The sequence below is a fragment of the Marinobacter sp. genome (genome assembly GCF_041687235.1).
In the GTDB taxonomy this organism is placed as follows: Bacteria; Pseudomonadota; Gammaproteobacteria; order Pseudomonadales; family Oleiphilaceae; genus Marinobacter.
On sequence record NZ_JAWLCH010000013.1, the window covers coordinates 57,672 to 101,700 of the forward strand.

Annotated in this window: 38 protein-coding genes, 1 tRNA gene, 1 other RNA gene and 1 pseudogene (1 of these 41 running past the window's edge); 13 read left to right on the top strand and 28 right to left on the bottom strand. The window is 58.3% G+C overall.

Going from position 1 to position 44,029, the window contains the following annotated elements; translation table 11 throughout:
* Together livG and ACESMK_RS15855 are read left to right on the top strand one after the other, a co-directional pair.
* Window positions 1-220, top strand: the end of a protein-coding gene (gene livG / locus ACESMK_RS15850; RefSeq protein ID WP_373000901.1) for a high-affinity branched-chain amino acid ABC transporter ATP-binding protein LivG. It extends 536 nt beyond the left edge of the window; only the last 220 of its 756 coding nucleotides appear in the window; the start codon falls outside the window, past its left edge; it ends in the stop codon at window positions 218-220.
* Window positions 221-229: 9 nt separating this feature from the next.
* On the top strand, window positions 230-931 hold the full coding sequence (locus ACESMK_RS15855) for an ABC transporter ATP-binding protein (RefSeq protein ID WP_373000903.1): 702 nt from the start codon (window positions 230-232) through the stop codon (window positions 929-931).
* A 67-nt stretch (window positions 932-998) separates the two neighbouring features.
* On the opposite strand, the gene ACESMK_RS15860 is transcribed toward ACESMK_RS15855, so the two are convergent.
* Complete coding sequence (locus tag ACESMK_RS15860) at window positions 999-1,433, bottom strand: hypothetical protein (RefSeq protein WP_373000905.1); 435 nt, start codon at window positions 1,431-1,433, stop codon at window positions 999-1,001.
* A gap of 327 nt (window positions 1,434-1,760) precedes the next feature.
* Here ACESMK_RS15860 and ACESMK_RS15865 point away from each other — a divergent pair, with 327 nt between their 5' ends.
* The 3 genes from ACESMK_RS15865 (at window position 1,761) to ACESMK_RS15875 (ending at window position 5,028) form a co-directional block, all read left to right on the top strand.
* The gene (locus tag ACESMK_RS15865) at window positions 1,761-2,225 is read left to right on the top strand and encodes a DUF3015 domain-containing protein (protein WP_373000907.1); all 465 of its coding nucleotides are present in this window, start codon (window positions 1,761-1,763) and stop codon (window positions 2,223-2,225) included.
* A gap of 89 nt (window positions 2,226-2,314) precedes the next feature.
* Complete coding sequence (locus ACESMK_RS15870; protein WP_373000909.1) at window positions 2,315-4,180, top strand: DUF4105 domain-containing protein; 1,866 nt, start codon at window positions 2,315-2,317, stop codon at window positions 4,178-4,180.
* Window positions 4,150-5,028 (top strand): alpha/beta hydrolase, encoded by an 879-nt coding sequence (locus tag ACESMK_RS15875; RefSeq protein ID WP_373000911.1) that lies wholly within the window; start codon window positions 4,150-4,152, stop codon window positions 5,026-5,028. The genes ACESMK_RS15870 and ACESMK_RS15875 overlap by 31 nt, the downstream gene beginning before the upstream one ends.
* Window positions 5,029-5,315: 287 nt before the next feature.
* On the opposite strand, the gene pnp is transcribed toward ACESMK_RS15875, so the two are convergent.
* The 13 genes from pnp to ftsH form a co-directional block, all read right to left on the bottom strand.
* Window positions 5,316-7,430 carry a polyribonucleotide nucleotidyltransferase gene (pnp, locus tag ACESMK_RS15880; RefSeq protein ID WP_373000982.1) on the bottom strand — a complete coding sequence of 705 codons (2,115 nt, stop codon included), beginning with the start codon at window positions 7,428-7,430 and terminating at the stop codon, window positions 5,316-5,318.
* Window positions 7,431-7,785: 355 nt separating this feature from the next.
* Window positions 7,786-8,055, bottom strand: coding sequence for a 30S ribosomal protein S15 (gene rpsO, locus ACESMK_RS15885; protein WP_064230008.1), 270 nt, complete (start codon window positions 8,053-8,055; stop codon window positions 7,786-7,788).
* Between the two features lie 78 nt (window positions 8,056-8,133).
* The gene (gene truB, locus ACESMK_RS15890) at window positions 8,134-9,075 is read right to left on the bottom strand and encodes a tRNA pseudouridine(55) synthase TruB (protein WP_373000913.1); all 942 of its coding nucleotides are present in this window, start codon (window positions 9,073-9,075) and stop codon (window positions 8,134-8,136) included.
* Window positions 9,072-9,497: a 30S ribosome-binding factor RbfA gene (rbfA, locus tag ACESMK_RS15895; protein ID WP_373000915.1), complete on the bottom strand. Its 426-nt coding sequence runs from the start codon at window positions 9,495-9,497 to the stop codon at window positions 9,072-9,074. Before rbfA ends, truB begins: the two co-directional genes overlap by 4 nt.
* Entirely contained in the window at window positions 9,497-12,040 is a 2,544-nt protein-coding gene (infB, locus tag ACESMK_RS15900; RefSeq protein WP_373000917.1) for a translation initiation factor IF-2, read from the bottom strand. Before infB ends, rbfA begins: the two co-directional genes overlap by 1 nt.
* 18 nt (window positions 12,041-12,058) lie before the next feature.
* Entirely contained in the window at window positions 12,059-13,552 is a 1,494-nt protein-coding gene (gene nusA / locus ACESMK_RS15905) for a transcription termination factor NusA (protein ID WP_373000919.1), read from the bottom strand.
* Window positions 13,553-13,606: 54 nt separating this feature from the next.
* On the bottom strand, window positions 13,607-14,068 hold the full coding sequence (gene rimP, locus ACESMK_RS15910; RefSeq protein WP_373000921.1) for a ribosome maturation factor RimP: 462 nt from the start codon (window positions 14,066-14,068) through the stop codon (window positions 13,607-13,609).
* A gap of 321 nt (window positions 14,069-14,389) precedes the next feature.
* Window positions 14,390-14,474 (bottom strand) — tRNA-Leu (locus ACESMK_RS15915).
* A 7-nt stretch (window positions 14,475-14,481) separates the two neighbouring features.
* Window positions 14,482-14,862, bottom strand: a complete 381-nt coding sequence (secG, locus tag ACESMK_RS15920; protein ID WP_373000923.1) for a preprotein translocase subunit SecG — start codon at window positions 14,860-14,862, stop codon at window positions 14,482-14,484.
* A gap of 24 nt (window positions 14,863-14,886) precedes the next feature.
* Entirely contained in the window at window positions 14,887-15,645 is a 759-nt protein-coding gene (gene tpiA / locus ACESMK_RS15925) for a triose-phosphate isomerase (RefSeq protein WP_373000925.1), read from the bottom strand.
* Between the two features lie 75 nt (window positions 15,646-15,720).
* Window positions 15,721-17,064 (bottom strand): phosphoglucosamine mutase, encoded by a 1,344-nt coding sequence (glmM, locus tag ACESMK_RS15930; protein ID WP_373000927.1) that lies wholly within the window; start codon window positions 17,062-17,064, stop codon window positions 15,721-15,723.
* Window positions 17,064-17,894 (bottom strand): dihydropteroate synthase, encoded by an 831-nt coding sequence (gene folP, locus ACESMK_RS15935; protein ID WP_373000929.1) that lies wholly within the window; start codon window positions 17,892-17,894, stop codon window positions 17,064-17,066. Before folP ends, glmM begins: the two co-directional genes overlap by 1 nt.
* A 93-nt stretch (window positions 17,895-17,987) precedes the next feature.
* A complete protein-coding gene (ftsH, locus tag ACESMK_RS15940) occupies window positions 17,988-19,931 on the bottom strand; it encodes an ATP-dependent zinc metalloprotease FtsH (protein WP_373000931.1) in 1,944 nt (647 codons plus the stop codon).
* Between the two features lie 388 nt (window positions 19,932-20,319).
* Between ftsH and yhbY the strand changes: the two genes are divergently transcribed.
* Complete coding sequence (gene yhbY / locus ACESMK_RS15945) at window positions 20,320-20,631, top strand: ribosome assembly RNA-binding protein YhbY (RefSeq protein ID WP_373000933.1); 312 nt, start codon at window positions 20,320-20,322, stop codon at window positions 20,629-20,631.
* 75 nt (window positions 20,632-20,706) lie between these two features.
* On the opposite strand, the gene greA is transcribed toward yhbY, so the two are convergent.
* The 7 genes from greA to grpE all read right to left on the bottom strand — a co-directional run bounded on the left by greA (window position 20,707) and on the right by grpE (window position 30,692).
* Window positions 20,707-21,186 carry a transcription elongation factor GreA gene (gene greA / locus ACESMK_RS15950; RefSeq protein ID WP_373000935.1) on the bottom strand — a complete coding sequence of 160 codons (480 nt, stop codon included), beginning with the start codon at window positions 21,184-21,186 and terminating at the stop codon, window positions 20,707-20,709.
* 4 nt (window positions 21,187-21,190) lie between these two features.
* A complete protein-coding gene (gene carB, locus ACESMK_RS15955) occupies window positions 21,191-24,409 on the bottom strand; it encodes a carbamoyl-phosphate synthase large subunit (RefSeq protein WP_373000937.1) in 3,219 nt (1,072 codons plus the stop codon).
* A gap of 80 nt (window positions 24,410-24,489) precedes the next feature.
* On the bottom strand, window positions 24,490-25,620 hold the full coding sequence (gene carA, locus ACESMK_RS15960) for a glutamine-hydrolyzing carbamoyl-phosphate synthase small subunit (RefSeq protein ID WP_373000939.1): 1,131 nt from the start codon (window positions 25,618-25,620) through the stop codon (window positions 24,490-24,492).
* A 425-nt stretch (window positions 25,621-26,045) separates the two neighbouring features.
* A complete protein-coding gene (gene dapB, locus ACESMK_RS15965) occupies window positions 26,046-26,846 on the bottom strand; it encodes a 4-hydroxy-tetrahydrodipicolinate reductase (protein WP_373000941.1) in 801 nt (266 codons plus the stop codon).
* A 25-nt stretch (window positions 26,847-26,871) separates the two neighbouring features.
* A complete protein-coding gene (gene dnaJ, locus ACESMK_RS15970) occupies window positions 26,872-27,996 on the bottom strand; it encodes a molecular chaperone DnaJ (RefSeq protein ID WP_373000943.1) in 1,125 nt (374 codons plus the stop codon).
* A gap of 80 nt (window positions 27,997-28,076) precedes the next feature.
* A complete protein-coding gene (gene dnaK, locus ACESMK_RS15975; protein WP_373000945.1) occupies window positions 28,077-30,002 on the bottom strand; it encodes a molecular chaperone DnaK in 1,926 nt (641 codons plus the stop codon).
* Between the two features lie 90 nt (window positions 30,003-30,092).
* Complete coding sequence (gene grpE, locus ACESMK_RS15980; RefSeq protein ID WP_373000947.1) at window positions 30,093-30,692, bottom strand: nucleotide exchange factor GrpE; 600 nt, start codon at window positions 30,690-30,692, stop codon at window positions 30,093-30,095.
* A 255-nt stretch (window positions 30,693-30,947) separates the two neighbouring features.
* Between grpE and recN the strand changes: the two genes are divergently transcribed.
* Entirely contained in the window at window positions 30,948-32,627 is a 1,680-nt protein-coding gene (recN, locus tag ACESMK_RS15985) for a DNA repair protein RecN (RefSeq protein WP_373000949.1), read from the top strand.
* A 98-nt stretch (window positions 32,628-32,725) separates the two neighbouring features.
* Here recN and fur read toward each other — a convergent pair whose 3' ends face one another.
* On the bottom strand, window positions 32,726-33,136 hold the full coding sequence (gene fur, locus ACESMK_RS15990; protein ID WP_104321777.1) for a ferric iron uptake transcriptional regulator: 411 nt from the start codon (window positions 33,134-33,136) through the stop codon (window positions 32,726-32,728).
* 122 nt (window positions 33,137-33,258) lie between these two features.
* Here fur and ACESMK_RS15995 point away from each other — a divergent pair, with 122 nt between their 5' ends.
* On the top strand, window positions 33,259-33,585 hold the full coding sequence (locus tag ACESMK_RS15995; RefSeq protein WP_373000951.1) for an outer membrane protein assembly factor BamE: 327 nt from the start codon (window positions 33,259-33,261) through the stop codon (window positions 33,583-33,585).
* A gap of 2 nt (window positions 33,586-33,587) precedes the next feature.
* Here the strand turns inward: ACESMK_RS15995 and ACESMK_RS16000 are convergent, their stop codons facing one another.
* The 3 genes from ACESMK_RS16000 to ACESMK_RS16010 all read right to left on the bottom strand — a co-directional run bounded on the left by ACESMK_RS16000 (window position 33,588) and on the right by ACESMK_RS16010 (window position 36,010).
* Window positions 33,588-33,869 (bottom strand): RnfH family protein, encoded by a 282-nt coding sequence (locus ACESMK_RS16000; protein WP_373000953.1) that lies wholly within the window; start codon window positions 33,867-33,869, stop codon window positions 33,588-33,590.
* A complete protein-coding gene (locus ACESMK_RS16005) occupies window positions 33,866-34,312 on the bottom strand; it encodes a type II toxin-antitoxin system RatA family toxin (protein WP_373000955.1) in 447 nt (148 codons plus the stop codon). Before ACESMK_RS16005 ends, ACESMK_RS16000 begins: the two co-directional genes overlap by 4 nt.
* Window positions 34,313-34,384: 72 nt before the next feature.
* Complete coding sequence (locus ACESMK_RS16010) at window positions 34,385-36,010, bottom strand: sodium-dependent transporter (protein ID WP_373000957.1); 1,626 nt, start codon at window positions 36,008-36,010, stop codon at window positions 34,385-34,387.
* Window positions 36,011-36,210: 200 nt separating this feature from the next.
* Here ACESMK_RS16010 and smpB point away from each other — a divergent pair, with 200 nt between their 5' ends.
* The 5 genes from smpB (at window position 36,211) to ACESMK_RS16035 (ending at window position 40,519) form a co-directional block, all read left to right on the top strand.
* Window positions 36,211-36,690 carry an SsrA-binding protein SmpB gene (smpB, locus tag ACESMK_RS16015; RefSeq protein ID WP_064229984.1) on the top strand — a complete coding sequence of 160 codons (480 nt, stop codon included), beginning with the start codon at window positions 36,211-36,213 and terminating at the stop codon, window positions 36,688-36,690.
* Between the two features lie 139 nt (window positions 36,691-36,829).
* Window positions 36,830-38,248, top strand: a complete 1,419-nt coding sequence (locus tag ACESMK_RS16020; protein ID WP_373000959.1) for a WS/DGAT/MGAT family O-acyltransferase — start codon at window positions 36,830-36,832, stop codon at window positions 38,246-38,248.
* Window positions 38,249-38,338: 90 nt separating this feature from the next.
* Window positions 38,339-38,703, top strand: a transfer-messenger RNA (tmRNA) gene (gene ssrA / locus ACESMK_RS16025).
* 142 nt (window positions 38,704-38,845) lie between these two features.
* Window positions 38,846-39,442, top strand: coding sequence for an exopolysaccharide biosynthesis protein (locus tag ACESMK_RS16030; protein WP_373000960.1), 597 nt, complete (start codon window positions 38,846-38,848; stop codon window positions 39,440-39,442).
* 189 nt (window positions 39,443-39,631) lie between these two features.
* The gene (locus ACESMK_RS16035) at window positions 39,632-40,519 is read left to right on the top strand and encodes a chemotaxis protein (RefSeq protein ID WP_373000962.1); all 888 of its coding nucleotides are present in this window, start codon (window positions 39,632-39,634) and stop codon (window positions 40,517-40,519) included.
* On the opposite strand, the gene ACESMK_RS16040 is transcribed toward ACESMK_RS16035, so the two are convergent.
* From ACESMK_RS16040 to ACESMK_RS16050, 3 genes and pseudogenes are all read right to left on the bottom strand, one after another.
* Window positions 40,516-41,379: a hypothetical protein gene (locus ACESMK_RS16040; RefSeq protein ID WP_373000964.1), complete on the bottom strand. Its 864-nt coding sequence runs from the start codon at window positions 41,377-41,379 to the stop codon at window positions 40,516-40,518. The genes ACESMK_RS16035 and ACESMK_RS16040 overlap by 4 nt on opposite strands.
* Window positions 41,380-41,425: 46 nt before the next feature.
* Window positions 41,426-43,096, bottom strand: coding sequence for an acetolactate synthase large subunit (locus ACESMK_RS16045; RefSeq protein WP_373000966.1), 1,671 nt, complete (start codon window positions 43,094-43,096; stop codon window positions 41,426-41,428).
* Between the two features lie 72 nt (window positions 43,097-43,168).
* Window positions 43,169-44,029 (bottom strand): annotated as a pseudogene (locus tag ACESMK_RS16050) (hypothetical protein); the annotation flags it as partial.

A 44,029-nucleotide genomic window follows, 5' to 3' on the forward strand; every position in this document is an offset into this window, starting at 1 on the left:
CCTCAACCCGGCGGAAACCAAGGAACTCAATCAGCTGATTATCAGCCTGAAAGAGGACTACAACGTTTCCGTGGTGCTGATTGAGCACGACATGAGCCTGGTAATGGATATTTCCGACCGCATCAACGTCATCAACCAGGGGCGCCCCCTGGCCAGTGGCACACCGGAGGAAATCCGCCAGAACGACGACGTGATCAAAGCCTATCTGGGCGAGGCCTGAGGTAAACACATGCTAGTACTAGAAGATGTCCATACCCACTATGGCAAGATCGAGGCCTTGCACGGGGTGTCTGTCGAGGTCAAAAAGGGTGAGATCGTTTCCCTGATCGGCGCCAATGGCGCCGGTAAAACCACCCTGCTGATGACTGTTTGCGGCAACCCCCGGGCCAGTTCAGGGCGTATTTTCCTGGAAGGCCGGGAGATCACCAACGAATCCACGGCTCAGATCATGCGCTCAGGCATCTCCATTGTTCCAGAAGGACGCCGGGTGTTCTCGGGCCTGACGGTGGAGGAAAACCTCCACATGGGCGGCTTTTTCAACACCAAGGGGGAAATCCGCAAGAGCCAGGACCATGTCTACGAGCTCTTCCCCCGTCTGAAGGAGCGGGAACATCAGCGTGCGGGCACCATGTCCGGCGGCGAGCAGCAGATGCTCGCTATCGGGCGGGCGCTGATGAGCAGGCCGAACATGATCATTCTGGATGAACCATCGCTTGGTCTGGCGCCGCTGATCATCAAGCAGATCTTCGAGATCATCGGCCACTTGCGGGATGAGGGAATCACTGTTTTCCTCGTTGAGCAGAACGCCCACCAGGCACTGAACCTGGCGGACCGTGGCTACGTTCTGGAAACCGGCAAGATTCGCCTGCACGACACGGGCAAGAATCTGCTGGCCAACCCGGACGTCCAGAACGCCTATCTGGGCGGCTAGTCGCAGACCTTGCCGGAAACGAAAAAGCCGGAGCATGCTCCGGCTTTTTTCTGTCATCAGGAACGGCTTACTTCACGCTCTTGATCGTTCCCTTATAACCTTCCACAGTGACATCAATAGTGCCATAAACCACGTAGTCGTTCTTCTTCACCGTGTAGCGCGGTGCCACGATCACATCCGCCCCGGACGACGAAATCGCATTGAACGCTGCCGCTGATTTGACCGCAGATACCGGGTCAAGACCACCAATGCCGAACGCACTGCCGCCACCATTACCGTAAGCCATACCATCGGCGTATTCGTTATCGTCACTAAGCGTGAAGAACAGAACCTTGGTAGCAGAGGATTTGCCGGAGATTTTCTCGCCAACTTCGATATCAGCCTTGATATCCGTATCAACAGAGCCGTTCAGGGGAACGGGGCTGGAGCTGACGTTCAGGGAGGAACAGCCGGTCATTGCACCGGCCAGCATCAGACTGGATGCGATAAGCAGTTTTTTCACGAAATAACTCTCCATGTGTTGTGTATCAGCCGTCATGGCCGCGCGCACTATACTGAATTAAATGCCATATAACAATATCGCCTTTGAAACCTGAGAATACTTAAAAAAGGAAATATGAACACGTGATCACGTTTCTGGCGCTTTCTCAGGCCAAATCAATTGCGGATCAATCTTTCAACTTGCGTTAGCTGGATATCAACTATACTCAGATCAACGGTCAACCTGTCTCCACAAGACCAGTCAGGGCCGTTTTCGCAATGCTGCCTCACGTCAGGGGCAGCATTGTGTATTGCGACGACAGCTTTAAACCACAGGAAGGAGTGGATAATGAAAAAACTGATCGCAGGTGCAATTCTTCTCGGTGCTTCCTCCATGGCCTTTGCTCAACCGGGCTGTGGTGTGGGTGCCATGATCTGGAAAGGACAGTCCGGCATTGCCCCCCATGTACTGGCTGCAACCACCAACGGAACCTTTGGTAACCAGACCTTTGGTATGACCACGGGCACACTGGGCTGCCAGACCAATCAGTCGGTTCAGTCCATGGCCATGTACATGGATAGCAACATCGATAAGGTCGCCCGGGACATGTCCCGTGGTTCAGGTGAGAACCTCGACACCCTGGCAGTTCTTCTGGGCGTTGACGAAGCCGACCGTGGTGCCTTCCGGAAAGTACTGCAGGACAACTTCGCCACCATTTTCCCAAGCTCTGACACCACTTCTGGCGAAGCGGTTGACGCCATCGTCGCCCTGCTGGAAAAGAACGAGTCGCTGAGCAAATACGTAGCGGCGTAATCCTGATTCATTGAAAGGATGCTCATGTGCCAGGGACGGCGCATCGCTCCACCCTCTTCACTGTTCACCCCAGGACGCAGCACACACCCATGGGCAACATGCTTCGCATTGGGCCAGCTCTGATCTGGTTCGCAGTCAGCCTGCCAATCCAGGCACAAACACCTGAAAGCAACTCCGAGCTCCATCTTGATCCAGCCTGGCTCACACTCATTCATTATCAGCCCGACGCTTTTGGCGACGGCTACACCAGCCAGGCAGACGACCCGGCCTTTTTTCTGAGCGAAGACGGCAAGCACTCACCGAAGGCGGAGCTGGAGGCAACTCTCGACGCCATCCAGAAGCCTGGCGACGGGGATGAACACGCCCGCTGCCGCTTCCCGGCCCGGGAGACCTGGCTTCGTCAGCAACTGGACCTGTCACTACCGGACATTGAATGCCCCGGTTATCAGGACTGGGCGGAAACCCTTAACACCGAAACGGTGACCCTGGTGTTCGCCGCTTCTTACCTGAACAGCCCCTCGTCCATGTTTGGCCACACGTTTCTGCGACTGGACCCGCCCCAGGATGACGACGAAACCAACCTGTTATTGGCCAACACCATTTCCTACGCAGCCGATGCCGCGGCCCACGACAGTGAGCTCTTGTTTGCCTATAAGGGCATTTTCGGCGGCTACCCGGGGATCACGACCGTCCAGCCCTACTACGAAAAAATCCGGCTGTATTCAGACATCGAACATCGGGATCTGTGGGAGTACAAACTGAACCTCACCCAGGACGAAGTCGACCTGATGATCGCCCACGCCTGGGAAATACGGGACCGAAACTTCGATTACTACTTCTTTGATGAAAACTGCGCCTACCGCCTGCTGGCACTGATAGACATCGCCCGCCCTGGCACCGATCTTCTGGGCGAAGTAAGCACTCACGCCATTCCGTCTGATACGGTGCGCTGGGTAGTGGACAAAGAACTGGTCAGCGATGTGTATTACCGGCCGTCGGCCGCCACATCTGTCGCCTACAGCCTCGATACCCTGCCTGATCGCCACCAGACCCTCGCGGCAGCGATCGCCAATGGCTACATCGCCGCAGATGCGGATGAAGTAACGTCTTTGCCGCAAGAACAGCGCGCGCACGTTCTGGATGCCACCTACGACTATGTACGCTACAAGAGTGAAGCCGACGGCTGGCCCCGGGAAATCGCTGCACCACTTTCCCATGACTTGTTAAGAGAGCGCAGCCAGATCACCAACGTCGCCCCACCGGAAGACCCGCCCAGGCCGGTTGTCAGAGACGATCAGGGCCATGACACTTTCCGCCTGAGTCTTGGAGCTGGCCAGCAGGCCCACAGGGAATTCACCCAATTAACCCTGCGCCCGGCCTACCATGACGTGCTTGACCCACCGGCCGGCTACCGCACCGGAGCCCAGCTTCAGTTCCTCAGACTCGACGCGCGTCTGTACACCGATAACAACGAACTTCAACTGGAACAGCTGACCGGCGTGGAAATCCGCTCGTTAAGCCCGCGGAACGCCTTTTTCTCGCCGCTATCCTGGCAGGTCGGTTTTGGTGGCCGTCGCACGGAGACAGGCACCGACCGGGTCCTGACGCCCTACCTCGAGGGCGGCGCCGGTGGCAGCTGGAGCCTGGGCCACCAGACCCAGGCTTTTGCCATCGCCACCGCCGACCTCGAAATCGACGACGACCTGCGCCGCGGCTACGATGCGGCTCCAGGCGCGGATATCGGCCTGCTCCATCAGAACAACCAGTTCAGCCTGCTTGCCGGTGCTAAAACCAAGGCCTGGATCGTCAGCACCCAGCACCGCCAGGACCAGCTCTACGCCAAAGCCAACTGGCACATCGGGCGGGAGTTCAGCCTGTTTGCCGAATTCACTAGGGAAGACCACTACGACAGGTACCAGAGCACATGGCACGCCGGACTTCACGCCTACTTCTGATCGTCGCCAACGCCCGGATGCCCGGGCTTCTGGCGGCACTTCTTCTGCTGTCCGGTTGCAGCAGCGTCTTTTTCTACCCGGATCGGGTGACTTACATCACCCCGGACCGTCTGAACCTCGAATATGACGACATCTACCTTGACACGGCCGACGGCGAAACCCTCCATGGCTGGTGGCTGCCTGCAGAAACGCCTGAGACTGACGCCAGGGGCACTGTCTACTTCCTTCATGGTAACGCCCAGAACATCAGCAGCCACATTCTCAACGTCGCCTGGCTGCCCGAGAGGGGATACAACGTCTTCACCATCGACTACCGGGGCTACGGCAAATCCACCGGTGACCCGGACATTGAAGGCGCCCTGCACGATGTGGAGACCGGCCTGCGTTGGCTGATTGAAAAGCCTGGAGTGAGTGAGCGGCCTCTGTACATCCTGGGCCAGAGCCTGGGCGGTGGACTGGGCATAGCCCTCGCAAGTGAATGGACCCAAAGGCAGGAGCAGCCAGGCCTGGATGGCGTCATTCTGGACGGCACATTTTCGGGCTTCCGTGGAATCGCCCGGGAGAAGCTGGGTGAGTTCTGGCTTACCTGGCCGTTGCAGATTCCGCTGGGCTGGACCATTCCTGAGGACTACGAGGGCGTGGATCATATTCCCAGAATCAGCCCTGTGCCTGTGATGGTGATTCATAGTGTGCGGGATGGGATTATTCCCTTTCATCATGGCGAGGCGCTTTACGAGGCTGCGGAGGAGCCCAAGGAGTTTTTGCAGACGGATACGCCGCATGGGGCTACTTTCGTCATACCAGGGTATCGAAAAGAGATGATTCGCTTTATGGAAAGTGGAGAATAGAACCCTAGCTTTGTCGGATTACGCCTTTGGCTAATCCGACCTACGGCGGTTATCTGCGAAGCACGGGCGGCTGTTGGGACAGGCTTTTCAAAACTGTAGAGGGCCATGGATGGCCCGATTCAAGCGCACAGGGATGTGCTTGTAGCGTGTATTGAAAAGCCTGTCCCAACAGCCGCTTACGCCAAAGCCAAAAGCAATAAAAAACCCGCCAATCCAGAGGACAGGCGGGTTTTCTTTGTCGGATTACGCCTTTGGCTAATCCGACCTACCGTTCAGGGAACGTTCCCTTAGGCAGAGAAATCGGTCGGCTGATCGCCTTCCTTGATTTCCTTCATGGACAGCTTCACGCGACCACGGTTGTCAACATCCAGCACCTTCACCAGAACTTCCTGACCTTCGCTCAGCTCGTCAGTCACGTTCTCGATGCGGCGATCAGAGATCTGGGAAATGTGCACCAGACCATCTTTGCCAGGCAGAATATTAACGAAGGCACCGAAGTCCACAATGCGCTCAACGCGGCCCTTGTAGATAGCACCAACTTCGATCTCGGCCGTGATTTCCTTGACCCGGTTCACCGCCGCCTGGGCAGCTTCCTGGTTGTCGGCGTAGATCTTCACGTTGCCGTCATCATCCAGATCGATGGAGGCGCCGGTTTCGTCACAGATCGCGCGGATAACAGAACCGCCCTTACCGATAACGTCGCGGATCTTCTCCGGGTTGATCTTGATGGTGGTGATGCTCGGAGCACGGGCAGACAGCTCGGCACGCGGGGTAGAGATAACCTTGTTCATCTCGCCCAGGATGTGCAGGCGCGCTGCGTGTGCCTGCTCAAGCGCAAGCTCCATGATCTCGTCGGTGATACCGTTGATCTTGATATCCATCTGCAGGGCAGTTACGCCCTCCTGGGTACCGGCAACCTTGAAGTCCATGTCACCCAGGTGATCTTCGTCACCCAGGATGTCAGTCAGAACCGCGAACTTGTCGCCTTCCTTGACCAGACCCATGGCGATACCGGCAACCGGTGCCTTGATGGGTACACCCGCGTCCATCAGTGCCAGGCTGGAGCCACAGACAGAAGCCATGGAGCTGGAACCGTTGGATTCAGTGATCTCGGAAACCGCACGGATGGCGTACGGGAATTCTTCCAGGGTCGGCATAACCGCCAGAACACCACGCTTGGCCAGACGACCGTGGCCGACTTCGCGACGGCCCGGCGTGCCCACACGACCAGCTTCACCTACGGAGTACGGAGGGAAGTTGTAGTGGAACAGGAACGGGTCCTTACGTTCGCCTTCCAGGGCATCAATGATCTGCACATCGCGGGAGGTACCCAGCGTGGTGGTCACGATGGCCTGGGTCTCGCCACGGGTAAACAGCGCGGAACCGTGAACGCTGGGCAGAACGCCCACTTCGATTTCGATCGGACGCACCGTCTTGTTGTCACGACCGTCGATCCGGGGTTTGCCATCAATCACCTGCTGGCGAACCACACTCTTCTCGATCTTTCCGAAGTACTTTTTGACTTCGTCGGAGGAAGGCTGACCTTCTTCTTCACCGGCCAGCTTCTCAACGGCTGCGGTTTTCAGCTCACCCAGACGCTCGTAACGGGCCATCTTGTCGCGGATGCCGTAGGCTTCCTCAATCGCACCGGCGAATTCGACCTTGATGGCGTTCAACAGCTCGGTGTTTTCAGGCTCGGGCTGCCAGTCCCAACGGGGCTTGCCGACTTCAGCGGCGAATTCCTTGATGGCGCTAACCGCAGTCTGCATTTCCTGGTGGCCATACAGAACGCCGCCCAGCATCTGGTCTTCAGTCAGGCCCTTGGCTTCGGACTCAACCATCAGAACCGCGTCCTCAGTGCCGGCAACAACCATGTCCAGCAGCGAGGTTTCCAGCTCCTCGAAGGTCGGGTTCAGGAAGTAGCCGCGCTCGTTGGTGTAGCCCACACGGGACGCACCGATAGGGCCATCGAACGGGATACCGGAGATGGACAGTGCCGCGGAAGCTGCCAGCATCGCGGCGATATCCGGATCCTGGTTCTTGCTGGAGGACATAACCGTGGTGATGACCTGAACTTCGTTCATGAAGCCATTCGGGAACAGCGGACGAATCGGACGGTCGATCAGGCGGGAGGTCAGGGTTTCCTTCTCGGAAGGACGACCTTCACGCTTGAAGAAGCCACCGGGGATTTTGCCCACGGCGTAGGTCTTCTCGAAGTAGTTCACGGTCAGCGGGAAGAACGGCTGGCCGGGCTTGGCTTCTTTTGCGCCAACAACGGTACCGAGAACGGAAATATCATCCACGGTTACCAGTACGGAACCGGTTGCCTGACGGGCAATACGGCCGGTTTCCAGAGTGACGGTCTTGCCGCCAAGCTCAAAAGATTTCTTGAAAGGTTTCAGATCCACAAAAAACTCCTGGTCTATCTGTTCCAGATTGATTCGTTCCGGACGCCCCTGCGCCCGAAACCGTAGTTCTGCAGATGATTTGCTGTGGTCTGAAGAGCAACCCGTCTGAAAGCTAACAGGCTGTTGCAAAACCCCGGTCTGAAGGCAGCAATTCCAGAGGCCGCCTGCCCGGGTTTTCAACAACCTGCTATCAATTTCGGCTTTCCATTACGACAGGGAATCCTTCGATAACACAGACAATCCAACTGCAGTGAAAGACAAGCACAACCAGCAGGCCCCGCGAAGAGCCTGCTGGTTGACGGCTGCCACCGGAACTACCGGCGCAGCCCTCAGGTCGTAGAGACCCGGATCAGCGACGCAGACCCAGACGCTGGATAAGCTCCAGGTAACGGTCAGCGTTCTTGCGCTTGAGGTAATCCAGCAGCTTACGACGCTGGTTTACCATCCGGATCAGGCCGCGGCGGGAATGGTGATCCTGCTTGTTGGCCTTAAAGTGATCCTGCAGCTTGTTGATGTTGGCGCTCAGCAGTGCCACCTGAACTTCAGGGGAACCGGTATCGCCATCACCTTGCTGAAAATCCTGAACGATCTGTGCTTTCTCGTTGGCAGAAAGTGCCATATCTCACCTCATTGTTTGCGATGCTTTTGAATACGGCCGAACCGCGCATCTCTACAGCCCGGCTAAACAGCGGCGCGCCTAACGCTTTCCGCTGCTCTTCACCAGTCGACGGGGAACCAGATTGGTCTGCTCGCCTTCCGGGAATGCTTCTGCCAGTCCCACGAAGCTTCCGTTGGCGCTCTCATTCGCATAGAGACGCACGAAACCTTCATAAGCCCGACCCGGTATTCTAACCGGTTGTCCGTTCAAGATCGATACCAGCGCCTGCCCCGCCAGACGGTGCTCGGGGAACATGGATAGCGCGGCATCCGGCGCCACCAGCAGGCCATCGAGGCTCTCGTCCCGCTCTCGCATCTCCTCGAGATCGCTCACTGCGTGGGCATTCGCCAGGGTGAACCCGGAGGCCATGGTACGGCGCAACGCCGTGACGTGGGCCCAGCAACCGAGGGCTTCACCAATATCCTCAACCAGTGAGCGAATGTACGTACCCTTGGTGCAGCTGACCGCAATATCCAGCTCATTTTCACGAATGTCCAGCAGGGTCAACTCGTAGATGGTGACCGGCCGCGCAGGGCGTTCAACCTCAATACCTTCGCGGGCATATTCGTAGAGCGGACGCCCCTTGTGCTTGAGCGCCGAATACATGGAGGGAACCTGTTGGATATCGCCCCGGAAGCGGTCCAGAACCGGCTCCAGCACATCAGCGGTCAGACCGGCGGGTACCGGCTTCTCGGCAACAACGGCGCCTTCACTGTCACCGGTTTCGGTCTGGATTCCGAGCCGGGCGGTGGCAATGTAGGCCTTGTCGCTGTCGAGCATCATCTGGGAGAACTTGGTCGCCTCACCAAAGCACAGAGGCAATACGCCTGTAGCCAGAGGATCAAGAGCGCCGGTGTGGCCTGCCTTGGCAGCTCCGAACAGGCGCTTGACCTGCTGCAAAATGCCGTTGGAGGTAACTCCCATCGGCTTATCGATAACCAGAATACCGTTAACGTCACGGCCTTTACGTCTGCGGCTCAAGCGTTACGCTCCGGATCATCCTGGTCTTTGTCTTCATTCCGGTCTACGGCTGGCTTGTCGCCTACCGCTTCGCGAATGAGGCTGTCCATTTTGCGGCTGTAACCTTGCAGGGTGTCAAAGTGGAACCTCAATTGGGGCACTACCCTGAGCTTCATTGCCCGCCCAACCTGGCCGCGCAGAAAGCCCGAGGCCTTGTTGAGCACCGCAATCGATTCCTTGACCTCCGCAGATTCCTCCGTCAGTTCTTCGGTGGAAAGCAGGGATACATAGATATCAGCGTAGCCAAGGTCACGACTGACCTTGACCGCATTTACCGTGACCATGCCCACCCGCGGGTCTTTCACTTCCCGCTGGATGAGCTGGGCCAGTTCCCGTTGCATCTGATCGCCGATGCGATCAATACGGCTGAACTCTCTCGGCATCAGGCCCCCGTGGACTCAAGCTTGCGCTCGACCCGGACGCGATCGAACACCTCGATCTGGTCGCCGACTTTCACGTCGTAACCCTTAACGCCGATACCGCACTCCATACCATTACGGACTTCAGGCACATCGTCCTTGAAGCGACGCAGGGATTCCAGCTCGCCTTCAAAGATAACCACGTTGTCCCGCAGAACCCGGATCGGCTTGTTCCGGTAAACGGTACCTTCAGTAACCATACAGCCGGCCACCTGGCCAAACTTCGGCGAACGGAACACGTCCCGCACGTCGGCAATGCCCACGATATCTTCGCGGAATTCTGGTGCCAGCATGCCGGTCAGGGCTGCTTTCACATCATCAATCAGGTTGTAGATGATGCTGTAGTAGCGCAGATCCAGACCTTCTTGCTCAACCAGGCGCTTGGACGCTGTGTCAGCACGCACGTTGAAACCGAAGATAACCGCGTTGGTCGCCATGGCCAGGCTGACGTCGGTCTCGGCAATACCGCCTACGCCGGAAGACACGATCTTCACCTGGACTTCCTCGTTACCAAGGTCCTGCAAGGCCTTGGTGATGGCTTCCAGAGACCCACGAACGTCGGTCTTGAGCACCACATTGAGGGTTTTGACCTCGTCCTTGCCCATGTTCTCGAACAGGTTCTCGAGCTTCGCCGCCTGCTGGCGCTGCAAGCGCTGCTCACGCTCACGGCTCTGACGGAATTCGGCCAGCTCTTTGGCCTTCTTCTCGTCGGCAACCGCGAAGAATTCGTCACCCGCATCGGGGGTACCGTTCAGGCCAAGGATCTCCACCGGAATTGATGGACCGGCTTCCTTGACCTGCTTGCCGGCTTCATCGGTCATCGCCCGGACCTTACCGAAGTAGGAGCCGGCCACAACCATGTCGCCCTGGCGCAGGGTACCGTTCTGAACCAGAACAGTCGCCACGGAACCGCGACCACGCTCAAGGCTCGACTCAACAACCACACCCTTGGCGGGTGCATCGGTTACCGCCTCAAGCTCAAGCACTTCGGCCTGGAGCAACAGAGCTTCCAGCAGATCGTCGATACCTTCACCGGTGTGGGCGGAAACCGGTACGAACTGGACGTCGCCGCCCCAGTCTTCCGGAATCACTTCCATGCCCGCCAACTCGGTCTTGACGCGATCCGGGTCTGCCTCTTCCTTGTCCATCTTGTTGATGGCGACAACGATCGGCACACCTGCAGAACGGGCGTGCTGGACGGCTTCCTTGGTCTGCGGCATCACACCGTCATCGGCGGCAACCACAAGCACTACGATATCGGTGCACTGGGCTCCGCGGGCACGCATGGCGGTAAAGGCCGCGTGGCCCGGAGTATCCAGGAAGGACACCATACCGTGATCCGTCTCTACGTGGTAAGCACCAATATGCTGGGTAATGCCACCGGATTCACCGGAAGCCACCTTGGTACGGCGAATGTAGTCCAGCAGTGATGTCTTACCATGGTCAACGTGACCCATCACACTGACAACCGGAGCACGCTTGGTCTTCTCGCCACCTTCGAAGGAGAATTCGCTGAGAACCTCTTCCTCGAACGCATCCTCGCTGACGGTTTTGGCTTTGTGGCCCAGCTCCTCGGTCACCAGAACCGCAGTTTCCTGGTCCAGCGCCTGGTTGATGGTGGCCATGACGCCCATGCCCATCAGGGTCTTGATGACATCCGCCGATTTGACCGCCATGCGCTGGGCAAGGTCACCGACAGAAATCGTTTCCGGAATTGCTACTTCTCTGACCATTGGTTTGGTCGGCCTCTCGAAAGCATGACGCTTCTCTTTGGGTTTCTTTTTCGCACGCAGCGGCTTGCGCAGCGTGGTCTCTTCCTCATCCTCGGAGATAACCAGCGGCTCTTCCACCGGACGACTGCGAGGACCACGATGGCCAGCCTGCTTCTTCTTCGGCTTGCCCTCTTCGATCTCGTCGCCACGCTCGCGAACTTTCTCTTTCTTTTTCTTCGGCTTCCGATCCTTGCCATCGCCCTCGGGCGGCGGCATCGGCATGTCTTCCGGAGCGGGAACCGGCTCGGGCTCGGGCTCTTTCTTCGGCTCAGCCGCCTCTGCCTGTTCCGACTGCTCTGACGTAGCTGCCTCAGCCGGCTTCTCTGCCTCTGGCTGGGCAGCCTGCTCGGCAGCCACCTTCGGCGCTTCTTCCACCGGTGCTTGCTCCGGCTGCTGCTCTGCTACCGGTTCTTCCGGCTTCGGTGCTTCAGCCTCAGGCTGCAATTCAGCCCGTTTGATGTAGGTACGGCGCTTGCGAACCTCAACATTGACGGTCTTTGCCTTGCCGGCCTTGAGCGTCGTGGTGGTCTTGCGCTTCAGGGTAATCTTGCGCGGTTCGGCATCGGCCTCACCGTGGGTCTTTCTCAAATAGGCCAGCAACTGCTGCTTCTCATCGCTGGAGACAGAATCATTCTCGGAGCGGGCTTTCAGGCCAGCCTCCACAATCTGCTTCAGCAAACGATCCACGGGAGCGCCTACATCTTCGGCCAGTTGTTTTACCGTTACTTCAGCCATACTGGTCCTCCTCCCGAATTAAGCCTGGTCTTCAAACCAGGGGGCACGTGCAGTCATGATAAGCTGACCGGCACGCTCTTCATCCATACCTTCAATCTCGAGCAAGTCGTCTACCGACTGCTCTGCCAGATCTTCCATAGTGCGCACGCCCATGCCAGCCAGTCTGAAGGCCAGGCTACGGTCCATGCCATCCATTCCAAGGAGATCTTCTGCCGGCTCAGCGCCCTCGAGCGCTTCTTCGCTTGCCAGGGCCTGATTCAGCAGGACATCCTTGGCACGGCGGCGCAGCTCGGTGACGGTCTCTTCGTCAAAGCCTTCGATCGCCAGCATCTCTTCCATTGGCACATAGGCCACCTCTTCAATGGAGGTAAACCCTTCCTCAATCAGAACACCGGCAAACTCCTCATCAACATCCAGGTTTCCAGTGAAATGCTCAACAAGCCGATTGTACTCCTGCTCCTGACGCTCACCGGCTTCTTCCTCGGTCATCACGTTCAGGGTCCAGCCAGTCAGGTCGGTTGCGAGACGGACGTTCTGCCCATTCCGGCCGATGGCCTGGGCCAGGTTATCTTCCGCTACGGCCACTTCCATGGTGTGCCGGTCTTCGTCCATCACGATGGACGCCACTTCTGCAGGCGCCATGGCGTTGATCACCAGCTGGGCAGGGTTGTCGTCCCAGAGCACGATATCAACACGCTCACCGCCGAGTTCGTTGGACACCGCCTGGACCCGTGAACCACGCATACCTACGCAGGCGCCTACCGGATCAATGCGGCGATCGTTGGTCTTCACGGCAATCTTGGCCCGGGAACCGGGATCACGGGCAGCACCACGGATCTCGATCAGCTCTTCCGCGATCTCCGGCACTTCGATGCGGAACAGCTCGATCAGCATCTGCGGGGAAGTACGGCTGAGGATCAACTGCGGTCCACGGTGATCTGTACGGATCTCCTGCAGCAGGGAACGTACCCGATCCCCCATGCGGAAGGTCTCCCGCGGGATCAGGTATTCTCTGGGCAGCAGCGCCTCGGCATTGGCACCCAGATCAACAATGACATTGTCGCGGGTCACTTTCTTGACAGTACCGGACACCAGCTCACCAACGCGGTCACGGTAGCTGTCGACAATTTTCATGCGCTCAGCTTCACGGACCTTCTGGAAGATGATCTGCTTGGCGGCCTGGGCGCCGATCCGGCCGAAGGCCTCGGATTCGATCTTTTCCTCGTGGATATCGCCAGGCTTCAGAGCCGGATCGATTTCCTCGGCTTCCTGAAGGGTAAGTTCGGTACCCAGCGCTGGAACGGCGTCATTATCGACCACCAGCCAACGGCGGAACGTTTCATATTCGCCGGTTCTCCGGTCGATCGATACGCGGATATCCGCCTCTTCGTCTTCAAAGCGTTTTTTGGCAGCGGTGGCCAGTGCCAGTTCGATCGCCTCAAAAATCACATCCTTCTCGACACCTTTCTCGTTCGAGACGGATTCAACCACCAGCAAGATCTCTTTACTCATTGGATTGCCCTGCCCTTAAAATCAACTGTGCGTCCACGGACTTTTTCAGATCGTTCATTCGAATACCGGTATGATGTGGGCTTTTTCAATGCTGTCGAACGGCAGCAGATACTCGTGATCATCAACGACCACCACCACATCGTCACCTTCAACGCCCTTGATCAGCCCCTGAAACTTCCGGCGGCCTTCAAACGCCATCCGGAGACGAATCTGAACCTGGTGACCAACAAAGGCCTCGTATTGCTCAAGACGGAACAGCGGGCGATCCATCCCCGGGGATGAGACCTCCAGTGTGTATTCGGTCTGGATGGGATCTTCCACATCCATCACACCGCTGATCTGACGACTGACTTTTTCACAGTCGTCGATACCGATGCCGTTCTCGGCATCGTCAATAAACACCCGTAACAGGGAATGATGGCCCTGCGAGCGGAATTCAATGCCCCAGAACTCATACCCCAGACCTTCTACTACAGGCTGAAGAATGTCTTCCAGTTGCTTAAGCTTGGCTGACAAGTTGTGCCTTCTCCGTTATCAGATTTACCGGCCCCAAAAACAAAAAAAGGGCTGTTTTATCAGCCCTTTTTATGCACCAGGGCCCGTTGCGCCAGGCCCCTTAATCAAAAAGCCCCGAATGATGGGGCCTTTTGTTGCAAGAACTCGCAGGAAACAAACCGGTGTACCGTTTCCTGCTGACAGACACCTGGCCTGCCAGAAACCCGCCAGTAACACGCGGCAGGTCCCAATATCCGCCGGAGTATAGAGACGCCAGGCAGACTGGTCAAGGACTGACCAAAAAAAACGGCCTGGGAAATCCAAGCCGTTTTTCTTCTAATATGGTGCCCGGGGCCGGACTCGAACCGGCACGGCTTTCGCCACTACCCCCTCAAGATAGCGTGTCTACCAGTTTCACCACCCGGGCAACATTCTTACTCGAGTTCGGGGAGATCAGACTCCCCGCCCTCGGATTCGCTGGAGGCTGCTTCGCCATCCTCAGCGGCACCGTCTGCAGGAGCGGCACTACTGGATTCCTGAACAACAGGAATACCGGCTTCACCCGCCACTTCGGCACGCTGCTTGGCAAAAATTGCCAGCGAGAAACTTGTTACGAAAAATATAACGGCCAGCAGGGTCGTAAAGCGGGTCAGGAAGCTACCGCTGCCCTGACTGCCAAACACAGTCTGGGAAGCACCACCACCAAAGGCGGCACCAGCATCAGCGCCCTTGCCCTGCTGGATCAGCACCAGACCCACCAGCGCCACCGCGATCACGACGTGCACAACGACTACCAGTGTCTCTACCCAATCCATAACGACTCTCGCGAACCTTTAAATTCAGGTACTCGCCGGAACACTCCGGCAAATACTTACAAAATCTTCTGCTATGAGCGACGCTCCGCCGATCAAACCACCGTCAATATCCGGCTCGGCAAAAAGAGCGGCTGCATTATCCGCTTTTACGCTGCCCCCGTAAAGCAGGGATATCTCGTCTGCCGGGGCACCCATTTCAAGAAGCACCTTACGGATCGAGGCATGCATTGCCTGCGCATCCTGTGCTGTAGCAGTCTTGCCCGTGCCGATCGCCCAAACTGGCTCGTACGCTACGACCACACGCTGCCACTGGTCCGGCCCAACCTTTGCCAGACCTTTCTTCACCTGGGAGGCAACAACCGCTTCGGCTCTTCCAGCCTCGCGCTCTTCCAGAGTCTCGCCAACACAGACGACAGCATAGAGACCGCCGGCAACGACACGACCGACTTTCTCGGCCACTATCTCGTCTGTCTCACCGAAGATCTGACGACGCTCGGAATGCCCGACCAGCACATAGTGGCAGCCCTGATCCCGCGCCATCTCCGCAGAGATCTCGCCGGTATAGGCTCCGGAAGCCCATTGCCCCACATTCTGAACGCCAACTGACAGCACATCGCCAGCCTTTGCCGCCACATCTCCGACATAAATTGCGGGAGGAATAATAACAACCTCGACGCCATTATCAAGAGAGGCCGCCTGGGATCGCACATCGCCTACCAGCGCTTGTGCCAGGTCTTTCGACCCGTTCATTTTCCAGTTTCCGGCTACGATCTTACGACGCATAACAGTTCCCGAACGTGAGGGAGGGCGAACTATACAGCACTCCCTTCCTGCAGACAACCGCCTGAAAACACAAAATTAAGCGGTGGATTTCTCGACGACTTTCGCCAGTTCCTGGACCACACGCATAATCTCACCGGCGTCCTGCCCTTCGGCCATCACCCGGATCAAAGGCTCGGTCCCCGAGGCCCTCAGCAGAATTCTGCCGGAGCCGCCCAGTTCCGATTCAGCTTTACGCACTGCGGCCACAATATCGTCACGACTGAACGGATCAAAACGCTGCTCAACCCGGACATTGATCATTTCCTGGGGCAGCTTGCTCATGCCCTGGCGGAGATCAGAAAGCGTCTTTCCCGACTTCCACACCGAGAGCAGAACCTGCAGCGCGGAAACAATACCATCGCCTGTGCTGGTGCAGTCCCGAATAACCATGTGGCCGGAACCTTCTCCACCCAGCACCCAGTTGTTGGCCAGAAGCCGCTCCATCACATACCGATCACCAACTTTCGCCCGCTCGAATTCGATACCGATCTCTTTCAGCGCCAACTCGACGCCCAGGTTGGTCATCAGCGTACCGACAACACCTCCTTTAAGGCGATCCTCTGCAAAACGCTGGGACGCAATCACATAGAGAAGTTCATCACCGTCCACCTCGGACCCATCGCGGTCCACCATCAGCACTCGGTCACCATCGCCATCAAAGGCGATCCCCAGATCTGCGCCCTTCTCGATGACTGCAGCCTTGAGCGCCTCAAGGTGGGTGGAGCCGACATTCAGGTTGATGTTCAGGCCATCAGGATCGCCCCCGATCACCGACACCCTCGCGCCAAGCTCGCTGAATACCTTGGGCGCCACGTGGTACGTCGCACCGTGGGCGCAATCGAGCACAATCTTCATGCCCTCAAGGGTAAACTCGTTGGGCACGGTACTCTTGCAGAACTCGACATAGCGGCCGGGGGCATCGTCCACGCGAGAGGCCTTGCCCAGCTCTGACGGGCCACACACCTCAATCGGCATATCCAGCCAACGCTCAATCTCCGCTTCCAATGCATCATCCAGCTTGGTACCGGCCGCCGAGAAGAACTTGATACCGTTGTCCTGATGCGGGTTATGGGACGCACTGATCACGATACCGGCCGACGCCCGGAAGGTCCGGGTAAGGTAGGCGATTGCGGGAGTCGGCATCGGGCCAAGCAGCTTCACATCCACGCCTGCCGCAGACAGGCCAGCCTCGAGCGCGGACTCAAACATGTAGCCCGAGAGCCGGGTGTCCTTGCCAATCAGCACACTGTTACGCTGACCGTCCCGCTTGAACGCCTGACCGGCCGCCCACCCAAGTTTGAGCATGAATTCCGGGGTAATCGGAAACTCACCCACGCGCCCGCGAATCCCGTCCGTTCCAAAGTATTTTCTCTCGGACATTAACCTGCCTCCTTCACTGCCGCCGCCACACGGACGGCGTCCACTGTTTCCCTGACATCGTGCACGCGAATAATGCTGGCACCCTTCATGGCGGCTATTGTCGCGGCCGCAAGGCTTGCGGGCAACCTTTCATTCACATCCCGGCCTGTAATATGACCCAGCATGGACTTCCTGGAGACGCCAACCAGCAGGGGATGTCCCAGGATATGCATTTGCTCGAGGGACGCGAGCAACTGCAGATTGTGCTCAAGGCTTTTACCAAAACCAAAGCCCGGATCGAGAAGAATATTGTCGGGCCGAATTCCGGCCAGCTCTGCGACACGAATGCGCTCGGCCAGAAAGGCACTGACTTCCCGACGCACATTCCGGTACTCGGGCCTATCCTGCATGGTGTCCGGCTCGCCCTGGATATGCATGATGCACACCGGTATGCCCGCCCGGGCAGCCACCTCCGGCGCGCCATCGCGCTGCAGCGCACGCACATCGTTAATCAGACCGGCGCCAAGCTTCGCAGTCTCCGCCATCACTTCCGGGGCACTGGTGTCTACCGAAATCACGGCTTCGAGCTCCCGGGCAGCGGCCTCCACCACAGGGCACACCCGATCCAGCTCCTCCTGGACCGACACCGGCGTCGCGCCTGGCCTGGTAGATTCGCCACCAATATCGATGAAGGCGGCGCCATCAGCGACCATCTGCCTTGCCCGCATGAGAGCCGCCTCCGGCCGGTTAAACTTGCCACCGTCGGAAAACGAATCCGGCGTTACGTTCAGAACTCCCATCACATGGCAGCGGGACATATCCAACTCCCGCCCGGCAAAATTCATTTTCATGACAAACCTTTGCAGACTGGCAAAAACAAACGCCGCCCGGGATCCGGGCGGCGCAGGGGACTACACGATTTTCTGGCCGAGAGACTTTAAGCGTCAGTGCTCTCCTGCAGGACGGCCAACACCGGGATGGCGACCATCGTCGGAAGCCTTCGGCTCCGGCGCTGACTCAGGCTCATCCGCCTTCACGCCGCCAGCAGGGCCACTGTCGCCCCAGCCCTTCGGCGGGCGCGGGGTCCGGCCTTCCATGATGTCGTCAATCTGGTGACGGTCGATGGTTTCGTACTTCATCAGGGCATCGGCCATCATGTCCAGCTTGTCCCGGTTATCAATCAGGATCTGTTTGGCTTTCTCGTAACAGCTGTCGATGATATTGCGGACTTCCTCATCAATCCGCTGGGCAGTTTCCGGCGAATACACCGTCTGGGACTGGCCGGCAGACCGGCCGAGGAATGGCTCCTCGCTGTCGGTATCGTACTGCAGAGGACCAAGTTTCTCGGACAGCCCCCAACGGGTCACCATGTTCCGGGCCAGACTGGTGGCCCGTTCGATGTCGTTCGAGGCACCGGTGGTCACACCGTCAAAACCAAGCGTCAACTCCTCGGCAATACGTCCACCGAACAGACTGCAGATAGAGCTGATCAGGAAGCGCTTACTGTGGCTGTACTTGTCCTCTTCAGGGAGGAACATGGTGACACCCAGAGCGCGGCCACGGGGAATAATGCTCACCTTGTACACCGGGTCATGCTCCGGCATCAGACGGCCAACAATGGCATGGCCGGACTCATGATAAGCGGTGTTCCGCTTTTCCTTCTCGCTCATCACCATGGACTTGCGTTCGGCGCCCATCATGATCTTGTCCTTGGCAAGCTCGAACTCTTCCATGGACACCAGGCGCTGGTTGCGACGGGCTGCGAACAGGGCCGCCTCGTTCACCAGGTTGGCCAGGTCTGCACCGGAGAAGCCGGGCGTACCGCGGGCGATCAGAACCGGCTCAACGCCGTCCGCCAGGGGCACTTTCTTCATGTGCACCTTGAGGATCTGTTCACGACCGATGATATCCGGAAGACCCACCACAACCTGGCGGTCAAAACGGCCCGGACGCAGCAGCGCCGGATCGAGAACGTCCGGACGGTTGGTCGCGGCGATGACGATCACGCCTTCGTTACCCTCGAAGCCGTCCATCTCAACCAGCAGCTGGTTCAGGGTCTGCTCGCGCTCGTCATGACCACCGCCCATACCGGCGCCACGATGGCGGCCAACCGCGTCGATCTCGTCGATAAAGATAATGCAGGGGCTCTGCTTCTTGGCCTGCTCGAACATGTCGCGAACCCGGGAAGCACCCACGCCCACAAACATTTCCACGAAGTCCGAACCGGAAATGGAGAAGAAAGGCACTTTGGCTTCACCGGCAATGGCCTTGGCGAGCAGTGTCTTACCGGTACCCGGTTGACCGACCATCAGAACGCCCTTCGGAATACTGCCACCAAGACGCTGGAACTTGCTGGGATCCCGGAGGAAATCCACCAGCTCCTTCACATCTTCCTTGGCCTCATCCACGCCGGCCACATCCGCGAAGGTGGTCTTGATCTGGTCTTCGCTCATCAGGCGCGCCTTGCTCTTACCAAACGACATGGGGCCTTTGCCGCCACCGCCGCCTTGCATCTGGCGCATGAAGAAGACAAACAGCGCGATGATGATCAGTATCGGGAACGCCGCCACCAGCAACTGTGTCCACAGGCTCTGGCGCTCAGGCTCCTTACCGATAACCTCGACGTCGTTTGCGAGAAGATCGTCCATCAGCTTGTTGTCAGACACCTGGGGACGGATTGTCTGGAACTGGGAGCCGTCACCACGGGTACCCTGAACCTGCAACCCATCGATTGTGACCTGACGGACCTGCCCTTGCTGGACCATCTCCACAAACTGGGAATAATTGACTTGTTGGCCGGTGGTGGTGGGAGAGAAGTTCTGAAACACCATCAGCAGCACGGCGGCTATAATTAGCCAGAGAACCAGATTTTTTGCCATATCGTTCAAGGATCATCACCTGTGAATTGAAGGGTCCACCTTTCGCGAGACACCCTTTTCTGACACCTTACACCAATTGTACGCCCGTCCACCAGAAACGGCCCATCCGTATCGGCCACACGAGGCACACACAATTTCCGATGAAAAGCGGCCCTAACCTTCATATTGGGCGCCATATCTGAAATTACAACAGCAACGCTCTACGACACCCACCTTTACCAACCACTTAGACCCGCTGCCCACGGGTTTGTTCCTTCAGAAGACCTGTAACCAGAACGATACGTGTTAACAGCCATTTTTACCGGAGGACGATCTGTTACAATTCCCCGATTATACGTTCGAGGCAGCAATTACGCCGCTGACCTTTTGTTAATTGCACCGATTAAGAGATTACATCATGAGTCTTTCACCGGAACAGCGCCGGGAATACCGGGCCATTGCCCACAACCTCAAGCCTGTCATCATTGTTGGCGACAAAGGCCTGTCCGAGGGACTTCAGGAAGAGCTGGAACGCGCCCTGAACGATCACGAACTCATCAAGATCAAGGTGGCGAACCAAGACCGCGAAGCCAGACAGGAAGCCATTACAGCCCTTTGCGAATCTTCCGGCGCCGAACTGGTCCAGACCATCGGCAAGATCGCGGTGATTCTTCGCCGCGCCAAAAAGCCCAACCCCAAGCTCTCCAACCTGCTGCGCCACAAGCACTGACCCGACGCCCGGGAACAGAAACAAAAAAGCCGGCTGGGGTAACCCGAGCCGGCTTTTTGTTACCTGCAGATCGGATCAGACGTATTCGACCTGTTCAATCTCATATTCCACGGTACCGGAGGGCACGCGAATCGCGACCACATCGCCTTCGCTCTTGCCGACCAGCGCCCTGGCAATGGGCGAGGAGATCGACAGCTTGCCTGCCTTGATATCCGCTTCATCTTCGCCAACGATCTTGTAGGTCACCTGCTCATCGGTGTCCATGTTCAGCAGATGCACCGTGGTACCGAAGATCACCTTGCCGGTATTCTCCATGGTGGTGACGTCGATCACCTGTGCGGCGGAAAGCTTGCCTTCGATTTCCTGGATCCGGCCTTCAATAAAGCTCTGCTGCTCGCGCGCAGCATGGTACTCGGCGTTCTCCTTCAGATCACCGTGCTCCCGGGCGTCGGCAATTGCCGCAATAACCCGGGGACGATCTTCGGACTTCAGCTTCTGAAGCTCCTCGCGGAGGCGGGCCTCACCCGCCTTTGTCATCGGTACTCTGTCAGCCATAGTCTCACTTTCCTGCGTGAAGATCCTGGAGGCGGCGTACAGTGCGCTCCGGGCCGAACTTGATGGCCCGGCAGAAGGCTTCGCCACCCGCCAGTGTCGTTGTATAGGTTACCTTGGTCTGCAACGCCGACTGGCGGATCTGAGCCGAGTCGGAAATCGCCTTGCGACCTTCAGTGGTATTGATGATCAATTGAACCTGGCCATTCTTGATGGCATCCACAATATGCGGACGCCCTTCGCGGACCTTGTTCACCCGATCAACCTCGATTCCGGCCTCTTTCAGGGCCTTGGCAGTGCCGGTTGTGGCCACAAGCTTGAATCCGGCCTCAACCAGATCACGGGCAACCTTCGCCGCGCCGGGCTTGTCGACATCCCGCACCGACATGAATGCCGTGCCTTTGGCCGGCAGGCGCTCTCCGACAGCCAGCGCGGCCTTGGCAAAGGCCTCATCAAAGCTGTCGCCCAGCCCCATGACCTCGCCGGTGGACTTCATTTCCGGCCCGAGGATCGGATCCACCGCCGGGAACTTGTTGAACGGGAACACGGACTCCTTCACGGCGTAGTAGCGCGGGATGATTTCCTGGGTAAACTCAAGCTCTTTCAGAGTCTTGCCAGCCATTACCCGAGCCGCCACCTTGGCCAGGGAGACACCGATGGCCTTGGATACGAACGGCACGGTCCGGGAGGCCCGCGGGTTCACCTCGATCACATAGATCTCGCCATCCTGCCAGGCCAGTTGCACGTTCATCAGGCCCACCACGTCCAGCTCGATGGCCATCTTCCTGACGGCATCACGCATCTCGTCCTGGATCTGCTGGGACAAGGTATACGGGGGCAGCGAACAGGCGGAATCACCGGAGTGCACGCCGGCCTGCTCAATGTGCTGCATGATGCCGCCAATCACCACATCGGTACCGTCGGAGATGGCGTCGATATCCACTTCGATGGCGGCATTCAGGAAGTGGTCGAGCAGTACCGGGCTGTCGTTGGAGACCAGCACCGCGTTGCGCATGTAGCGAACCAGTTCTTCCTCGTCGTAGACGATTTCCATGGCCCGGCCGCCCAGCACGTAGGACGGGCGAACCACCAGCGGGTAACCGATTTCCCGGGCCGCCAGGATGCCTTCCTCGTGGCTGCGCACGGTGGCGTTTTCCGGCTGCTTCAGGCCCAGACGGGTGATCATCTGCTGGAACCGCTCCCGGTCCTCGGCGCGGTCGATGGCGTCCGGGCTGGTGCCGATGATGGGCACTCCAGCCGCTTCCAGGCCGCGGGCCAGTTTCAGCGGGGTCTGGCCGCCGTACTGGACGATCACACCCTTAGGCTTTTCAACGTGAATGATTTCCAGCACGTCTTCCAGGGTGATGGGCTCAAAGTACAACCGGTCGGAGGTATCGTAGTCGGTGGACACGGTCTCCGGGTTGCAGTTGATCATGATGGTCTCGTAGCCGTCTTCACGCATAGCCAGGGCCGCGTGCACACAGCAGTAATCAAATTCGATGCCCTGGCCGATCCGGTTGGGGCCGCCACCAATCACCACGATCTTCTCGCGGTCACTGGCATCCGCTTCGCACTCTTCCTCATAGGTGGAGTACATGTAAGCAGTGTCGGAGGCAAATTCGGCGGCGCAGGTGTCCACACGCTTGTAGACCGGGCGGATTCCCAGATCATGACGCAGCTTGCGCAGACTCACCTCGGAGATGCCCAGGAGCTTGGCCAGGCGAGCATCGGAAAAACCCTTGCGCTTGAGGCGGAACAGGGTGGCCTGGTCGATGTCGGCCTTTCCGGCGCTTCGCAGGGCTTCCTCTTCCCTGATGAGGTCTTCGATCTGCACCAGATACCAGGGATCCACCTTGGTGTGGGCGAACACGTCGTCCACGCTCATGCCGGCGCGGAAAGCATCACCGATGTACCAGACACGCTCCGCGCCAGGCACGTTGAGTTCGCGGGTCAGGGTTTCCCGGGAATTCTCAGAGTCCAGATCCTCAAGCTTCTCATCAAAACCTTCGGAGCCCACCTCGAGGCCGCGCAGGGCTTTCTGGAGGGATTCCTGGAAGGTCCGGCCAATGGCCATGACCTCACCCACGGATTTCATCTGGGTGGTCAGGCGGGCATCGGCCTGGGGGAATTTCTCGAAGGTGAACCGGGGAATCTTGGTGACCACGTAGTCGATGGACGGCTCGAATGAGGCCGGGGTCACGCCACCGGTGATTTCGTTGCGCAGCTCATCCAGGGTGTAACCCACCGCCAGCTTGGCGGCGACCTTGGCGATCGGGAAGCCGGTGGCCTTGGAGGCCAGCGCCGAGGAGCGGGACACCCGCGGGTTCATCTCGATTACCACCATGCGCCCGGTGTCCGGATTAATCCCGAACTGGACGTTGGAGCCGCCGGTTTCCACACCGATCTCACGCAGGACCGCCAGGGAGGCGTTCCGCATGATCTGGTATTCCTTGTCGGTGAGGGTCTGGGCCGGGGCCACGGTGATGGAGTCACCGGTGTGCACGCCCATGGCGTCAAAGTTCTCGATGGCACACACGATGATGCAGTTGTCGTTCTTGTCGCGGACAACTTCCATCTCGTACTCTTTCCAGCCGATCAGGGATTCATCGATCAGCAGCTCGTTGGTCGGGGACAGGTCCAGACCACGGGTACAGATTTCCTCGAATTCGTCGCGGTTGTAGGCAATACCGCCACCGGAGCCGCCCATAGTGAAAGACGGACGGATGATGCACGGAAAGCCGATGTCATCGGCCACTTTCCAGGCTTCTTCCATGGAGTGGGCGATGGTGGCCCGGGGACATTCCAGGCCGATCTTCTTCATGGCCTTGTCAAAGCGGTCCCGGTCTTCGGCTTTATCAATGGTGTCGGCATTGGCGCCGATCATTTCCACGCCGTGCTTTTCCAGGATGCCGTGGCGCTCCAGGTCCAGGGCGCAGTTCAGCGCGGTCTGGCCACCCATGGTGGGGAGCAGGGCATCCGGCTTTTCTTTCTCGATGATCTTTTCAACAGTCTTCCAGGTGATCGGCTCAATGTAGGTGGCATCGGCCATCACCGGGTCGGTCATGATGGTTGCCGGGTTGGAGTTAACCAGGATAACCCGGTAACCCTCTTCGCGCAGGGCCTTGCAGGCCTGGGCTCCGGAGTAATCAAACTCGCACGCCTGCCCGATCACGATGGGGCCGGCGCCCAGGATCAGGATGCTTTGAATGTCGGTACGTTTTGGCATGTCTTGGTAAACCTGTCAGCAACTTTTGAATTCTGGCAGCGCAACACGCGGCGCCCGTGAGTCTTCCGTGGCAATCAGCCTCAGGCCGATCGCACCTCCATCAGGCGGATAAACTCGTCAAACAGCGGGGCCACGTCATGGGGACCGGGGCTGGCTTCCGGGTGACCCTGGAAGCTGTAGGCCGGCTTGTCGGTCCGGCGGATACCCTGCAAGGTGCCGTCAAACAGCGACTTGTGGGTGGCCTCAACATTGGCCGGCAGCGTTGCCTCATCCACGGCAAACCCGTGGTTCTGGCTGGTGATCATCACTGTACCCCTGGCGATATCCTGCACCGGATGGTTGGCACCGTGGTGGCCGTGGCCCATCTTCATGGTTTTGGCTCCGCTGGCAAGGGCCAATAACTGGTGCCCCAGGCAGATACCAAAGACCGGAATGTCGGTTTCCAGTACTTCCTTGATGGCGGTAATGGCGTAATCGCAGGGCTCAGGATCGCCCGGGCCGTTGGACAGGAACACACCATCCGGATTCATCGCCAGTACTTCCGAGGCCGGGGTCTGGGCCGGCACCACGGTGATGTCGCAACCGCGGGATGCAAGCATGCGCAGAATGTTCAGTTTCACGCCGTAATCCCAGGCAACCACCTTGAACCGGGATTCCTCACGCTCCCCGTAACCCTCGCCCAGGGTCCACTCGGTTTCGCTCCAGGACCAGATCTTGTCGGAGGTAACCTCTTTGGCCAGATCCATGCCTTTGAGACCAGGGAACGCCTTGGCCAGTTCCAGCGCCCGCTCGGCGGTGGCGTTTTGGCCCGCCACGATGGCGCCGTTCTGGGAGCCTTTGTCCCGGAGGATGCGGGTCAGACGGCGGGTATCAATGTCGGCGATCCCAACAATGTTGTTGCTTCGCAGGTAGTCGTCCAGGGTTCCCTTGCTGCGCCAGCTGCTGGCCATCAGAGGCAGATCGCGGATAATCAGGCCGGCGGCCTGGATGCGGTCTGACTCGATGTCTTCTTCGTTCACACCGGTGTTGCCGATGTGCGGATAAGTCAGGGTAACGATCTGGCGGGAGTAGGACGGATCTGTCAGGATTTCCTGGTAGCCGGTCATGGCGGTGTTGAACACCACTTCACCGCTGGTCTCTCCGTCAGCACCAATGGCGCTGCCGTAGAACAGGCTTCCGTCTGCGAGTGCAAGGATTGCTGGTGTGCTCAAGGCTTGTATCCTCATCGAGTGGCGTATCGGTTCGTCACGAACAGGAACGCAAGCGCAAATTCAGGTTGCAAAAAAGCGAGACGGAGTCTTAACTCGGTCCCGCTTTTTCAGAAACTTTGTGCAAAGGTACGCTTGGTGCAGTCAAACCGCCTTATTGTAAAAAATATGGCGCTTTGTGTCCACGACCAATGTGCGCTGTTGGGAGGTTGGCGAGACTCCGGCAGAGGGGCGGGTACCCCTTCCGGGAAACGCTACGAGCACATCCATGTGCGCTTGACTGCGGCCATCCGTGGCCGCAGACATTCCCGTAAGGGGCACCCGCCCCTCTGCCTCCGAGTTTGGCCGCCCTTCAAACCACGAATGCAGCCGGATCAAACAGGTAGGTCGGATTAGAGGCGCCAGCCTCGTAATCCGACAAACAAACTTCACTTCAGTGCCAGCACATCCTGCATATCATAAAGCCCTGCAGACTTATCTTGCAGCCACAATGCGGCTCGCATCGCACCCTTGGCAAAGGTCATTCTGCTACTGGCCTTATGGGTCACTTCGATGCGCTCACCCTCCGTGGCGAACAACACAGTGTGATCACCCACCACATCACCGGCACGAATGGTTTCAAACCCGATTTCCTTGCGGGTACGCTCGCCGGTGAAGCCTTCACGGCCATAGACGGCACACTCTTTCAGGTCGCGGCCCAGGGCATCGGCCACGACTTCGCCCATGCGCAGGGCGGTGCCGGAGGGCGCGTCTTTCTTGTGGCGGTGATGGGCTTCGATGATTTCGACGTCGTAGTCATCACCCAGGGTTGCGGCGGCGGTGCGCAGCAGGTTGAGGACAACGTTGACTCCCACGCTCATGTTGGGCGCGAACACTACCGGCGTGGATTCGGCGGCCAGGGCCAACTGCTGCTTTTCAGCGTCGGACATGCCGGTGGTGCCGATCACGAGCATCTTGCTGTTAGCCTTGCAGAACTCGGCATTTTCGAGAGTCAGGTCCGGGAAGGTGAAATCGATGAGAACATCGAAATCGTCCTTCACATCGGCCAGGCTGCCGGCCATTTTTATGCCGGTTCTACCGATACCGGTCATCTCGCCAGCATCGGCGCCGATCAGGCTGCTGCCCGGTTCGACGACGGCTGCGCCCAGCTCAAGACCCTCAGTGCCGTCAACGGCTTCGATCAGGACTTTTCCCATGCGCCCGGCGGCGCCGATGATTGCTACCCTCATGCTCGCGTTCCTTTTTTCGGGCCGATCAGAATTTCATTTCGTCAAAGAAGCTTTTCACACCTTCAAACCAGGAGGTCTTCTTCGGGCCATGCTCTGTGCCATTGCTGGCATCCAGAGTCTTCTGGAATTCTTCCAGCAGTTCTTTCTGACGCTTGGTGAGATTCACCGGTGTCTCCACGATCACGCGGCAAAGCAAGTCACCGGCGGGGCCACCACGGACCGGGCTAACACCCTTGTTACGCAGGCGGAACAGTTTCCCGGTCTGGGTTTCCGGTGGAATCTTCAGCTTCACGCGGCCATCCAGTGTCGGCACCTCGAGCTCTCCACCAAGTGAGGCATCGACAATGCTGATGGGCACTTCGCAATAGAGGTTGCGACCGTCTCGGGTGAAGATCGAATGCTCACGCACGGCGATCTGCACGTAGAGGTCGCCGGGCGGCCCACCATCGATGCCCATTTCGCCTTCGCCGGAGAGCCGGATGCGGTCTCCAGTGTCCACGCCGGGCGGAACTTTGACCGACAGCGTTTTCTCTTCCTGAACCCGGCCCTGGCCATGACAGGCCTTACACGGGTTCTTGATGATCTGACCTGATCCCCGGCAGGTAGGGCATGCCTGTTGAACGGTAAAGAAGCCCTGTTGCATACGCACCTGCCCCATACCCTTACAGGTACCGCAGGTTTCCGGGCGGGAGCCTTTCTCAGCGCCGCTGCCGTCACATACCTCACATTCGCGATGGCCCGGGATCTTGATCTGGACGGTCTTGCCTTTAACGGCCTCTTCCAGATCCAGTTCCAGGGTGTAGCGCAGGTCGGCACCACGGGTATTGCGGCCACGACCGCCGCCCCCAAAGATGTCACCGAAGACATCACCGAAGATATCGGAGAAGCTGGCACCGCCGCCTCCGAATCCGCCACCGGCCTGGCCATCAACGCCGGCGTGACCGAACTGGTCATAAGCGGCTCGTTTAGACTGGTCTGCCAGTATTTCGTAGGCTTCGCTGGCCTCTTTGAACTTGTTCTCGGCTTCGGTGTCGTCCGGGTTACGGTCGGGGTGGTACTTCATGGCGAGCTTTCGGTAGGCTCGCTTGATTTCCTTCTCGTCCGCGTCCCGGGAAATCCCGAGAATTTCGTAATAATCGCGCTTGGCCATGCTTTTAAAACCCTGTTTTTAAACGCGGAAAACGCGGGGGTATCCCCCGCGTTTTTCCAACTGCCTGATGTACTTCAGATTTATCGCTTGTCGTCGTCTTTGACTTCTTCAAACTCGGCGTCCACAGCGTCATCAGCCTTCTGGCCCTGGGCGTCTTCCTGCCCACCAGCCTGCTGTGCCTGCTCGGCCTGATCTGCATACATCTTCTGAGCCAGTTCGGAAGAGACTTCCGTGAGCTTCTGAGTCTTGGCTTCGATGTCGTCCTTATCGGAACCTTCCAGAGCTTCTTCCAGCTCTTTGATGGAAGCCTCGATGGACTCTTTCTCGCTGTCGGTGACCTTGTCACCGGCATCCTTCAGGGTCTTGCGAACGGCGTGAACCATTGCGTCACCCTGGTTACGGACCTGAACCAGCTCTTCGAACTTGCGATCTTCCTCGGCGTTGGCCTCGGCGTCACGCACCATCTTCTCGATCTCATCATCGTTCAGGCCTGAAGAAGCCTTGATCACGATGGACTGCTCCTTGCCGGTCGCCTTGTCCTTCGCGGACACGTTCAGGATACCGTTGGCGTCGATATCGAAGGTGACTTCGATCTGCGGAACACCGCGCGGCGCCGGCGGAATGTCTGCCAGGTCGAAACGGCCCAGAGACTTGTTCTGGTTCGCCTGCTTACGCTCACCCTGAACCACGTGAATGGTCACGGCAGTCTGGTTGTCATCCGCAGTGGAGAAAGTCTGCGACTTCTTGGTCGGGATCGTGGTGTTCTTCTCGATCAGTGGCGTTGCCACGCCACCCATGGTTTCGATACCCAGGGTCAGCGGGGTTACGTCCAGCAGCAGAACGTCTTTCACATCGCCAGACAGAACGGCCGCCTGAATAGCAGCGCCCATGGCCACGGCTTCGTCCGGGTTAACGTCCTTACGGGCTTCTTTGCCGAAGAACTCTTTAACTTTTTCCTGCACCAGCGGCATACGGGTCTGGCCGCCGACCAGGATAACCTCGTCGATTTCGCCGGCCTTCATGCCCGCGTCTTCCAGAGCCACTTTACAGGGCTCGAGGCTGCGCTGAACCAGATCTTCCACCAGGGATTCCAGCTTGGCGCGGGTCAGCTTCACATTCATGTGCTTGGGACCAGACGCGTCTGCAGTGATGTACGGCAGGTTGACGTCGGTCTGCTGGCTGCTGGAAAGCTCGATCTTCGCTTTCTCGCCAGCTTCTTTCAGGCGCTGCATGGCCAGGGAATCGCCGCGCAGATCAATGCCGCTGTCTTTCTTGAACTGATCGGCCAGGTATTCGATGATTTTCAGGTCGAAATCTTCACCACCCAGGAAGGTATCACCGTTGGTGGCCAGAACCTCGAACTGGTGCTCACCGTCTACATCAGCAATCTCGATGATGGACAGGTCAAAGGTACCACCGCCCAGGTCGTATACTGCCACGGTGCGGTCGCCGCTCTTCTTGTCCAGGCCGTAAGCCAGGGCAGCCGCGGTCGGCTCGTTAATGATACGCTTCACTTCCAGACCGGCAATCTTGCCTGCGTCTTTAGTGGCCTGACGCTGACTGTCGTTGAAGTAGGCCGGAACGGTGATAACCGCTTCGGTCACTTTCTCACCCAGGTAGTCTTCTGCAGTTTTCTTCATTTTCTTCAGAACTTCTGCAGACACCTGCGGCGGCGCCATCTTCTGGCCTTTCACTTCAACCCAGGCATCACCGTTATCGGCCTTGGTAATTTTGTAAGGCACCATCTTGATGTCTTTCTGAACAACGTCGTCTTCAAACCGACGACCGATCAGACGCTTGATGGCGTATAGGGTGTTGTTCGGGTTGGTAACCGCCTGGCGCTTGGCTGACTGGCCAACCAGGGTCTCACCATCGTCGGTGTAGGCGATGATGGACGGGGTGGTACGATCACCCTCGGCGTTCTCGATAACTTTCACCTTGTCGCCATCCATAATGGCCACACAGGAGTTGGTCGTTCCCAGGTCGATACCGATAATCTTGCTCATTGAGTCACTCCAATTCTTCTGAATGCTTTCCCGGAGGGGCCGCCTCCGTTGTCGCTAGTTACTGGCTATATTGGCGCTTTAATCGGCTTTTCAAGCCTGCTCATCAATTTTTGGTGCATCTTCTGCCTTGGCAACTACCACCATGGCCGGCCGCACCACGCGGCCATTCAGCAGATACCCTTTCTGCACCACGGCAACCACACTGTTTGGCTCCGCATCCGGGGCCGGCACCATGGACATGGCTTCGTGCTGCTGGGGATCGAACGGCTCGCCTACCGGGTTGATCTGCTCAACATTGAACTTTTTCAGGCTGGACATGAACAGGCTCAGGGTCATTTCCACGCCTTCACGGATGGAAGCAACCAGCTCGCCTGAACCTTCATGGCCCTCGGTGCTCTCGACCGCCTTCTCCAGGCTGTCGGCAACGGGAAGCAGCTCTTTAACGAACTTTTCCAGGGCAAATTTGTGCGCCTTCTCAACGTCAATCTCGGCCCTGCGACGGACATTCTGCATCTCCGCCTGGGAGCGCAGCATCTGCTCCTGAAATTCCTGAACCTGAGCCTTGAGCGCTTCCACCTCGGAGGTCTCACCTTCTGAGGCACCATCTTCGGTGGCCCGGGCTTCCTCTTTGGCAGCCTCGAGGGCTTCGTTCAGTTCCTCTTGCTCGTTGCGGTTCTCGTCAGTGCTCATGGCTACTCCTGCTTGGTCTGAAGCGGCCCGCTCTCAGTGGCCGGTTAATCATGGGCTCCAGCCTCCACGGGCCGGAAAAATGTCGTTGCGAACCGATATGGGGCCCGCTCTTCAGGTTTCAACCATCAATGCCTGCAATCCTGAAGAAATTCGCGCCAGCGGGTTTGCAAACAGGAAAAACCCTGTATATATTCACAGTCACTGTATGCATTCACAGTGTATTGCCGGTTTCAGAACGACGCGGAGGTTATCTGCATGCTGACTCAACTTACGGTTTCCAATTACGCCATCGCCGAACGGGTAGAACTCCAGTTCAGCAAAGGCATGACCGCACTGACCGGCGAGACCGGCGCCGGAAAATCCATTGTGCTGGATGCCCTGGGGCTGGCCATGGGTGGTCGCGCCGATGCCGGAGCGGTTCGCCATGGCGCCAAGCGGGCAGACATTACGGCCACCTTTGACGTATCCGCCATCCCCGAGGCCAGCGAATGGCTGACCCAACACGAGCTGGATGATGAAAACGACTGCATTCTGCGCCGGGTCATCAGCAAGGATGGTCGCTCCCGGGCCTACATCAATGGCCAGCCCTGCCCGCTAAATCATCTGAAGGAGCTTGGCGGCGTCTTGATGGACATTCACAGCCAGCACCAACACCAGTCCCTGTTGCGCAGGGAAACCCACCGTAAGCTGGTAGACGAGTTTGCCGGCGTCGAAACCCTGGCCGCCGATACCCGGGAAGCCTGGAAAACCTGGAACCAGATCCGCCAACGGCTGACCGAGCGTCAGCAAAATGCCGACGAAGCAGAGGCCAAGCTGCAACTGTTGCGTTACCAGGTGGAAGAACTGGACCGCCTGGCACTGGAAGACGGCGAACAGGAGCACCTGGAAAAAGAGCAGGCCCAATTGAGCCAGGCCGACACGGTTCTCCATAACAGCCACCAGGCAGCTCTGCTGTGCACCGAGGATGAAACCAGCGCGGCCGATCTGGTCCGTCAGGCGCTGCAACAGCTGGAACAGCTGCCCGTGGATGTGCCGGCACTGGCCGATACCATCCAGATGCTGAATGAAGCCCAGATTCAGATCAGCGAGGCCGGCGACAACCTGCGCCACTTTGTTGAAGACTATGAGGCCGATCCGGCTCGCCTGGCGGAAGTGGAAGAGCGGCTCAGCGCCATTTATCAGATGGCCCGCAAGCACCGGATCACACCTGAGGAATTACCCGAGCTGCATCAGCGCCTGAGCGCCGAACTGGCCGAACTCGACGGCGGCGAAGGAAGCTTGGAACAGCTGGAAACAGATCTGGAAAACCAGCGCGGACATTTCGATGAACTGGCTGAAAAGCTGTCGGAGGCCCGCGCCAGGGCGGCCGCTGAGCTCGATCAGCGGGTCGCAGCCGAGCTGGCCCAGCTAAGCATGCCTAATATGCAGTTCATTACCCACCTTAACCGCAACAACGGCGAGGAACCGGCGCCCCACGGACTGGAAGACATTGAATTTCTGGTCAGTGCAAACCCCGGCCAGCCAGCCCGGCCACTGGCCAAAGTCGCCTCCGGCGGCGAGCTGTCCCGGATCAGTCTTGCCATTCAGGTGGTGGTTGCCCAGACCTCGACCACGCCCACACTCGTCTTCGACGAAGTTGACGTGGGCATTGGCGGTGGCACGGCCGAGGTAGTTGGCCGGCTGCTGCGCACACTGGGGGGCAATGGTCAGGTACTTTGTGTCACTCACCTGCCGCAGGTGGCAGCCCAGTGCCATCAACACCTGTTTGTCAGCAAATTTACCGAGCAGGATGCAACCTTCTCGAAAATCGAGACGCTGGACGATCAGGGCAGAATCAGTGAAGTGGCGAGAATGCTGGGCGGTGTGGACATGACCGAACATACGATCGCTCACGCCAGGGAAATGTTTTCAAAGGGGCAGGCAACCCATCACTGACCCGCGAACACACATCCACTACCCCCTCTCGATCCTGAGAGCTGTTGGGGCGGGCTGAACACCCGCCCCTTTTTTTCGTCAGCCTGTCAGAACCAGCCTCAGGATTTGATGGGTTTTACGTAAAGAATCAGGCTGTGGTCAACGATTTCGTAACCGTGTTCTTCGGCAATTTTCTTCTGGCGCTCTTCAATCACCTCGTCGACAAACTCAATGACCTCACCCGTCTGGGTGCAGACCATGTGGTCGTGGTGATCGTCGCCCGCCATCTCGAACACGGCATGGCCGCCTTCAAAGTTGTGACGCAGAACCAGCCCTGCCGCCTCAAACTGCGTCAGCACACGGTAGACTGTTGCCAGCCCCACGTCATCGCCTTGCTCCAGAAGCTTTTTGTAAACATCTTCGGCACTGAGATGATGCTCCTCCGCCGTCTCCAGAATGTTGAAGATTTTCACTCGCGGAAGAGTCACTTTCAGACCGACTTTTCGTAATTCGGCGTTTTCGGATGACATGTTACTATTCACTCTTTGGTGTGCCTCACGGCTTCCGGTATGATGAAGCCGCCATTGAACGGTTAACCCGTGTCACACCTGCCTCTGGCAGGCGATTTCAAGATAGAGGATTTCCCCCGGCGATGCAAAAGCTCACAGCTCTCATTCTCACTTTCGTTCTATCCGGTTGCGTTTTCCCGGGCGTCTACAAAATAAACGTCCAGCAGGGAAACATCGTCACTGATGAGGAGCTGACCAAACTGACCGAAGGCATGCCTCGCAGCCAGGTACACGCCGTTATGGGAACGCCCCTCATGCTCAACCCGGTTGACCCCTCCCGGGAATACTACCTGTATACCTTCCAGAGAGAGGGCGGCGACATACAGGAACAGAGAATCATCGTTTATTACGAGGACGATCAGTACGCCTACTATGAAGCCCAGCTGCTCGAAGAAACCCCGGCCTACTGAACTCAGCCTTTCTTTTTCGCCCGGTTGAGTCGCGCCTGCTTGGGATCGATCTTGAGCGGGCGATACAGCTCCACCCGATCGCCATCCCTGAGTTCATGTGCCGCCGGGTCCTTGATCACCTTGCCGAACACGCCCATATCGATGGCGTCCGGATCGATTTCCGGGAAAATGTCAGTGATCCCGGAAAGCCTGGCCGCCTCAAGGGCCGTGGTTCCCTCCGGCACGCTGACCGGCACAATTTCCTGCCGGTCTGGTCGGGCATAGGCCACTTCCACCTGAATCATGCGCCCTCCTTCCGGTACAGCTCGTCGGCACGACGGCAGAATGCGTCCACCATGGTATTGGCCGCCTGGCTGAACACCGGCCCGAAGGTCATCCTCGAGAGCGATCCGGAAAACTCGAACTCCAGAGTGAGAATCACCTTGCAGGCGTTATCGTCCAGGGATTTGAAATGCCACCGGCCAGTCAGGTTGCGGAACGGACCATCCACCAGGCTCATTTCGATCGCCTCGGGCATCAGTAACTGATTCCGGGTGGTCAGCTTGTGCCGCACCCCGCCCTTGGCTATTTCCAGTGACGCAGTGACCTGCTCCGGCTGGCGCTCGTGGATCTCCGCTCCGGCGCACCAGGGCAGAAACTCCGGGTAACGGGCAATGTCGTTAACCAGGTGAAACATGCGCTCGGCGGAGTGCATAACCAAAGCTGTTTTATCGATCTGATGGGGCATTGGAACCGGTTGTCCTGCTTGCAAACACGCTGTGAAAAGATTGCAGACTTCTGGAAAGGAAGACAGCCTTAATCACACGCTATGATAAAGGATATCTTCCTGTTTTGGGGCTTTTTCGCCCGAGTTACCACCATCACCCTTTTCGGCCGGCGGTGGCCTGTCCGCAGCGGGCGCCGTTTCATCAGCCCCCTGAATATCCGCATCGGACTCCCCAGGGGCCGCCGGTGTCGGCCGGTCCTCCGTCTGTGTCTCGCCACCCCCGGACAGCACTGCGGCTGGCTGCTCACACCAGACAGCAGCATTGCCATTGCTGCACAGGTTGGCCAGCGAGAGCGCCGTGTACTGGACCCCGATCCAGGCCACGACCACAGGAAGCACCAGTCGCATCACCCAGAACCAGATCCTGCCAAACAGCCTCGGCGTGGCGCCCAGCATGGTACCGGAAAGGTGTCTGGTCAGGCACCAGCCGGTGAACAACGCAATCAGAATAGCCACCAGCGGGATCAGCAAGCCACCGGTGATCAGCTCCAACCAGCGGAACAGGGTAGCGCCGCCAACACGTTCCTCGGCCCAGACATTGAATGACAACAAGGACGCCAGACCCGCCAACCATACCGCCAGGCCGATCAGCAGCACCGACAGGCTTCTGGGCGCGCCGGTCCACTCCCGGAACCAGCCAACAATTGGCTCAAGCAGATTCAGCGATGTGGTCCAGACAATCAGCACCACCAACAGGAATACCGCTGCAATCACTAACTGGCTTGCCGGCAACTGGGCCAGGGTGACCGGCATGGAAACAAACAACAGGCTGAAACCCCGCTCACCGTCAAAACTGTGGCCGTCTGTCGCAATTGCAAAAATCATCAGGCCAGCGAGGATGGCCACCAGGGTATCCATCAGCACAACCGCCAGAATCGAGCGCTTCAGGCGGGTGTGTGGTGTGGTGTAGGACCCCAGTATCGCCCAGACACCCATCCCGAGACCAAGGGTGAAGAAAGCATGGAACAGGGCCGTTTTCAGACTCTCCCAGGAAAGATCCTCCGGATGCATCGCCAGAATGTGATTGATCGCGCCGTCGATCCGCCCATGCCAGGCCGCCAGGGTAAACAGCACAAGCATCAGCACCAGGGCGCCCGGCACCACCACCCGAAGGGCCCGCTCCAATCCCTTCACAACCCCCTGTGCCGAAACCCACAGCACCAATAACAGGAAGAATACATGCCATCCCATAAACACCCGGTATTCCCGGGGGTCTGACACCAGGTCAGCGAGAATAGCGGTCGCCTCTGCGTCTCCGGCACCGGTGAAGCGCCCCAGCGCCCCGTAAAACACATAGGCCAGGGCAATGGCTCCGAATACCGCTGTGAACGAGAGCACCAGAAAGGCTGCCAGGATGCTGAGCCGGCCAACCGCCATCCAGGCCCGGGACTGCCTGGCACTCCGGATCAGCCCATCCATGGCCAGCACAATTCCGTGGCGGGCATAGCGGCCCACCGCCGCTTCGGTCACCATCAGAGGCAGCGTGACCAGCAACAGGCAAGCGAGATACAGCAGGATGAACAGCCCACCACCGTGGAGACTGGCCAGGTAGGGAAATTGCCACAGATTGGCAAGACCAACGGTAGCGCCCACCGCAGCCCAGAAGAAGGTTGATTTTCGGGTAAAGGACCCGATATGTGTTTGATACGGCGTAGGCATTCGCGTCCCTGAGGCCACTGAGCAGGTCTGGGAGAAGGTCTGGGCCAGTATTGTAGCTGAAGGATCCCGCCGCGCACGAACCAGAGGCAGCCGCAACGCTGAATTCGTGACCGGTCCGGCACTGTTGGGCTACAATGCGCCTTTTTCCGGCTACACCAAGGCCGGCCCGTTCATTCGTCCGACCCCGGATTCATTGATTCATGAGCAAGAAAAAACCCGGAACGCCAAGCAATACCATTGCGCTTAACAAGAAGGCGAAGCACGAGTATCACATTGAGGAACGCTTCGAGGCGGGCCTCGCGCTGCTGGGCTGGGAAGTCAAATCCCTGCGTGCGGGCAAGGCTCAGCTGGTAGACGCCTATGTTCTGCTCAAAGACGGCGAAGCCTGGTTGCTCGGCTCTCACATTACCCCGCTGATCGCGGCATCCACCCACGTGATTGCAGACCCAACCCGCACCCGCAAGCTCCTGCTTCACGCCAAGGAAATCGCCAAGATCGTCGGCAAGGTGAACCAGGCTGGCTACACCTGCATTCCGCTGGCGCTTTACTGGAAAAACAACAAGGTAAAGTGCGAAATCGCCCTGGTGAAAGGCAAGAAGCTGTTCGACAAGCGCGCCACCGAGAAAGAGCGTGACTGGAACCGCCAGAAGCAGCGCATCCTGCGCGAAGCCAACGTCTGATTACGCACCCCATGGATTAACAAATACCTGACGCCGGTCATAGCCGGCGGTGACGGGTATGTCGCATACTCACTCTCTTTGTTGAGATTTCCAACAGGCCTATACTCGGGAATCCCGGTGCATGGCAAATGGAGCGCTTATGTCACCCAAACAGATACCCATGTCCGCCGTTGACCGCGCGTGGTTACGCATGGACACCCCTCAGAACCCCATGATGATCTGCGGCGTATGGACGCTGGAACGCCCGGTTTCAATGAGCCGCCTCAGGCACACGCTTGAGGAGCGATTCCTGTGCTTCAACCGGTTCCGTCAGCGGGTCATCGACACCGGAGACCGCGCCTACTGGCAGGACGATCCCCTGTTCGACCTGGACAATCACCTGCACCGCATCGCCCTGCCAGGCAAAGCCGACAAGGCGGAGCTCCAGAAGCTGGTCAGTGACATGAACAGCACCTCACTGGATTTCCGGCAACCGCTCTGGCAAATGCACTACATCGACAACTACGGCGATGGCGGTGCGTTGCTGATCCGCATTCACCATTGCATTGCGGATGGCATTTCGCTGGTGCGGGTAATGCTGTCGCTGACCGATAAAACGCCGGAGCCCCGATTGGGCAAAGTGGCGAAAAAAAGACGCTCAAAACCCCGCCAGAGATCGGCACTGCAAGGCTTCCTGCATCGGGCGGTAGACAGCGCCCAAATGGCCACCAATCAGGCCCGGCTGTTCATCCAGTCCGTGCGGGAAGAGCCCAATTACCCGCTGAAACTGGCAACCACCGCCAGCGGTGTGGCCCTGGACCTTCTCAAACTCGGGCTGGCGCCCATGGAGCCTAAAACCGGGCTAAAGCAACCACTTTCCGGGCGCAAACAGGTGGCCTGGGCCGATCCACTGGACCTGGAGGAAGTCAAAGCCTGCGCCAAAGCCCTGGGCGGCACCATCAACGACGCCCTGCTCTGCACGGTCACCGGAGCCTTACAGCGGCATTTTGCGGCCCATAAGGAGACGATTCCCGAGTGCGGAATCCGTGTGGCTGTACCGTTCAACCTGAGACCACTGGATCAGCCCATAGAGACCCTGGGCAACAAGTTCGGCCTGGTGCTGGTCACCTTGCCGGTGGAAGTGAGAGACCCACTGATGTGCTTCCGGCAGGTGCAGGAGAACATGAACCGCCTGAAGCGCTCCTACCAGGCCCAGGTTACCTACAGCCTGCTTGATATTTTCGGCCGGGGCCCCGATGTTATTGAACGACGGGCGTTAGACTTGCTCAGTAACAAAGCCTCCGCCGTGCTGACCAACGTGCCCGGCCCGAAAGAGCCCCTGTACCTGGCGGGCAGCAAGCTGACCCAGCCCATGTTCTGGGTGCCCCAGAGCGGCACCATCGGCATCGGCATGAGCATTCTCAGCTACGCAGGTACCGTGCAGTTCGGCATTACCGTGGACAAGGCCATTCACGCCGATCCGGATGCGGTGATGAACTATTTCCGGGAAAGCTTCCAGGCCCTGAGCCACGCGGCTCTGGCCGGCAGACACAACGCTATTGAACGCAAGGCCAGTTAGGGCTGTAGGTACATCTACAGCCCTGCAAGCACAAAACTGCAACAAACAAACCTTGAAGTCCGGCAAACCGGACACATATACTGTAGGTAAGGGGACGACATGGCTTCGACGCTGGTGGCGAACCCTTGAGTGCATGTCGAGATGGCAGCCAATCTCGTTAATCCAAAGCTGCAACGCAATAGTCGCAAACGACGAAAACTACGCACTAGCAGCGTAAGCTGCTAGTCGTCCTGACCGGGTCGCCCGTAGCCCGGAAGCAACATCTCAGGACGTCATCGCTTACGGGATGCTCCGTTACCCAGAGTTCACTGGTTAACGGCTAAGATTTAAAGAACTCGGTTCTTGCACCCTGGCTCTCGGGTCGCTTGAACTTAAATCAATAGAGAGACGCTAAACATGTAGACCTCAAGGCTGAGTACTGGCGGACGCGGGTTCAATTCCCGCCGTCTCCACCAACCAAGAGAAAAGCCCCTGATTTCAGGGGCTTTTCTCGTTCTGCACCAAGTAAATTTCCCGTCACCCTGCTTTCATGCACTCGTTGTCTAATCAAGGTACTGTTTTCTAAATAGCATCAATCGAACCAAGAAACGACAACTCATGAACCAGCCAGACGACCCAGTCAGCCTTACAGAGCTTTTGGACCGCCTTCGGTCGGGAACCGATGGGCAGGCTCAGGTGTCTGTGGGCGACGTTTTGAACACCGTTGGCGAGCGCTCTTTCGGGCCAGTGGTTCTGATCGCCGGCGTGATTACCGTTGCACCGCTGATCGGTGATATTCCGGGAGTGCCGACGCTGCTTGGCCTGATGGTATTACTCACCCTCGGGCAACTCGTGTGCCAGCGACACTCGATCTGGATCCCTTCCAAGCTGGCGCGCCGGAACATTGAGAGAGAAAAGCTTGCCAAAGGCCTGGACTGGATGGCCAAGCCCGCCCGTTTTCTCGATCGCTGGACGAGGCAACGGCTACTCTGGCTGGTTCGCGGGCCGGGGCAGTACGTTATCGCCACCCTTTGTATGGCAGTCGCCGCCGCCATGCCCCTGATGGAGGTGATTCCGTTCAGCGCCAACGGCGCCGGCATTGCTCTGATGGCGTTCGGGCTGGCCATTGTGGCCCGTGACGGCCTGCTTGCCCTGGTGGCAATCCTGGCGACCGTGGGAACCACCTGGTTCGTATTGGATAATCTTCCCTGGTGAGGCCCGCGCGGAACCATTCTGTCACCAATTGAAACAATCCTTCTGAATCCCGATTCACCGTAAAGCTGCTACTATTGCTACATACCCTTGGCTTGCGGGCTGAACAATGCCCGGCAAACAGCCTGATGAACCAACTTCCTGAAAAAGCTCCTGCTGCAGGGGCTTTTGCCTTTGAAAGGACCCGGTTTTATGTCCAGCAAAGCGAAGCAGACCCAGAAACTTTTGCTGTTCCGGCTTTCCGGCGAGCGCCTGTTCGGCATCGGAACCCTGAAGATCCGGGAGATACTGCCTTTCATGCGGCTGACCAAACTGCCCCACAGCCATCACGCGGTGATCGGCACCGCCACCTTTCGCGGTTCCGCCGTTCCGGTAATCGATATGGCGGCCGCGGTGGGCTATCCGCCGCTGACCCGGGAAGAGCAGGAAAAAGCCTCGATCATTGTCACGGATATCCAGCGCCAGGAGATCGGTTTCCTGGTACGCAGCGTTCAGCAGATCATTGAAACCGACTGGAAGTCGGTCATGCCGCCTCCCAAGGCCCTGGGCAACAAGGCGTTTATCACCGGCCTGCTGGATGTAGAAGGCGATATCATTCAGTTGCTGGACGTGGAATTGCTGCTGGCGAAGGTCTACCCGGAATCACTGGACACACAAGATGTGGTTCTCACGGATGTCCAGAGTGAGACGCTCAAGTCACTGAACATTCTCATGGTGGACGACTCCCAGGTGGCCCGGAAGCAGCTCTCGGATGTGCTGGACAGCAAGGACATCCCCTACCAGGTGACCTCCAACGGCGATGATGCCCTGCAGATCCTGCTACGGGACCACGAACTGGGCCGGCCCACGGATATCCTGGTCAGCGATATCGAGATGCCGGGGCTGGATGGTTACGAACTGGCGTTCAATGTCCGGGACAATTCGGCACTGAAGCAGCCCTATATCATCCTGCATACATCACTGAACAGCGAGATGAGCCTGAGCTATGCCAATCAGGTTGGTGCGAACGAAGCGCTGACCAAGTTTGATGCCGAGGAGCTGCTTCAGGCGATGCTCAGGGGCGCCGAACAGGCCCGTTAAGGCCTCAGCTGTTCGATGAATTCGTCGGCGTCGGCGCGCATCTCGGCCAGTTTCTGCTCCCACTCTTCGCGGTAATGATCCAGGGTGTCATCGCTCAGACGGGTGAAGCGCTTGCCGGTGTCCGCCACGGTGCGGCTGGCGTTGGCCAGGGATTCCATGGTGGGCTCGCTCAGCTCATCGGCCTGGCGGTCGAGATCCCGGGCAGCCTGCTCCAGGATCACCCGGTCTTCCTCGGGAGTCGGCTCGTTGTCTTTGAGGGCCTCTTCCACCGATCGTTCAAGCTCCCGCATGGCCTCCTGCAGCTTCTGACCGAACTCGTCCATAGCGCCTTCGGCCTGACGGCCCAGCGCTTCAGAGTAAATCTCCAGGTCCCGGGCCAGTTGCTCCATTTGTTGCTCAAGCTCGTTCGACGATGACGAAAAACGGGCGCTGAGTTTCTCGCCAAGCGAGTTGAGCTCACCCATGATGCTGGTGAACGGAGATGGATTTAGAATGGCCTCTCCGGTGCGGTCGTAGTCCACCAGCCATTGCTCCTGGAAACGCACGAGGTAGGTGACCAGTTCCAGCCGCTCACCCTCGCTGCCCGCCTCGGCAGGCAGACGGGTAACAATCGTGGCTTCCCGATCCTCAATGATGACCCGGCCGAACGAGGGAACGGCATCGGTCCAGCTGCGCTTGTAACCGTCGAAGGCGGCAGTGTCCTCCAGAGTGGAGTACTCCATTACGTCGCCGGCATCATTCTCGGCCATGGCCTGCCAGAAGGCGGCCGCCACTTCCTGGGGCGTCTCGGGGTTGCTGCAACCAGCCAGAACGGCGAATACGAGGGCGGCAACCAGGCCACGCATACTGGAACGGATCATTACTGTGCTACCTCCGGTTCAATGTCCGGAAAGCATGATACACCCCTTACAGCCTGCAGGTCAGTTCCGCCAGTTCCTCATCAAACACCCGTCGGTTTTCACTGTAATCCACCGGCACCTCCACAAGGTGAACACCACCTTCAGCCAGGGCGTTTTCCAGGATTGGCCGCAGGTCTTCGGTGCGGGTTACCCGGTGCCCCTGGGCGCCATAGGACTCTGCATAGGTCACAAAATCCGGGTTTCGGTAATCCAGACCAAAGTCCGTGTAGCCCTCCTGCCCCTGCTTCCATTTGATCATGCCGTAGGCGCTGTCGTTAATGATCAGCACCACCAGATTCAGGTTCAGGCGCACCGCGGTTTCCAGTTCCTGGCTGTTCATCATGAAACCACCGTCACCGCAGACCGCCATCACCTTCAGATCCGGATACAGCATGGAGGCCATCATCCCACTGGGCAGGCCTGCCCCCATGGAGGCCAGAGCGTTGTCGAGGAGCACGGTGTTGTTGTCGTAGGCCGGGTAATTTCGGGCAAACCAGAGTTTGTACATGCCGTTATCCAGCGCAATGATGCCGTCTTCCGGCATCACCTGCCGCACATCGTGAACAATACGCTGGGGTATCACCGGAAAGCGATCATCCTCGGCCCGCTCCTGCAGGTGAGCGTCCACCGCCTCCTTCACTTCCATCAGGCGAGTGAAATCGTGGTTGGCACACTGGCCACAGTTCTCGGCCATGTATTCCACGCTGTTGGCGATATCGCCAACCACCTCGTGCTGGGGGAAATACACCGGGTCCACATCGGCGCCACTGAAGTTCACGTGAATGACTTTTTTGCCGCCGGGGGTCATGAAAAATGGCGGTTTTTCCACCACATCGTGGCCCACGTTGATTACCAGATCCGCCCGGTCAATGGCGCAATGGACGAAATCCCCGGATGACAGGGCGGCGTTACCCAGGTAACGGGGATGCCGTTCATCCACCACGCCTTTGCCCATCTGGGTGGTAAAAAACGGGATGCCGGTAACGTTCACCAAATGAAGCAACGCCTGTGACACCCGTTTCCGGTTGGCACCGGCGCCAATCATGATCAGCGGATGCCGGGCTTCACGGAGCATGTCACAGGCCATATCCAGGCTTTTCTGGCTGGCCGAAGGCCGGCGGGCATCACTGGGTTTGAAGATATGGGTGTCGGATTCCGGCACCTCGTCGGCAATATCCTCTGGCAACTCCAGGTGCACCGCCCCCGGCCGCTCTTCAGAGGCCAGACGAAACGCTTCCCGGACCTTGGCGGGGATGGTGTTCGCATTGCTGATTTGCCGGGTGTACTTGGTGAGCGGACGCATCAGGTCCACCACATCCAGAATCTGGAACAGGCCCTGCTTGGAGGACTTGATGGGCTTCTGGCCGGAGATCATCATCATGGGCATTCCGCCCAACTGGGCATAGGCGGCGGCAGTCACGAGATTGGTGGCCCCCGGACCCAATGTCGACAGGCAAACCCCCACCCGCCCGGTCAGGCGGCCATAGGTGGCGGCCATAAACCCGGCAGCCTGTTCATGACGATTGAGCACCAGCTGGATGCTGGAGGTCCTCAGGGCCTCGAGGAACGCGAGGTTTTCCTCGCCGGGTACCGCGAAAATGTATTTAACGCCTTCGTTTTCCAGCGCCCGGATAAACAGCTCTGCCCCGTTACGGGCCGGGGTGTATTCGTTGGCCATGGCCTTCCTCTTGATCTGTGGATTCCGGGTTATCGGCGGGTTCCGGGATCAATCGGCTGTGTCGGTCGGTGCTCAATCGATCCTGGGCGGTTCCGCCTGGAGGGCCTCCGCGGGCACGCGATCCTGACCCCAACTGCGATACACCCCTTCTGTTACGTGCCGCAACTCGTCATCGTTCACTTCTGCCGGCTCTCCCCGCTCCAGAGGATCGTAATGGAAGATGTACAGCCGCGATGTAAACTGCTCGAAAGGCAGGGACGACTCACCAAACCGCTCGCCGTAGCCGGAGGTGCTCACCTTGACCCCATCGCCCCAGTTCTGGCCACTGTCATTGTTGGGGTTGAAGAAGTACACCCGCATTTCACCATCCGGGTCCAGCGCCACCCTGAGAATGGTAATGGCGTGCCAGCCGATGAACCGGGCCGCACTGTCGGTGACTGCAATACCCGCGGGTTGCGGGTGGATCAGCGGCTGATTGCCGTTGTAGTAAGGGTGATAGCTGGCGTAGAAATGCCGGATGAAGCCTTCCAGGTCATCCAGCTTGCCGGTGGTCACATCCACATTGATGGCAAATCCGCGGCCAGCAGACCAGCCATGGAATTCCGGGTTCACCCATTTGTGGGGGTCGCCCTCACGCCCGACGCACAATCGGCCCATCTCGACATAAATCCGATCGAGGTGTGGCACCACGACCAGAGAAACCGGATCAAGATCCAAGGTCACCTCGGAAGCGACACCGCCGACACTCCTGGCGGACGACACCGGCTGCCCCTCAAAATGCATGACGATTTCGTTGTCCCGGGCGGCCCAGGCAACCATCTGCAACAGGTAGTCCGGATCGTTGTAGGCCCACATGGACAGGGCACGGGCAGACTGGCACGTGGGGTTATTGCCCTGCCCCACACCCAGAGGCTGCCCCAGCATATTCAGCAC

What these genes read in the sequence shown, in the direction of transcription:
- ACESMK_RS15855 (WP_373000903.1), top strand. Translation starts at nt 230, where the DNA reads ATGCTAGTACTAGAAGATGTCCATACCCACTATGGCAAGATCGAGGCC.
- ACESMK_RS15865 (WP_373000907.1), top strand. Translation starts at nt 1,761, where the DNA reads ATGAAAAAACTGATCGCAGGTGCAATTCTTCTCGGTGCTTCCTCCATG.
- ACESMK_RS15870 (WP_373000909.1), top strand. Translation starts at nt 2,315, where the DNA reads ATGGGCAACATGCTTCGCATTGGGCCAGCTCTGATCTGGTTCGCAGTC.
- ACESMK_RS15875 (WP_373000911.1), top strand. Translation starts at nt 4,150, where the DNA reads ATGGCACGCCGGACTTCACGCCTACTTCTGATCGTCGCCAACGCCCGG.
- rpsO (WP_064230008.1), bottom strand. Translation starts at nt 8,055, where the DNA reads ATGGCACTTTCTGCCAACGAGAAAGCACAGATCGTTCAGGATTTTCAG.
- rbfA (WP_373000915.1), bottom strand. Translation starts at nt 9,497, where the DNA reads ATGCCGAGAGAGTTCAGCCGTATTGATCGCATCGGCGATCAGATGCAA.
- infB (WP_373000917.1), bottom strand. Translation starts at nt 12,040, where the DNA reads ATGGCTGAAGTAACGGTAAAACAACTGGCCGAAGATGTAGGCGCTCCC.
- nusA (WP_373000919.1), bottom strand. Translation starts at nt 13,552, where the DNA reads ATGAGTAAAGAGATCTTGCTGGTGGTTGAATCCGTCTCGAACGAGAAA.
- secG (WP_373000923.1), bottom strand. Translation starts at nt 14,862, where the DNA reads ATGGATTGGGTAGAGACACTGGTAGTCGTTGTGCACGTCGTGATCGCG.
- tpiA (WP_373000925.1), bottom strand. Translation starts at nt 15,645, where the DNA reads ATGCGTCGTAAGATCGTAGCCGGAAACTGGAAAATGAACGGGTCGAAA.
- glmM (WP_373000927.1), bottom strand. Translation starts at nt 17,064, where the DNA reads ATGTCCGAGAGAAAATACTTTGGAACGGACGGGATTCGCGGGCGCGTG.
- folP (WP_373000929.1), bottom strand. Translation starts at nt 17,894, where the DNA reads ATGAAAATGAATTTTGCCGGGCGGGAGTTGGATATGTCCCGCTGCCAT.
- yhbY (WP_373000933.1), top strand. Translation starts at nt 20,320, where the DNA reads ATGAGTCTTTCACCGGAACAGCGCCGGGAATACCGGGCCATTGCCCAC.
- greA (WP_373000935.1), bottom strand. Translation starts at nt 21,186, where the DNA reads ATGGCTGACAGAGTACCGATGACAAAGGCGGGTGAGGCCCGCCTCCGC.
- carB (WP_373000937.1), bottom strand. Translation starts at nt 24,409, where the DNA reads ATGCCAAAACGTACCGACATTCAAAGCATCCTGATCCTGGGCGCCGGC.
- dapB (WP_373000941.1), bottom strand. Translation starts at nt 26,846, where the DNA reads ATGAGGGTAGCAATCATCGGCGCCGCCGGGCGCATGGGAAAAGTCCTG.
- dnaJ (WP_373000943.1), bottom strand. Translation starts at nt 27,996, where the DNA reads ATGGCCAAGCGCGATTATTACGAAATTCTCGGGATTTCCCGGGACGCG.
- dnaK (WP_373000945.1), bottom strand. Translation starts at nt 30,002, where the DNA reads ATGAGCAAGATTATCGGTATCGACCTGGGAACGACCAACTCCTGTGTG.
- grpE (WP_373000947.1), bottom strand. Translation starts at nt 30,692, where the DNA reads ATGAGCACTGACGAGAACCGCAACGAGCAAGAGGAACTGAACGAAGCC.
- recN (WP_373000949.1), top strand. Translation starts at nt 30,948, where the DNA reads ATGCTGACTCAACTTACGGTTTCCAATTACGCCATCGCCGAACGGGTA.
- fur (WP_104321777.1), bottom strand. Translation starts at nt 33,136, where the DNA reads ATGTCATCCGAAAACGCCGAATTACGAAAAGTCGGTCTGAAAGTGACT.
- ACESMK_RS15995 (WP_373000951.1), top strand. Translation starts at nt 33,259, where the DNA reads ATGCAAAAGCTCACAGCTCTCATTCTCACTTTCGTTCTATCCGGTTGC.
- ACESMK_RS16000 (WP_373000953.1), bottom strand. Translation starts at nt 33,869, where the DNA reads ATGATTCAGGTGGAAGTGGCCTATGCCCGACCAGACCGGCAGGAAATT.
- ACESMK_RS16005 (WP_373000955.1), bottom strand. Translation starts at nt 34,312, where the DNA reads ATGCCCCATCAGATCGATAAAACAGCTTTGGTTATGCACTCCGCCGAG.
- ACESMK_RS16010 (WP_373000957.1), bottom strand. Translation starts at nt 36,010, where the DNA reads ATGCCTACGCCGTATCAAACACATATCGGGTCCTTTACCCGAAAATCA.
- smpB (WP_064229984.1), top strand. Translation starts at nt 36,211, where the DNA reads ATGAGCAAGAAAAAACCCGGAACGCCAAGCAATACCATTGCGCTTAAC.
- ACESMK_RS16020 (WP_373000959.1), top strand. Translation starts at nt 36,830, where the DNA reads ATGTCACCCAAACAGATACCCATGTCCGCCGTTGACCGCGCGTGGTTA.
- ACESMK_RS16030 (WP_373000960.1), top strand. Translation starts at nt 38,846, where the DNA reads ATGAACCAGCCAGACGACCCAGTCAGCCTTACAGAGCTTTTGGACCGC.
- ACESMK_RS16035 (WP_373000962.1), top strand. Translation starts at nt 39,632, where the DNA reads ATGTCCAGCAAAGCGAAGCAGACCCAGAAACTTTTGCTGTTCCGGCTT.
- ACESMK_RS16040 (WP_373000964.1), bottom strand. Translation starts at nt 41,379, where the DNA reads ATGATCCGTTCCAGTATGCGTGGCCTGGTTGCCGCCCTCGTATTCGCC.
- ACESMK_RS16045 (WP_373000966.1), bottom strand. Translation starts at nt 43,096, where the DNA reads ATGGCCAACGAATACACCCCGGCCCGTAACGGGGCAGAGCTGTTTATC.